This is a genomic window from Psychrobacter aestuarii (assembly GCF_904846035.1).
Taxonomy (GTDB): domain Bacteria; phylum Pseudomonadota; class Gammaproteobacteria; order Pseudomonadales; family Moraxellaceae; genus Psychrobacter; species Psychrobacter aestuarii.
Window position 1 is genome coordinate 1,844,942 of sequence record NZ_CAJGYT010000001.1, and the last position, 57,671, is coordinate 1,902,612.

Sequence of the window (57,671 nt, forward strand, 5' to 3'; positions counted from 1 at the left end):
AACTGTGCGCTTGAGCCAGAAGTCGTTGATTTGGCGAACATGCTGGTAAAAATGGGCGCAAAAATCAGCGGCATCGGCACTGCGACCATGACCATCGAAGGCGTTGAGCGTTTGCATGGCTGTGAATATTCGGTAGTGGCTGACCGCATCGAGACAGGCTCGTACTTGGCAGGTGCGCTGATGACCGAAGGCGATGTATTGACCAAAAACACCCATGCCTACTTGCTCGACCCTGTACTCAAAAAGTTCGAAGCGATGGGCGCTATCATTACCACAGGCGATGACTGGATTCGCGCGCAGATGACAGGCCGTCCAAAGCCCGTCGATATCCGTACTCAGCCGCACCCTGGCTTCCCAACCGACATGCAGGCGCAGTTGATGGCGGTGTGCTGCTTGGCTGATGGCACCAGCACCATTATCGAAAACATCTTTGAAAACCGCTACATGCATGTGCCTGAACTGATGCGTTTGGGCGCTGATATCAAGGTTGACGGTCATACTGCTGTGGTTGAAGGCGTTGAGCGCTTTACCGCCGCCCCTGTGATGGCGACCGACTTGCGCGCGTCGATGTCTTTGGTTATGGCAGCAGCAGCGGCAGAGGGTGAGAGCTTAATTGACCGTATTTATCATATTGACCGCGGTTACGAAGATGTGGAAAATAAACTGCGTAGCCTTGGGGTATGTATCCAGCGTGTGAACTCAAACGCGGCGTCTGTCTAACCGACGTCTTTGAGCGCACCACTGCTGGCCACTGCGCCATACACCACACACCGACACGGACATACTGTCATTATGAATGAGCAATCTGAGCGCTTACAAAAGAGTGGCTTGCTAAACGAAGTGGACAATGAATTTTCAGGTTTGACTTTGGCGCTGTCAAAAGGGCGCATCTTAAAAGAAACCATGCCGCTACTCAAAGCGGCAGGGATTGAACTGCTAGAAGACCCTGATGCCTCGCGCAAACTGATTTTTCCCACCTCGCATCCACAGGTACGCGTTTTGATTTTGCGCGCAAGCGATGTGCCGACCTATGTAGAGCATGGGGCGGCAGATTTTGGTGTCGCGGGTAAAGACGTGCTCCTTGAGCATGGAGCAAATCATGTCTATGAGCTGCTCGATTTACAGATTGCGCAGTGCAAATTGATGACCGCAGGCATAACAGGGGCCGCCATGCCCAATCGCCGCCTGCGTATCGCCACCAAGTATGTCAACGTGGCGCGTGCTTACTTTGCCAGCCAAGGTCAGCAAGTCGATGTGATTAAGCTGTACGGCTCGATGGAGCTTGCGCCCTTAGTCGGGCTTGGTGATTTGATTGTCGATGTCGTGGACACAGGCAACACCTTGCGCGCCAATGGTCTTGAGCCACTCGAGCATATTTGCGATGTGTCGTCACGCTTGATTGTCAACCAAGTCAGCTACAAGCGCAAATTTGCATTGCTTGAGCCGATTTTGGACAGTTTTAAAGACAGCATCCAGCAGGCGTCTTAATCTTATAACAAGGGCAGCTTTGCCACAGTTATCGACCCATTAAGATTGCCGCTATTTTTTAAACCAGTTTTGTTCGCCAGCGTTTTAGGCGTGCTAAACTGGTTTTGTTTTGTCTGACATGCACGGGCGCAGGGCGCGCCAATATAGGTGTCACAGACGATTATTTTTCGTGGTCATATAGGATTTGATTATGCGTAAGCTCTCTACCCAAGATGCCGATTTTGAACAACAATTAACCGAGCTATTAGCTTTTGAGACGGTTAACGACCCGCAATTGCTACATACGGTTGACGACATCATCGCCCAAGTGCGCCAGCATGGGGACGAGGTGGTATTGCACCTTACGCAGCAGTTTGACCAGCATCCTGCCCAAAGCATGAGCGAATTAGAGATTGCTCAAGAAGACTTGGCAAAAGCCTTTGCTTCGCTCGATGATGAGGTTAAGGCAGCATTGAGTACGGCAGCCGAACGCGTCAGCGAATTTCATAAGCGCCAAGTGCAAGAAACGTGGGAATATACCGACGCGCTCGGCAATCGCTTGGGTCAAAAGGTCACGCCGCTTGACCGTGTGGGCATTTACGTGCCCGGTGGCTTGGCGTCTTATCCGTCATCGGTACTGATGAATGCCATTCCTGCCAAGGTCGCAGGCGTCAAAGACGTCATCATGGTCGTGCCAGCGCCCAAAGGCGTGCTCAATCCCTTGGTACTCGCTGCCGCGCATTTGGCACAAGTTGACCGCGTGTTTACTATTGGCGGCGCGCAAGCGGTTGCCGCACTGGCGTATGGCACACAAAGCATTCCGCAAGTCGATAAAATCACAGGTCCTGGCAACAAATACGTGGCGGCAGCAAAGCGTGCGGTGTTTGGTCAAGTCGGCATTGATATGATAGCAGGCCCTTCTGAAGTGCTGGTCTATGCCGAAGGCGAGGCCGCTGACCGTGCCGATTGGCTGGCGATAGATTTATTGTCACAAGCCGAGCACGACCGCATTGCTCAAGCCATCTTTGTGACCACGAGCGCCGAGCAATTGGCGGATGTCGAGACAGCGATTGATGCGGCACTCGCCGAGCTGCCCAAAGCCGACATCGCGCGTGATGCCTTGCGTCATCGTGGCGCACTGATTTTGGTAAAAGACCGTGCTGAGGGTTTGGCGCTGATTAACCGCATTGCCCCTGAGCATTTAGAATTGTCTGTCGATACGCCTGATGATTTGATTGATGACATCCGTCACGCGGGCGCGATATTTATGGGGCGTCACACGCCAGAAGCCATTGGCGATTACTGTGCAGGACCCAACCACGTGCTGCCGACCTCAGGCACGGCGCGCTTTTCTTCACCACTTGGCGTCTACGACTTTCAAAAGAAATCCTCGCTGATTTATTGCTCAGAAGCAGGCAGCAAGCCGTTGGCAAAGACGGCAGACATTCTGGCGCAGCGTGAGGACTTGGACGCGCATGCCCGCTCAGCACGCTACCGCTACGAGTCGTGATGTATAGATATTCACTGTATTGATTAACTGCTAGGATTTTTTATGACCGCATCTCAGATTGATACGCGCCTATGGTCACAGACCGCGCGCCAGCTCTCGCCTTATGTGCCCGGCGAGCAGCCAAAGCATGACAACTTATGCAAACTAAACACCAATGAAAACCCCTTTCCGCCCTCGCCAAAAGTCGCCGAAGCGATTGCTAGAGTGATTGCCGAGCAGGCGACCGCACTGCGCCTATACCCTGCGCCTGAGTCGGATGATTTGCGTCAAGCCTTAGCGACGCGCCACAACGTTGGCATTGAGCAAGTGTTTGTGGGTAATGGCTCGGATGAAGTCTTGGCACTCACCTTTGCCAGCTTCTTTTTAAAAGATGCGCCGCTGCTCGCGCCTGATATCAGCTACAGCTTTTACCCTGTGTACGCGCATACTTTTGGCGTCGATTTGCAGCCTGTCGCCTTGCGCGATGACTTTAGTATTGATGTTGCCGATTACGACCAGCCGTGCGGCGGCGTCATTGTTGCCAATCCCAATGCGCCCACAGGTTTGCTGCTGTCACTCGATGAGATTCGCCGCTTAGCGACGATGCACCCTCATTCGGTAGTGGTGATTGATGAAGCGTACATTGACTTTGCCGATACCGACGCGCCTGCTTCAGCGGTCAGCTTGATTGATGAGTTTGATAACTTATTGGTCACGCAGACCTTTTCAAAATCGCGTGCGTTAGCGGGTCTACGCGTGGGCATGGCGTTTGGTAATGCCTCACTGATTGAAGCCTTGACGCGTATGAAAAACAGCTTTAATAGCTTCCCGCTGGATAAGCTGGCGCAAGCGGGCGCGACTGCGAGCGTAGAAGACGAGGCGTACTTTACAGACAGCTGCCAGCAGATTATTGACCTGCGTAATGCATTGATTGAGGATTTGCGTGCGCTTGATTATCACGTGCTGCCGTCACAAGCCAACTTTGTTTTTGCCCGTCCACCTGCGGGCAATGCCAGTGACGTGGCGGCGCGTTTACGCGAAGAGGGCATCATCGTGCGTCACTTTAAGCAGCCACGTGTCAATGAATATCTGCGTATCACCGTGGGTACTGCCGCGCAGAATGAGCGCTTAATCACCGCATTACGCGCCGAGCATGCTTCTGCATAAATAGGCTTTACAAGTGATAATAAGAAAAACGCACTGGCGATAAGCGGCAGTGCGTTTTTTTATATTTACTGGCTTCAACTGATTTAAAAGACAAAAAAGTCATTAATTAGGCTGCGCCAATATCGACAATAGATTACCTACTTTGTCACTGCACTCTTGATATTCTGCCGCACATTCTGACGCGATGGTGATGCCGCCGCCTGCCCATAGGTTGACCTGCCGCGTCTCGCCTTGCTGCTGTGCTTGCAAAGTGCGAATCAGTACGTTCCACTGCCCACTGCCATCAAAGTTCATGTAGCCGAGCGTACCACAGTAGGCGCCGCGTGGGGCGGCCTCTAACTCATGGATAATCTCAACGGCGCGTTTTTTCGGCGTGCCTGTGATGGAGCCTGCGGGCAAACTGCCAAACAGCACCGCAAGCGGATGCACCTTGTCATGCAGCGTTGCAGTGATGGTGCTGACCATGTGATGCACATTGCTAAAGCTCTCGATGGCAAACAGCTTGGGCACTTTAACGCTGCCTGTCTTGGCATATCTGCCCAAGTCATTACGCAGCAAGTCGACGATCATCACATTTTCAGCGCGGTCTTTTTCGCTATTGCTCAGCGCCAGCTTTAACGCCGCATCGGTGTCCGCATCCTGACTGCGCGGACGCGTGCCTTTAATGGGCTTGGTGCAGATGCTGTGCTGGTCGTTGTCGTTATAAAACGTAAAAAACAGCTCAGGCGAGCAGCTTAACAGCTCAAAATCTAACGCCGCTGTATTGGCATTTTTTAAGCCAATAAAGCCTGCAAACGGCGCATGCGTATTGGCATTCAAGCTGGGCAGGTAGCTTAATAGGGTAGGCGCATTATTTTTTACCGTGTGACTAGGGGGCTGCGTGGGTAACGTGCCTTGCCATTTTTGTGTAAGGTTAATCTGATAGCAATCGCCTTGTGTCAAATAGTCTTGTGTGCGCTCAAATGCTGCCGCATACGCTTGCGGCTGCCAAGTCGCTTGTAAGTGTAGGGCAGGGGGTACGGGCTGACTGACTTGTACGCCTAATGCCGTATCAAAACTGCTCAGCGCATTTGCGATGGTGTTTACAATCGCTGGCGCACCATTAACCTCAGTGTAAGGCTTGCCAGCGTAATATAACTGCCAAACGGCGTCCTGTTGCATTAAGCAAATATCATAGTGCCCCATATAGGCAGCAGGCTGGTCGCTGAGCACTGTGACCGCTTGCGGACTCATCGCCCGCGCGGCAAGGTCATAGCCAATAAAACCAATCAGACCGTGGTTATAGCAAGGGGCGTCTTGCGTGCCATTGTGAACGTCAATAGAGGCGTCCGCTTGTGCTTGACTATAAGCAATCAGCTGCGCTTGCCAGCCCTCATAGCTCATTGACACTTCGCGATTATTCGTATCACGTCCATGCTCATAGACGCGATATTGCGGTACGTCACCACCATTATCAATGAAATCACTGTCGCCGACAGGGTATAGCGTCCACGCACGTTTGGGCAGCAGCCCAATGACAGGTTGCCCATCATTGTGTAGCCATGCCAACTGCCACTCTGCTTGCGTGTCCATTTGTGGTAAATACGCTTGCAAACGCGGCAAGATATCGGCAGCGCTTAACGCACCAAAACGCCATCCATGACGAGACATGGATGGCGTTTCTTGAGTGTACTTATGCGGGGGTACGACTGGCATAATTACGCGTCGAATCGCTTAACAATCAACGTCGCGTTGGTGCCACCAAAGCCAAAGCTGTTGCTCATGACCGTCTCAAGCTTGGTATCACGCTTTTCGGTGACGATGTCAAAGTCAGCCGCACGCTCATCTAGCGTTTCGATGTTGATGCTTGGCGCGATAAAGCCTTCTTTGAGCATCAATAGGCAGTAGATCAGCTCTTGTGCGCCGACCGCGCCTAAGCTGTGCCCTGTCATCGACTTGGTTGAGCTGATGGGTGGTACGCGCTCACTGCCGCTCTCTGTAAAGGCTTGAGCAATGGCTTTTAGCTCAGTGATGTCACCCAGTGGCGTACTCGTGCCGTGGCTGTTGATATAGTCAACGCTTTGTAGACCAGCTTGCTCAAGTGCTTGTTTCATGCAGCGTACCGCGCCTTCACCGCTTGGGGCGACCATTTCTGCGCCGTCCGAGCTTGCGCCGTAGCCGACGATTTCAGCGAGGATAGTTGCGCCGCGTGCTTGTGCGTGCTCAAGGCTCTCAACCACCACCATCGCACCGCCGCCGGCAATCACAAAGCCATCACGGTTTTGGTCATAGGCGCGCGAGGCTTGTTTTGGCGTGTCGTTATATTGCGTGCTCATCGCGCCCATGGCGTCAAACATACACGACTGCGTCCAATGCTCCGCTTCACTACCGCCTGCAAGGATGACGTCCGCTTTGCCGAGCTGAATCAGCTCCGCCGCGTGACCGATACAATGCGTTGAGGTCGCGCAGGCAGAGGAGATAGAGTAAGAGATGCCTTGGATTTTTAGACCCGTTGCCAGTGCTGCCGATACCGAGCTGCCCATGGTTTTGGGCACTGCCATCGCGCCTACACCGCGCAGCCCTTTTTCGCGCATCGCATCAACGGCGTTCACCACGTCTTGGGTTGATGAGCCGCCTGAGCTTGCCACCAGACCGACGCGTGGGTTGTGATTGATGGTGTCTAAGCTCAGACCTGAATGTTCAATCGCTTGCAATGCACTGACATACGCATAGAGACTGGCATCACTAAAAAAGCGCTTGAGCTTACGGTCGATACCTGAGGTGTCGAGCGCCGACTTATCTATGCTGCCACTGACTTGCGATTTAAAACCATGCTCAGCGTACGTCTCATTAAATGTGATACCGCATTGCCCTTGTGACAGCGCATCGGTGACTGTGGCTAAATCGTGTCCGATACAAGAGACAATCCCTGCTCCAGTGATGACGACTCGGCGCATAGCGTATTCCTTATAAAACGATAAAAAAATAAAAACTCATCAAGAGTCAATAAACGGCCTCTATACAGTACCCTTGCTTTTCATCAATGAAAGAACGCGCAAGTCCATACCGTGGGCAATAACTATGAGCGGTATAATACCGTATCAACACCGCAAAATCTTTGCCAAACTGTAAAATAAACGCAAAAAAACGATAAGCCGCATCGCGTAACGCGTCCTTATAAACCCCTATAGTTGGTTGGAAAAACGCGCGTAAACGCACCAAAACGACTCAGCCAAAGCGGAGACTTTCCATGCATTTTGGTAAACATGACAGCGCATTTAGATACAAACCCCTTGAGCTAATAACATTGTGTACACTGACAATCAGCGCTTGAGTCGATTATAATCAGCCTTCTATGCAATATGAATGTTTATCAATCATTTGTATTGCCGAAAATTACAGACCACAGGTGCCAGACAATACGGACACTGCGCCCCCATCGGGTCATATTTTTATAAAAACCGTTTTTTAGTATATTAAGGACAGCATCATGGCAAAACGCAACGCGTTATCTTCTAGTATCAGCATGGTCGGACACTTTACCCGCAGCAACCTTGAGCGCATGGGTGCCTTGCTTGACAACATCAATACCAAAAGCAGCAACCAAGCGCGCAAATACCAAGCCGTTGAGCTGGGCAAAGAAGACTACGAGCGCGACCTGTTTCGTGACCAAACGCTAAAGACCACACAGCAGCTTATCGGTACTCGTTTTGCCACCTATGGCAAGTACGCCAAAAAAGTCGTACCGAACAGCATGTTTCAATCGGTACTGGACAGCGCATTTGTACAAGTCGCCAAACTTGCGGCCAACTGGAGCCAGATGGACTTGCCAAACGAACATCGCTTTGCTGACGTTGCCCAGCTGGATGACGAGCAGCGTTACGCCCTAGCGACAGATATCGCCAACCAAAACCGCGCTTTGGCCACGCTCGGCGGCATCACAGGTTTGGCAGGCTTGCCAGGACTGCTTGCTGACACCTTATGGCTGCTGTTGGTATCACTTCGCACCGTTTATCAATTGGCTGCCGTGTACGACCAGCCGCTTACAGGCAAGCAAGGCATCAAAATGGCCTACGAGCTGCTCAGCCGTGCTGATTTGAGCAAAATGCAAGAAAAACAAGCGCTCTTAGCAGGTATTGGCGTCGGTAAAGGCTTGCTGGACAATGCCCAAAGTCGTGGTCTGCACAGCGAGCTTAAAAACCTAGGTCTAAAAAATCAAAATGTCAATTACTATGCCGAGCAAGTCGACAGCATCGCAAGCCAAGTCGGCATCGACCTTGATAACATCGACCTCACTTGGATTCGCCGCTTCTTGCCCATCACTGCCGTTGGCGTTGGCATGCGTTATAACAGCCAATTGATTGATGAGGTCATTGGCGTTGCCCAAGCCACCTTTGCCCCTGAGCCAAAGCTTGCCAACACCTTATTGACCGATGATAACAAAAAGAGCGACAGTACCGCCAAAGACACCAAAAAAGCAGACGCGACTGATAAGCGTGCCGATAAAGCAGCGGACAAAACTGCTGACACGGACGCTAAAAAAGCTGATGCTAAAAAGACTGACGACAAAACCACTGACGCCAGCAAAAAAGCGGACGATAAAGCAGATACCAAAGCCGCTGACAGCAAAAAGGCAGACACCAAAGCTACTGACAGCAAAAAAGCGGACGTAAAAGCCAATACTGGCAAAAAAGAAGAAACAAAAGCAGCTGCGGATAAAGTTAACACTGACGCGTCAAAACAAGCGGACAAAGCGGCTGACAGCAAAACAGACGCTACTCACGCGCCTGAGATGGAATCACAACACGTCGAAATCGCCAACAAAGCTGTGACCGATGTCACCGTTGAAAAAGTGCACAAAGAAGATGACAGCAAAGGCGACAAAGACAACAGTAAGACAGAAAAAACAAGCAATAAATAAGCGGTTCGGGCGTGCAGGCTGCCTTGTCAGCACGCCCATTATTCCCACCAAAAGCCATACATTTCTGCACAATCACCTTGAAAAGTACGCGCCAAGTACCATATAACAGCGCATACCGTTATCTCAAAGCACACTTGCCCGAGTTTGTAAAGTCAAAACACGGATAAGTGGTTGAAATAGCAGTAACATATCTTTATAATACACTGTCCTAAAAATGGGTACCGCCGATTATTGATACACATCAAACATCGGGCAGGGTTGTCCCATTTTTTTGTTTTATACCAAACGGGAGAAGGATGCCTTATGGCAACAACTAACCAATTGATTCGTAAGGGTCGCAAAACCATCAAGGAAAAATCAAAAGTTCCTGCGTTGCAAGCGTGCCCACAACGTCGTGGCGTATGTACTCGTGTATATACCACCACTCCTAAAAAACCAAACTCAGCCATGCGTAAAGTATGCCGTGTACGTTTGACTTCAGGCTATGAAGTATCAAGCTACATCGGTGGTGAAGGCCACAACCTACAAGAGCACAGCGTTGTACTTATCCGCGGTGGTCGTGTAAAAGATTTGCCAGGTGTACGTTACCACACCGTACGCGGCGCACTTGACTGTGCTGGCGTAAAAGACCGTAAGCAAGGTCGTTCTAAATACGGTGCAAAAAAACCTAAAGCATAAGCTTAGCGTTTGACTGTATCACTTATTAACTGTGCATGGGTTCGGTGCTGATAATGGCGGGTTGTAGCCCTAAATATACCCCAGCATACCACCATGCAGTAAGGCTGACTGACAACGTACTTCGCTTAAGATAAGCGCTAGAGTTTGTGAATGTCAGACACTCCTGAAGACAAGGAAATTTATTATGCCAAGACGTCGCGTCGTTGCTGCCCGTGAGATTCTTCCAGATCCTAAGTTCGGTAGCCAAACCATTGCAAAATTCATCAACCACGTTATGAAAGATGGCAAAAAATCTACTGCTGAGCGTATCGTATACGGTGCCCTTGAAACAGTAAGCCAAAAGCGTAACATCGAAGATCCAGTATCTTTCTTTGAAGAAGTACTAGAAAACGTACGCCCAATGGTAGAAGTAAAAGCCCGCCGCGTTGGTGGTGCCACCTATCAAGTACCCATGGAAGTACGTCCCTCCCGTCGTACTGCTTTGGCAATGCGTTGGTTGGCTGAAGCTGCTGCTAAGCGTTCTGAAAAATCAATGGCTCTACGCCTTGCAGGTGAACTTGGTGATGCTTTTGAAGGTAAAGGCAGCGCCATGAAGAAGCGTGACGAAGTACACCGTATGGCTGACGCCAACAAAGCGTTCTCGCACTACCGCTTCTAAGCGCCTTGACGCTATAAAAGAGGAGGGTTTTGTCATAAAACCGCCTCTTTTACAGATGTATCATAAGCGCAGCCTACAAACACCTACCTTGGTAGGTTGTTTTGTATCTGCACTGCTCAATGATATGATTGGTACATCTGTTGCGCGGCTTTGGCTATAAGACACTGTTTGTCAGCGTTTTAGCACACAAAGCCGCGTTTTATTATAATGTTGTCCCAAACTTGATACCCCCGATACAAAGGTCACCATTGGCATACCGCGACATCCGATCGCGACACGATTGCCATACTGTGTGTTACCGCATAAGGGGTAGGCAAAATTACTACATACACGACTTTCCCTAGGAAAACACTATGGCTCGTACAACTCCCCTAAAGCGCTATCGCAATATTGGTATCTCAGCGCACATTGATGCTGGTAAGACGACCACTACTGAACGTGTCTTATTTTATACAGGTGTCAGTCACAAAATCGGCGAAGTTCATGATGGCGCAGCTACCATGGACTGGATGGAACAAGAACAAGAGCGTGGTATTACCATTACTTCTGCTGCGACCACTTGTTTCTGGTCTGGCATGGCAAAACAGTTTGATGAACACCGCATTAACATCATCGACACCCCAGGTCACGTTGACTTTACTATCGAAGTAGAGCGTTCAATGCGTGTACTTGACGGCGCGTGCATGGTGTACTGTGCAGTAGGCGGCGTACAGCCACAGTCTGAAACCGTATGGCGTCAGGCGAACAAATACAAAGTACCTCGTCTTGCATTCGTAAACAAAATGGACCGCGTTGGTGCCGACTTCTACCGTGTTATCGACCAAATCAAAACGCGTCTAGGCGGCAAGCCAGTACCACTAGTTATCCCAATTGGTAAAGAAGACGACTTTGAAGGTGTTGTTGACCTTATCACCATGAAAGCCATCTATTGGGACGAAGCGTCTCAAGGTATGAACTTTGATGAGCGTGATATCCCAACTGAACTTCAAGACAAAGCAGAAGAGTACCGTGAGTACTTGGTAGAATCAGCGGCTGAATCTTCAGAAGAGTTGATGAACGAATACCTAGAAAACGGTGAATTGAGCGAAGCGCAAATCCACAACGCAATTCGTCAGTTGACTATTGATAACGAAATCATCCCAATGCTTTGTGGTACTGCCTTTAAAAACAAAGGCGTACAAAAGATGTTGGACGCCGTTATTCAGTACCTACCAGCGCCAATCGACGTACCTGCAATCCGCGGTATCCTAGATGACAAAGCGGAAACTGAAGCGACTCGTGAAGCGTCTGATGATGCACCATTTGCTGCACTAGCGTTCAAAATCATGAACGACAAATACGTGGGCAGCTTGACCTTCGTACGTGTGTACTCAGGTGTTATCACTCAAGGTAGCAGCGTTTACAACCCAGTTAAAATGAAGCGTGAGCGTGTAGGCCGTATCGTACAGATGATGGCAAACTCTCAAGAAGAGCTTGCAGAAATCCGTTCAGGTGACATCGCAGCCCTAGTAGGCATGAAAGATGTGACCACTGGTGACACGCTATGTGATGAAGACAACATCATCACCCTAGAGCGTATGGAATTCCCAGATCCAGTAATCAGCTTGGCAGTAGAACCAAAAACCAAAGCTGACCAAGAAAGAATGTCGATCGCTCTTGGCCGTTTGGCAAAAGAAGATCCATCATTCCGCGTTCACACTGACGAAGAGTCAGGCCAGACCATCATCAGTGGTATGGGTGAATTGCACCTTGAGATCTTGGTTGACCGTATGAAGCGTGAATTCAACGTTGAAGCCAACATCGGTGCGCCTCAGGTTGCATACCGTGAGACGATTCGTGCAACAGTTGAGCAAGAAGGCAAATTCGTACGTCAGACTGGTGGTCGTGGTAAATTCGGTCACGTATGGCTACGTCTTGAGCCGCTTGATCCAGCGGGCGAAACTGAATACGAATTCGCTGAAGAAGTTGTCGGCGGCGTGGTACCAAAAGAATTCCACGGTGCGGTTGACAAAGGTATTCAAGAGCGTATGAAAAACGGCGTTCTAGCGGGCTATCCAGTGGTTGGCGTAAAAGCGACCCTATATGATGGTTCATACCATGACGTTGACTCTGATGAGCTGTCGTTCAAAATGGCTGGCTCTATGGCGTTCAAAAAAGGCTTCATGAATGCAAACCCTGCACTTCTTGAGCCTGTAATGAAAGTTGAAGTAGAGACGCCAGAAGAATACATGGGCGACATCATGGGCGATCTAAACCGTCGCCGTGGTATGGTTCAAGGTATGGACGACCTACCTGGTGGCACCAAGCAAATCCGTGCTGAAGTACCGTTAGCAGAGATGTTCGGTTACGCAACACAGATGCGCTCTATGTCACAAGGTCGTGCAACTTACTCAATGGAATTCCAAAAGTACGCAGAAATTCCAAAGTCAGTATCAGACGCGATTATCTCTAAATACAACGCAAAAGATGACGACGAGTAAATATTACTAAATACAACGGGCGTACAAAATTGTGCTACCGTTTGTATGAAATCGACCAATAACGGGTGAAAAAGCTTGTTATTGGTCTCGATTTTCTTATAATATTTGCACATTGTATCTATAGCTTTTTACAATTATCTTAATTTAGTCGATAACAGACTTATTCTGTATTGACTCCAAATAAAGAGGAATAACCCATGGCAAAGGCCAAGTTTGAACGCAGTAAGCCACACGTTAACGTCGGAACCATCGGCCACGTTGACCACGGTAAAACCACATTGACAGCTGCAATCGCAACGGTAGCAGCTAAAACTTCAGGCGGCGAAGCAAAAGACTACGCGTCAATTGACAGCGCACCAGAAGAAAAAGCACGTGGTATTACCATCAACACCAGCCACATTGAGTATGACACTGAAGCACGTCACTACGCACACGTAGACTGCCCAGGCCACGCTGACTATGTTAAAAACATGATCACTGGTGCGGCACAGATGGACGGCGCTATCTTGGTTGTATCAGCAACTGACGGCCCAATGCCACAGACTCGTGAGCACATCCTACTATCTCGTCAGGTAGGCGTACCCTACATCATCGTATTCATGAACAAATGCGACATGGTAGACGACGAAGAACTGCTAGAGCTAGTAGAAATGGAAGTTCGCGAATTGTTGAACGACTATGACTTCCCAGGCGACGACACCCCAATCATCAAAGGTTCAGCGCTAGAAGCATTGAACGGCAGCGATGGCAAATACGGTGAGCCAGCAGTTATCGAACTACTAGAAGTACTAGACACCTACATCCCAGAGCCAGAGCGTGACGTTGACAAAGCATTCTTGATGCCAATCGAAGACGTATTCTCAATCTCAGGCCGTGGTACTGTAGTAACTGGTCGTGTTGAGTCTGGTATCGTAAAAGTTGGCGACGAGATCGAAATCGTTGGTATCAAAGCAACTCAAAAAACCACCTGTACTGGTGTTGAGATGTTCCGCAAACTGCTAGACGAAGGTCGTGCTGGTGAGAACTGTGGCGTACTACTACGTGGTACTAAGCGTGAAGACGTACAACGTGGCCAAGTACTAGCGAAGCCAGGTTCAATTACCCCGCACACCAAGTTTGACGCTGAAGTATACGTACTAAGCAAAGAAGAAGGTGGTCGTCATACTCCGTTCTTGAACGGCTATCGTCCACAGTTCTACTTCCGTACTACTGACGTCACTGGCGCAATCCAGCTACAAGACGGTACTGAAATGGTAATGCCAGGCGACAACGTTGAGATGGGCGTAGAGCTTATCCACCCAATCGCAATGGACAAAGGCCTACGTTTCGCGATTCGTGAAGGCGGCCGTACTGTAGGCGCTGGTGTTGTAGCAAACGTTCAAAACTAATTTGAACCCGCTATAGCATACCAATGCTAAAAAAGAGCCACTCGAAAGAGTGGCTTTTTTTATGGCTGGTAGGTATAAGAGATTGAATGAGTCGGGCAGAGTTACTCTACGAGTTTGTCCTTTTGTTTATATTTAAAAAAAGAGAAGCAAAATTATTGATTGATTGATAATTTATGATTGCAATATACAGGCTTGCTTGATATATTATGCCCTCATGTAATAGACAGCATGAAACGCACTACCAAGTCCGAGCATTTGTGCTAATTTTAGTAAAATGTTCGATAAGCACTTGATTTGTCGTTTGAATATTGTATAATGCTGTCCTTTAACATCTATAGGCGATTGGCTCAATTGGTAGAGCATCGGTCTCCAAAACCGAGGGTTGTAGGTTCGAGTCCTACATCGCCTGCCATCTTTATATCATATCTTTGCGGTACTCTTTTATCTCCGAAGCGAGTCCTTTATGAGCAATAATCAAGATAACCTCGAGACTAAGTTATCTGATGCTAAGGCAGTTGCTAACGGAATGCTCAGCAAAAATAAGCGTCAGAACGTGAGCAATACCAGCGCTGTTGAAGTCGCCAAGACGGGTTCAGCAAAAGATATCATATTGTGGTTGTTGGCTATTGCTGCTTTGATTGCAGCAACGCTTGTGAATCAATACTTACCAGGTTATTGGCAAGCCGCTAATGATCTGTGGACGCGTATTGGTATTATTGTCGCTCTGATTGTATTCGCCTTTGTTTGTTTGGTCATGACGCATCAGGGTCGCGCATTTAAAATTTTGTTAAAAGATGCCGTGGTAGAGCTGCGCCGAGTGACGTGGCCGAGTAAAGATGAGACGGTACAGTATACTTGGCAAGTGATTGTCGTCATCGCCATTGTAGGTTTCTTTATTTGGTTGTTGGACAACTTCTTTAACTGGTTTGTGGGACTGTTTATTGGCTAGTCCACCATTAGGGTAGTGTTGGCAATCTATTGGTCATTTGATTCAAGATTTATTTATAGCGATTAGGAGCGTGACATGCGTTGGTATATTGTCCAAGCGTTTTCAGGATATGAAAAACAAGTACAACGTTCATTAACTGATCGTATCAAGCGCAGCGACTTTGCTGAGTCGTTCGGTGATGTCTTAGTGCCCACCGAAGAAGTCGTTGAAATGAAAGACGGCAAAAAGCGTAAGAGCGAGCGCAAGTTTTTTCCAGGTTATGTGCTTATCCAAATGGATATGAACGACGACACTTGGCACATTGTCAATGAATGCCCACGTATCATGGGTTTTGTCGGCGGTACACCTGAGAACCCTGCACCGATTACCCAAGTAGAAGCAGACCGTATTCTAAACCGTTTGAATCAAACTGAAGTCGCGCCACGTCCGAAGACTTTGTTTGAGCCAGGCGAAGAGCTATTGGTTATTGACGGTCCGTTTACTGACTTTAAAGGTATGGTCGAGAAAGTGGACTATGAAAAGTCAAAGCTGCAGTTGACCGTAAACGTATTTAATCGACCCACTCAGGTCGAGCTTGAGTTTAGTAAAGTTGAAAAACTGGACTAAATATTTATAACCCGGGGAGCTGTTGTGATGTGTTGCTATCAGCACATACTGGCGCTATCACCCATTTAGGAGACAATCATGGCTAAAAAGATTGATGGTTACATCAAACTGCAAGTGCCTGCAGGTAAAGCAAACCCTTCACCACCTATCGGTCCTGCATTGGGTCAAAAAGGTGTGAACATCATGGCGTTCTGTAAAGAATTCAACGCTGCGACTGCTAACCAAGAGCCAGGCTTGCCAATTCCTACGGAAATCACCGTATACAATGATAAATCATTCACGTTTATCATGAAGTCGCCACCAGCAGCATACTTGCTACGCAAGGCCGCTGGTATCGCAAAAGGTTCAGGCACGCCAAACACCGCTAAAGTCGGTAGCGTTACTCGTGAGCAACTAGAAGAAATCGTTAAAACCAAAGACGCAGATTTGACTGCGGCTGGTCTTGACGCAGCGGTTCGTACCATTGCTGGTACTGCTCGCTCAATGGGTATTACCGTGGAGGGTGTATAATGTCTAAGTTAACCAAACGTCAAAAAGAAATCCAAGGTCGTTTTGACAGCGAAAAGCAATACACTATCGATGAAGCGGTACAAATTCTAAGCGATTTGCCACCACTAAAATTCAAAGAGTCTATCGATATCGCTGTAAACCTAGGTGTTGATCCACGTAAATCTGACCAAGTCGTTCGTGGCGCAACCAACCTACCAGCCGGTACTGGTAAAACCAAGCGCGTTGCTGTATTCGCTCAAGGCGCAGCAGCAGAAGCCGCTAAAGAAGCGGGCGCTGACATCGTTGGTTTTGAAGACCTAGCTGAAAGTATCAAAGCGGGCAACATGGACTTTGACGTTGTTATCGCTGCACCAGACGCAATGCGCGTTGTCGGTCAGTTGGGTACTATCTTGGGTCCACGTGGCTTGATGCCAAACCCAAAAGTTGGTACTGTAACGCCAAACGTTGCTGAAGCGGTTAAAAACACCAAAGCAGGTCAGGCTCAGTACCGTGTAGACAAAGCGGGTATCATCCACGCGACTATCGGTCAAATCGGCTTTACTGCTGAACAAGTTGAGCAAAACGCGCAAGCGATCATCGCTGATCTTAAGCGTGCAAAGCCTGCAACTTCTAAAGGTATTTATATCAAGAAAATTACCTTGTCTAGCACTATGGGCCCTGGTCTGACTATCGATCCAGTACCATACCGCGTTGCTAAATAATTTTATCGCTCCTTTGAGTGATTGAGACAAAAGAATGTAATGAATTAGGTCAGCGTAGCGAACGCTACGCTGTCTAAGACCGTAGGTAAAAAACAGGACAACCCTTGTGGTTGGGCGGTTTTTGTTAATCGACGCAGATGAAAATCTAGGTTGGCCTACGCAGACGGTGACCCAAACAGCTTATGATAAGAGATGATAGATAAGTTTCTACAGCTCAACGTCATTCTGATAATGGTGCCGTAATCAGTCGCTACCAGTAGCTGGTACTATTGCTGGTGGTGTGTCGTATCAAGTCAATGATAGGACAGGGGTTTGAGCAATCTTGCCTTGTTTTATGATTGATAAGATTAAGGAGTCAACTTATGGCATTAACGCTAGAACAAAAACAACAAGTTGTGGCTGAAGTGTCTGAAGTTGCTGCTAATGCTTACTCAGCGGTAGCTGCCGAATATCACGGTATTAGTGTTGCGAAGCTTACCCAGCTTCGTGTACAAGCCCGTGAAAAAGGTGTCGTTTTGAAGGTTGTGAAAAACACCCTAGCAAAACGTGCTTTTGAAGGCACAAAGTTTGAGTGCATGTCAGACAGTCTGACTGGTCCTTTGCTTTTGGCATTCTCAATGGAAGATTTGGGTTCTGCTGCTAGAATCGTTCACGAATTTAGCAAAGAAAACAAAGCCCTTGAGACCAAAGCGGTATCAGTTGGTGGTGAACTATTTGGTCCACAAGAATTAGAACGCGTATCGAAGCTACCAACTCGCGACGAAGCGCTTGCTATCTTGATGGCAACCATGAAAGCACCAGTGACCGAGCTTGCACGTACTTTGAAAGAAGTACCAGGCAAATTCGTTCGCACCGTAGCAGCAGTCAAAGACGCAAAAGAAGCTGCTTAATTGCTTGTTGTAATCACTTGTTAATATCGCAAGTAACCATGGCTAACCTTTTTGATGCATGGCTACAGGCGATAGTAAAATCATTTAATTTTTATCAGATAACGGAGAGTTCCCATGGCACTATCTAAAGAAGATGTGTTAAACGCAATCGCTGAAATGTCAGTAATGGACATCGTTGAACTAATCAGCGATATGGAAGAAAAATTCGGCGTAACTGCTGCTGCTGCTGTTGCTGCTGCTCCTGCTGCTGCTGAAGCTGGCGCTGCTGCTGAAGAAAAAGACGAGTTTGACGTAATTCTTGCTGGCTTCGGCGACAAGAAAGTTGCAGTAATTAAAGCTGTACGTGAAGCTACTGGCCTTGGCTTGAAAGAAGCTAAAGACCTAGTTGAAGGCGCTCCTGCTCCTATCAAAGAAGGCGCATCTAAAGCTGAAGCTGAAGAGTTGAAAAAGAAACTTGAAGAAGCTGGTGCTTCTGTTGAACTAAAATAAGTTTAACAGCGCTATAAAAAGAGCTGGTAATGCCTTGCATTATCAGCTTTTTTTTATTATAATTCTTAGCTTGACCTTTTGTGTCTGCCAACATTCGTATGCATTAACGGTGGATACCCATCAAAAGGACAGACGATATACATGCACGCAAAAACGCCAGTGTTTTACTATAAGTGACTATGAGCTAAACGTCATAAGATGTTTGGCATTTTTTCGTGTCTGTGCGCTTTCCCATTAACGACAACGTTAATATTGATTCTAACCCATATTGATTCGCTTAGCATGATTGTACTGTTGGTGCATAGGGTCATAGACAGTATATTTCACTGACGGTATCATTTGGTATCTAAGCTGTAGATGACTAAAGACAGCAGACTAAAATCAGGATATGATTGAGTATTTTTTATAAAATGGCAGACATTGCCGACCAGCACCCGAAAAGACAGTTTCTATAGTCGATTATGGTTTGGCTGTCATCAGTACATATTGCTTATTAACGGTTGCGCTAGCAGCCATGGTTTCTTTTATTATCGTCTACGTTGCCAAAGTTGTATAGCCTCTATACAGACCGGTCACGCTTTCAATTTGTTTTCACGTCTACTGTAAGGACTCTCGATGGCATATTCTTATACTGAAAAAAAGCGTATTCGCAAAAGTTTTGCTGAATTGCCCACTGTAATGGACATTCCTTATTTGTTGTCTATTCAGGTAGATTCTTATGAGCACTTTTTGCAAGAGCACAAAAAGCCTAAGGCTCGTGAGAATATTGGTTTACAAGCTGCGTTTTCTTCTATTTTCCCTATCGAAAGTCACTCTGGTAACGCTGAGTTGCAGTTTGTGGAATACCACCTAGGCACCCCTGAGTTTGACGAGCGCGAATGTATTTTGCGTGGTTCAACCTTTGCTGCGCCAATGCGTGTCAAAATCCGTTTGATTATCAAGGATAAAGACAGCAAAGATAAAGACAGCAAAGCGGCCATCAAAGATATCCGCGAGCAAAGCGTCTATATGGGCGAAATCCCACTGATGACCGACAACGGTACCTTTATTATCAATGGTACTGAGCGTGTTATCGTATCACAGCTACACCGTTCACCGGGTGTTTTCTTTGACCATGACAAGGGTAAGTCACATTCAAGTGGTAAGGTGCTGTACAACGCGCGTATCATTCCTTACCGTGGCTCATGGCTTGATTTTGAATTCGATGCCAAAGACTTGGTATTTGCACGTATTGACCGTCGTCGTAAATTGCTGGCGTCTATCATCCTGCGCGCATTGGGTCTTGAAACTGCCGAAATCTTGGACATCTTCTTTGATAAGGTTGCGGTTTATAAAGGCGAAGAGCAGTTTGAGATTGACCTTGTGGCCGACCGTCTGCGCGGTGAAATGGCACAGTTTGACATCGTATCACCAGACGGTGATGTCATTGTTGAACAAGGCAAACGCATCAACGCCCGCCGTATCCGTCAGCTTGAAGAAGCGGGTATGACCAAAATTGCTGTGCCTGACGAGTACCTATACGAGCGTATTTTGGCAGAAGATATCGTGGTTGATGATGAAGTCATCGCTCGCGCCAACACGCTGATTGACCATGAACTGCTTGTTAAGCTGAGCAACACTGATATCAAAGAAATCAGCATTCTGTTTACCAATGATATCGACCAAGGTACTTACATTGCCGATACTTTACGCGCTGATACCACCTCAAGCCGTGAAGAAGCCTTGATCGAAATCTATAAAGTCATGCGTCCAGGTGAGCCACCAACGGTCGATACCGCAGAAAAGCTGTTTGAAAGCATGTTCTTTAACGCGGATCGTTATGACTTGTCTAACGTCGGTCGTATGAAGTTCAACCGCCGTCTTGGTCTGCCGTTTGAAAATACAGACGATCCAGACGTACAGCGCGAGCGCAGCGTACTGACCAATGATGACATTATCAATGTGCTAAAAGAGCTGATTGAGATTCGTAACGGTCGCGGTGAAGTCGATGACATCGACCACTTAGGTAACCGTCGTATCCGTTCGGTCGGCGAGATGGCAGAAAACCAATTCCGCGTCGGTCTGGTACGTGTTGAGCGTGCAGTAAAAGAGCGTCTAAGCTCAGCGGAGTCTGACAACCTATCGCCACAAGATTTGATCAACTCAAAACCTGTTGCTGCTGCAGTTAAAGAATTCTTTGGCTCAAGCCAGTTGTCACAGTTTATGGATCAGAACAACCCGTTGTCTGAGATTACCCATAAGCGCCGTGTATCAGCCCTAGGTCCAGGCGGTCTAACGCGTGAACGTGCAGGCTTTGAAGTACGTGACGTACACGATACCCATTACGGTCGTGTGTGTCCGATTGAGACCCCTGAAGGTCCAAACATTGGCTTGATTAACTCGCTAGCGGTATTTGCGAAGACCAACAGCTTTGGTTTCCTAGAGACCCCATATCGCCGCGTTGTGGATGGCAAAGTAACCGACACTGTTGAGTACCTATCAGCGATTGAAGAAGTCGGTACGGTCATCGCACAGGCTGACTCGCCGATGAACGAAGACGGTGAGCTGAGCGAAGAGATGATCAGCGTACGTAGCTACGGTGAATTCGTGCGTATGCCTGCTGAAAAAGTCACGCATATGGACGTGTCACCAAGTCAGGTTGTCTCAGTTGCCGCAAGCTTGATTCCATTCCTAGAGCACGATGATGCTAACCGTGCCTTGATGGGCTCGAACATGCAGCGTCAGGCAGTACCGACCCTACGTGCGGACAAGCCACTTGTTGGTACCGGCATGGAGCGTCACGTTGCGCGTGACTCTGGTGTGTGTGTGATTGCCAAGCGTGGCGGTGTGATTGAAGACGTTGATGCCTCACGTATCGTCGTTCGTGTGAATGAAGATGAGATGACGGCGGGTGAAGCGGGTATTGATATCTACAACCTAATCAAATACACCCGCTCGAACCAAAACACCTGTATCAACCAGCGCATCATTGTGAACCAAGGTGATGAAATTGCTTCAGGCGATATTCTAGCCGATGGTCCATCAACCGATTTGGGCGAGTTGGCACTGGGTCAGAACATGCGCGTCGCGTTCATGCCTTGGAACGGTTACAACTTTGAGGATTCAATCCTACTATCAGAGCGTGTGGTAAAAGAAGATCGCTTTACCACCATCCACATTCAGGAATTGACCTGTGTGGCGCGTGATACCAAGTTGGGTCAAGAAGAAATCACTGCCGATATTCCAAACGTTGGTGAAGCTGCGCTGTCTAACCTAGACGAAGCAGGTATCGTATATATCGGTGCTGAAGTCGATGCAGGCGATATCTTGGTCGGTAAAGTGACGCCAAAAGGTGAAACGCAGCTAACGCCAGAAGAAAAGCTACTGCGTGCCATCTTTGGTGAGAAAGCCGCGGACGTGAAGGACACCTCACTACGTGTACCAACCTCAAGTAAAGGTACGGTTATCGACGTACAGGTATTCACTCGTGATGGCGTAGAAAAAGATGCCCGTGCGCGCTCTATCGAAAAATCACAGCTGGACAGCTATCGTAAAGATTTAAAAGAAGAGCTGCGTATTTTTGAAGAAGCGGCACGTGGCCGTATCAGCAACTTGCTGGACGGTCAAAAAGTCAGCGGCGGCGCGGGTCTAAAAGCAGGCACGGTCATGTCAGCAGCAGACATGAAAGACATGACGCTTGAGACTTTGCTTGATATTCAGCCTGTTGAAGAAGAAATCTCTGAGCGCTTGACGCAAATCTCAGATTACTTGGTCGATAAGCAAAAAGATATCGACACCAAGTTCGCTGAGAAAAAACGCAAGCTGACTGCGGGCGATGATTTGGCGCACGGCGTACAGAAGATTGTGAAAGTCTACTTGGCCGTAAAACGTCGTATCCAGCCTGGTGATAAGATGGCGGGTCGTCACGGTAACAAGGGTGTGGTATCACGCATCATGCCTGTAGAAGACATGCCATACGATGAGCACGGCAACCCTGTTGACATCGTCTTGAACCCACTCGGTGTACCATCACGTATGAACATCGGTCAGGTACTAGAGACGCATTTGGGTATGGCGGCCAAAGGCTTGGGTGAAAAAATCGACAACATGCTAAAAGCACAAGCGGCCATCAATGAGCTGCGTGAGTTCTTAGACAAGATTTATAACCAAGTGGGCGGCGAGCGCGTTGATTTGGACAGCCTAAGTGATGATGACATCCTAGCATTGGCGGGCAACCTACGCGGCGGCGTACCGATGGGTACCGCAGTATTTGATGGTGCAAAAGAAGAGCAGGTTAAAACTTTGCTTGAGCTTGCAGGTCTTGACAGAGACGGTCAGCAGGTATTGTACGATGGTCGTACCGGTCAGAAGTTTGACCGTAAAGTGACCGTCGGTTACATGTACATGCTCAAATTGAACCACTTGGTCGATGACAAAATGCACGCCCGTTCAACCGGTTCTTACTCACTGGTGACGCAGCAGCCACTGGGTGGTAAAGCTCAGTTCGGTGGTCAGCGCTTTGGTGAGATGGAAGTGTGGGCGCTAGAAGCTTACGGCGCAACTTACACCTTGCAAGAGATGCTGACGGTGAAGTCGGATGACGTGGAAGGTCGTACCCGTATGTACAAAAACATCGTCGATGGTGAGCAATACATGGATCCAGGCATGCCTGAGTCGTTCAACGTATTGACCAAAGAAATCAAATCACTAGGTATTAATATTGAGCTAAAAGAGACCCGCTAAGTCTTGTTCAGTGTAGTGATACACGCTTAGCAGTCACACCAAGGCAGCAGGCACCAGCGGCTGCTTTTGGTGGTTTATCTCATCCCTATGCATTGCCTTCAGTCGCTTGATGCCCTCATATAGAGCCATCAGGTGATTATAAAGATAACGGAGAAGCAACTTGAAAGACTTACTCGATATTATGCAAAGCCCTGCCGGCAACGGCAGCCGTGAATTTGACAGTATTCAAATTACGCTCGCTTCGCCAGATACCATCAAGTCATGGTCACATGGTGAAGTCAAAAAGCCTGAAACCATCAACTACCGTACGTTCAAGCCTGAGCGCGACGGTCTGTTCTGTGCCAAAATCTTTGGTCCAGTAAAAGATTTTGAATGTCTGTGTGGCAAATACAAGCGCCGTAAGTTCCAAGGCGTGATTTGTGAAAAATGTGGCGTAGAAGTCACTACTGCTAAAGTACGTCGTGATCGTATGGGTCACATCGACCTAGCGAGCCCAGTGGCGCACATTTGGTTCTTAAAGTCACTGCCTAGCCGCATTGGTCTACTGCTTGACATGACGCTACGTGATATCGAGCGCGTCTTGTACTTTGAAAGCTACATCGTGACCGAGCCTGGCATGACCAGCCTTGAAAAGTACCAGTTGCTAGACGATGAAGACTACTACAAAGCGCTAGAAGAGTTTGGTGATGAGTTCGTTGCCAAGATGGGTGCTGAAGCGGTTCAAGACTTGTTAAAAGACATCGATATCGATGTTGAGATTGACGAGCTGCGTGAAGCAATTCCGCAAACGGGTTCTGAAACCAAGCTTAAAAAGATGTCAAAGCGTCTAAAACTGCTTGAAGCGTTCCGTGACTCAAACAACAAGCCTGAGTGGATGGTTATGACTATCCTGCCAGTCTTGCCACCTGATTTGCGTCCACTCGTACCGCTTGAAGGCGGCCGTTTTGCCACGTCTGACTTGAACGACTTGTATCGCCGCGTCATCAACCGTAACAACCGTCTAAAGCGTCTGCTTGAGCTGAGCGCACCTGACATCATCGTACGTAACGAAAAACGTATGCTGCAAGAATCGGTCGATGCCCTACTTGATAACGGTCGCCGTGGTCGTGCCATCACTGGCAGCAACAAGCGCCCACTAAAATCACTGGCTGACATGATCAAAGGTAAGCAAGGTCGTTTCCGTCAGAACCTTTTGGGTAAACGTGTGGATTACTCTGGTCGTTCGGTGATCGTTGTTGGTCCAACTCTACGCCTGCACCAGTGTGGTCTGCCTAAGAAAATGGCACTTGAATTGTTCAAGCCATTTACTTACTCAAAACTTCTATCGCATGGCATGGCTACCACCATCAAAGCGGCGAAGAAAATGGTCGAGCGTGAAGAGCCACAAGTATGGGATATGCTGGCGATGGTTATTCGCGAACACCCTGTACTGCTAAACCGTGCGCCAACCTTGCACCGTTTGGGTCTGCAAGCGTTCGAGCCTGTATTGATTGAAGGTAAAGCAATTCAGTTACACCCATTGGTATGTACCGCCTTTAACGCCGACTTTGACGGTGACCAAATGGCAGTACACGTACCCTTGACGCTAGAAGCGCAGCTTGAGTCACGTGCCTTGATGATGTCAACCAACAACATCTTGTCACCAGCAAACGGTGATCCAATCATCGTACCGTCACAAGACGTTGTACTCGGTCTGTACTACATCAGCCGCTCGTCAATCAATGTCAAAGGCGAAGGCATGGTCTTTGCTTCGGTAAACGAAGCACTGCGCGCTATCGGCTCAAATGACCTACACGTCAACGCCAAAATCAAAGTGCGTGTGACCGAAACGGTGATTGATGAAGAAGGCAATCGCAGCCAGACCACAGGTCTAAAAGAAACCGTCGCGGGTCGTTTGTTGATTTGGAACATCATGCCTAAAGGTATGACGTTTGAAGAGTGCAACCAAGAGATGACCAAGAAAAACATCTCACGTTTGATCAACTCTTGCTACCGTAAACTTGGCGTAAAAGACAGTGTTATGTTCGCTGACCAATTGATGTACTTAGGTTTCGCGCAAGCGACCCTATCAGGTGTGTCTATCGGTATCGAAGACATGGTCATCCCGCCAATGAAAAAGCAAATCATCGAAACGGCTGATGCTGAAGTACGTGAAATCGAAGACCAGTTTGAGCAAGGCTTTGTGACCGCAGGTGAGCGCTATAACAAGGTTGTCGATATTTGGTCACGTACCAATGACAAAGTCGCCAAAGCGATGATGGACAACCTAGCGACCGACAAAGTCATCAACGCGCAAGGTGAAGAAGAAGAGCAAAAATCATTCAACTCTATCTTCATCATGTCAGACTCAGGCGCTCGTGGTAGTGCCGCGCAGATTCGTCAGCTTGCTGGTATGCGTGGTCTGATGGCAAAACCAGACGGCTCAATCATTGAGACGCCGATTAAAGCGAACTTCCGTGAAGGTTTGACCGTACTTCAGTACTTCATCTCAACCCACGGTGCACGTAAAGGTCTTGCCGATACCGCACTAAAAACCGCGAACTCAGGTTATCTAACTCGTCGCTTGGTTGACGTGGCGCAAGATTTGGTCATTACCAGTGATGACTGTGGTACCGATCAAGGCCTACTCATGACCCCGCACATTCAAGGTGGCGAGATCATCGAGAAGCTGGGCGACTTGGTATTGGGTCGTGTGACGGCGCGTGATGTGACGTATAACGATGATGCCAGTAAAGTCTTGATTCCAGCAGGTACGCTGATTGATGAGCAGTGGGTACAAATCCTAGACGACAACGCGATTGATGACATCTGGGTACGCTCAGTCATCACTTGTGACGTGGCGCATGGTGTTTGTTCGCAGTGTTATGGTCGTGACCTTGCTCGCGGTCATAAAGTGAACATCGGTGAGTCTGTGGGCGTTATGGCAGCACAGTCAATCGGTGAGCCAGGTACTCAGTTGACCATGCGTACCTTCCACGTAGGTGGTGCAGCAAGTTCGGCCTCTGTCGACAACAGCATCTCTGTACGTAACGAAGGTCAAGCGCACTTCCACAACATGAAGACGGTAGAGCACACCGACGGTCACTTGGTTGTCGTCTCGCGCTCGGCTGAGATTGCGTTGACTGACGATTTAGGTCGTGAGCGTGAGCGCTATAAAGTACCTTACGGTTCAAGCGTTTTGGTCAAAAACGGTGACAAAGTGGATGGTGGACAGACCATCGCTAAATGGGATCCGCACACGCACCCCATCATCACAGAATTCGCAGGTAAAGCACGCTTTAGCGACATTACTGACGGCTTGACAGCAACCGTTAAGATGGACGAAGCGACAGGCATGAGCTCATTTGAGATTCTGGCCACGCGTGACCGTTCAAGCGCTGCTAAAGACTTGCGCCCTGCGATTATCTTGACCACTGATGAAGGTAAAGAAGTGGTGTACTTCTTGCCAGCAGAAACTGTCATCCGTGTCAGCGATGGCGAAAACATCGCAGCAGGTTCGGTACTTGGCCGTGTACCACAAGCGTCATCAGGTACCAAGGATATTACCGGTGGTCTGCCACGTGTTGCTGACTTGTTCGAAGCACGTCGTCCAAAAGACCACGCGATTATGGCAGAAATGACAGGTGTCGTGAGCTTCGGTAAAGAAACCAAAGGCAAAAACCGCTTCATTATTACCAATGAAGATGGTGAGACGCATGAAGAGCTGATTCCAAAATGGCGTCAAATCAACGTCTTTGAAAACGAAACCGTTGAGCGCGGTGAGGTCATCGCTGATGGTCCACAAAACCCGCACGACATCTTGCGTCTAAAAGGCGAGACGGCACTGGCAAACTACATTGTCAACGAAGTACAAGACGTTTACCGCTTGCAGGGTGTAAAAATCAACGACAAGCACATCGAGGTGATTATCCGCCAGATGCTGCGTAAAGTTGAGATTACCGATGGCGGCGACTCAAGCCACTTCAAAGGCGATCAAGTGGAATATGCTGACGTGAAAGCCTTGAACGAGAAGCTAGAAGCGGAAGGCAAGTTCCCAGTGCAGTATGAGCGTCAATTGCTGGGTATCACCAAAGCCAGCTTGGCAACAGAAAGCTTTATCTCAGCGGCGTCTTTCCAGGAAACCACGCGCGTACTAACTGCAGCAGCGGTTACTGGTAAGATTGATGACCTACGCGGCTTGAAAGAAAACGTCGTTGTTGGTCGCTTGATTCCTGCAGGTACTGGTCTTGCGTATCACAACGCACGTAAAGTGAAGGCAGAAGAGAGCCTAAACGATAAAGAGCTAAGCGCGGCATTTGATATGGGCGCGAGCACTGACAGTAAAGACTTCGCAAGCTTTGATGAAGCCTTTGCGCAAGAGCTGAACCAAGACAGCCAGTAATCCGCCATTCTTATTGTTTGATAAAAAAAGCCAGCCACCGTGCTGGCTTTTTTTATACCCAGTCGTGCTATCATGTTTGCCAGACAATAGAGTCCGCGCAACGCATAAGCCGAACTGGCTTAAAAATGGTCATAGCACAAGGAGGCGATATGGCACAAAAAAACCCCGCCGCACAATACTATCAAGAGCGTACCAACCAAAAACTGTATTTTTGCCGCTTGGCGTGTCAAGCTGCTGGCGAAACCGCAGACAAACAGCTGTACCAAGCGCACTGTGAAAATGCCATTTTTCATTTATACGGTACGTTTTTGGCATTTTTACAAGAATTGAATCAGTATTATGAGTTGCCATTGATGGCGCCCACCGTGCTTGAGATTCAGTCGGCGTTAGAGGCGCGGACGCAGATATCGCCTGAGATTAACCGCTTACAGCAATTGCAAGAGGCAGGATTTTTGGCGGATATTTTGCACGCTTATGAGCGCTGCTTGCAGCCAAATTACGACGCTGCGCAGCAAGCCATGCCAAAGGTGCAAGACAAAGATATTGTGATTAATGTGGTCACCATGTCCAACCGCTGGCTGCCCGATGAAGACAGTATTCGTGAATGGCGACAGCAGTTGCTGGATTTGATTGATTCGCTGCGTGAAGGGATGCGCAGCTATTAGATAGGGCTGATTTTGCTTTGCTCTGAATAGACAATAAAAAAAGCTTACGCCATGAGACGTAAGCTTTTTTTATGCTTAAAGTATGACGCGACTTATTCTGGCATTGGCGGCATTTCTTGAGTGGGGGTAACCACGAGCGGCTGTGATGAACCTGCGCTGATGGTATTGTTTGACTCTAACGCACTACGAATACTGGGCTCAGGTAGGGGTCTGCGCTGCGTGACAGGCATGACAGGTTTTTTGGCTTCCTCTGGGGCAGCATTACTTGCACGAGTATTACGCGTACTGCCTTCATTGGTCAGCTCAATCACCTTTTGCTCAGGCTTTTCTGATTTGGCGCGATTGTTCAGTGAGACCCACTGCTGGGGAACGCCTTTGAGCGCTGTACGCATAAAATCAATCCAAACGGGTAGGGCAGCGACGCCGCCATACTCATGACGCCCCATAGTGGTGGGCTGGTCAAAGCCCATCCAAACCACAGTGGCATTGGTAGGCTGAAACCCTGCAAACCAAGCATCTTTGGCTTCGTTGGTGGTTCCTGTTTTACCGCCAATATCATCACGACCCAGTGCGCGTGCGCGTACCGCTGTACCATGACGTACCACATCGCGCAGGATACCTGCCATATCATAGGCCACTTGTGGTTTTAAGATACGAGGTGCTTGCTCCGCATAGACGGGGGTCAGTTTGGGTGCGTGTAAGCGGTCTGCAACAGGGCTGGCATTGTGGATTCTAAGACGTGCGCGTTCTTCGGCTGTCTGTTCATCCTGCGCTGGTGCTGTATCATCCGTAGCGTTAACCGCTTCTAGAGCCTCTGCGCCATCTTTTGGCTGATCTTTTTGTTCCTGCTCGGCCAATTTTTGCGCGTCTAAGGCATCATTAAAGCATTTGGCACAAGCTTGCTGCGGATTGGCTTGGAACAAGAGCTCATTTTGATAATTATAAATTTGATCGATAAAGTACGGCTGCACGCGGTGACCACCATTAGCAAACGTGGCGTAAGCGGTTGCCATCTGTAGCGGCGTTGCTTGTCCTGTACCCAGCGCAAGTGATAAGGTAGTAGGCAGCTTTTCTTTATCCAGACCAAACTGATCGAGCAAGTCGCGTGCATCAGAAATACCCACCGCTTGCAACAAGCGGATAGAAACAAGGTTGCGTGATAGATAGAGACCGCGGCGCAGTGTGATGTTGCCTAAAAAACGACCATCAGAGTTTTTAGGCTGCCAGTCGCCCACTTGAATGGGGCTGTCTGAGACGATACTGTCAGGACGATAGCCTTTTTCAAGCGCAGTGGTATAAATCAGCGGTTTGATGGTTGAGCCAGGTTGACGCCAGCCTTGTAGCGCGCGGTTAAACTTACTGCGATTAAAATCAAAGCCGCCAACCAGTGCGTTTAAAGCGCCAGTGTCGGGGTTTAGTGACACGAGGCTGCCTTGTACTTTTGGCAGTTGCGCGAGCTGCCAGTTGCCGTTTTCGGTGGCAACCAAGCGCACGATATCTTTTTCGCTCACCACTTGTGCGGCATTGTTCGGATAATAACCGATTCTATCTGCGGAGATGTGTTTGCGCGCCCAGCGAATACCTGACCAAGGTACCGTGACTTTTTCGCCAGAGGGCATAGTCGCTTCAAAGCTGCGCGCGTTGACTTTGTCCACGCGGGCAGGATACATGCCGCCATAAACGTCAAAGTCGCTAAGCGGTTTGTCATTGGCCTCAGCGCCGCGCCAGCCATGACGGTGGTCATAAGCGATAAGCCCTTTGAGTACCGCAGACTCGGCTGCAATTTGTTGCTTGCTGTCTACTGTCAGACGTACGCGCCAGCCGCCATTTAGTACCTTTTCACCATAGCGATTGACCAGCGCAGAACGGGTCATTTCTGCCAAATACGGCATGTTGACGTCCAGCTTTTCTTGGTACAGCGCCAGACCTATCGGCGCTTTAATCGCTTCTTTGTACTGCGCATCAGTAATGTAACCAAGCTCATGCATACGCCCAATAATCCAGTTGCGTCGCGTCATAGCGCGTTTGGGATTGGCAACGGGGTTGTATTTAGATGGGGCTTTGGGTAGACCTGCCAGCATGGCCATCTCAGCGATGGTCAGCTTATCAAGAGATTTGCTGTAGTATTTTCTGGCCGCCGCACGAATGCCGTACGCGCCTTCACCAAGATAGATTTTGTTGACATACAAGGTCAAAATCTCATCTTTACTGAGCTCATCTTCCATTTTACGAGCGACAAACAGCTCAGTTAATTTGCGGTTCAAAGTCCGTTCAGGACTTAAAAAATAGTTTTTTGCTACCTGCATGGTGATGGTGGAGCCACCAGTTTGCCCTTCATCGTCAGTGACCACTTCAGTGACCGCGCGCCCCAGACCTTTGATACTGATACCACTGTGCTGAAAAAACGACGCATCTTCAGCCGCCAAAAACGCATGGGTTAGGTTTTTGGGAATTTCATCATACGTCACGGGCAAAGACATGCGGTTACCGTACTGCCCAATCAGCTTGTCATCACGACTATATATCTGTAACGGCATCTCTAAACTGGCAGTTTTAATTTCTTGAATACTTGGCAAAGTGGGTGCCAAGTACATCGCCATACTATAAAAGCCGATAGGTACGGCAAGGGCCAGTACAATGGCAAGCGCAAGACAGGCAACCACAAGTCTCACAATATAGTGAATGAAATGAACAGGTACTTTGTTTTCGGTCATAATGAGACTTATCGATTCGCAAATGTGACAAAGGCCACATTATACCTTGAAGCAAAACGGTAGGTCACATAAAAAGTGTAATTTCTCTACTATAGTTGTTTTAAATACTTGAAAGTGTCTTTTAAGTAACGTATTGTATTCAATTATTACAAATTCCCATCAAAGCGTATGCGCCACAATAAGGTATAAACTTGTGAGGCTATTTTCTTCTAAAGGTCGGCACTTGATTGGGGTAGACATCTGTGCGACTTCCGTCAAGCTTGTGAATATACAGCGTCAGCAAGGTATATTTCATCTAAAATCTTATGCTATAGAGCGACTGCTGCCAGGGGCGGTGGTTGATAAATTGATTGTGGACACAGAACTGGTTGGGGAAGCCATTAGTCGCGCAGCAAAACGCTGCCAACTGGCAGGTAGCGATGCGGCAACCGCGGTATCAGGCTCCGCAGTCATTACCAAAATCATTGATATGGACATGCTGCTAAACGATATTGAGCGAGAGTCGCAGATTCGTTTGGATGCCGACCAATACATTCCTTATCCTTTAGAAGAAGTGAATTTGGACTTTGAAGTCATTGGGCCTTCGCTGGTCGATGACAGCATGGTACAAGTGCTTTTGGCCGCCTCGCGTTCAGAAAACGTTGATCAACGAGTGGACTCTCTAGCCTTTGGTGGTTTGAACACTAAGATTGTGGATATCGAATCGCATGCCATTGAGCGTGCGTTTAACGTCATGGTGGACGGTTTGCCGGGTGCCCCGCAGCTGATTGCGCTTGTGGACGTTGGTCATCATCAGACCACATTATATATTGTCAAAGACGGCGAATTTGTATATAGTCGCGAGCAATTGTTTGGCGGAGCGCAGTTGACAGAAGCGATTCAAAACCGCTATGGGTTGTCTTTTGAAGAAGCGACCATCAGTAAACGTGAGCGCAGCCTACCTGACGACTACTATTATGAAATTCTAACGCCCTTTATGGAAAGCGCTATTCAGCAAATCACCCGCTCATTGCAATTTTATTTTTCTTCAAGTCCGTTTAGTAGTATCGATCATTTGGTACTGTCAGGTGGCAGTAGTGCCATACCTGGTCTGCCAGGCATGGTGCAACAAAAGCTTGGTGTCCCGGTCACAATCGCCAATCCTTTTGTCAATATGAGTGTGGATCCGTATTTGGATAATGAGCAATTGATGAATGATGCGCCAGGTCTAATGGCCGCTTGTGGTTTGGCACTAAGGAGCTTTGACTGATGGCGCATATTAACCTACTGCCTTGGCGACAAGCAGAACGCGAAAGACGCAATAAAGAATTTGCCGCTTTGATAGCAGCAGTGACCTTGTCGGCTTTATTGGCAGCATTTGGTATATGGAGTTATTTTAACAATGAGCTGCAAGAGCAAAATGATGCCAATGCGTTGATTGAGCAAGAAAACGCTCGTCTTGATGTGGCCTTAAAAGAAATTGACAGCTTACAACAACGCCGCGACGATATTGTCTCGCGCATGCAAGTGATTCAAGACCTACAAGGACGCCGTCCAGTACCTGTACATTTATGGGATGATATTGCCAAAGCCATTCCGCCGGCGATGTACATGACCAACCTTAAACGCGAGGGCGATTTGATTACGCTCACAGGTCAAGCGGACAATCCCAATGTGGTCTCCAGTCTGATTCGCAATTTGGACAGCAGCGAATGGATGGGCAACTCTGCTGTAAACAACATTCAGCAAGATATCAGTGCGTATCAAGCCGCGCCCACACTACCGCAGCCGACTGCTGAAGGTGAAACACCGCGCCCAATATATCCTGAAGACAGCTATGTTCAGTTTGTGGTCACCACGCAAGTGGCAACCACAAGCAAACTGCCAGAAGATGCTGGTACTGATGCGGTAGCCGCAGGAGGGACACCATGAAGCTGCCTCGCAAAAAAATATTGCTAAAGAAGAAAAAAGCAGCTGCCGTAGACAAAAAGCCGTTTGATTTTAATGAGTTTCGGCGCAGCTTTGAGTCGCTGGATAGTGAAAACTATGGCAGCTGGCCGGTTCATGTCAAAATCACAATCTTAGTATTTATTGTGGGATTGATTGCCGCATTGGCATGGGCGCTGCCCATCAGCAGCAAGCTCGATGAAATTGAGGCAGCAGAAGCGCAGCAGCAAACCCTTCTTGAAAGCTACCGCGAAAAAGAATCGCGCGCAAGACACTTGCAAGCGTATACAGCGCAAGTGCAGCAAATGGAAACCGAGTTTAATACCCTGCTTGATCAACTGCCAAAAGACACGCGCGTGTCTGAATTGGTAGAAGGCATCAATATGACGGGTGTTGGCAGTAATATTCGTTTTCAAGACATCTCAGTGGAGCCTGAAATCGAGCAAGAATTTTTTATCGAACAACCGATTCGTATTGCAGCGCTGGGCGATTATCATCAGTTTGGTAACTTTGTCAGTGGTTTGGCCGCGTTGCCACGTATTATCACCATGCATGACTTTGAGGTATCAAACCCTCAGCCAACACTAGATACGGTGCCTGAGCTGACGTTGGTGCTACAGACCAAGACGTATCGCTCAAAAGAGATTACAGAGGACGCACCAGCAGAAGGGGCAGCGCCAGATGCTGCGGCAGCGCCTGAGACGGCGGGAGGCAACTGATGTTAAAGCAATTACCAATGTGCCTGATGCTCAGTGTCACAAGCCTTTGGCTCACAGGGTGTACCGACCGTATCGGCATGGCGGAGCAGGCAATGAGCGAGATTCGTAATTCGCCCGCGCAGCCGATTGAGCCACCACCCAAAGCAGAGCTGGTCGAGGATTTTGTTTATAGTGCCAGCGGCTTTCGCAGCCCGTTTTTGCCGCCAAGCTTGGTGAATTTACAATCCTCTTCGACAGCAACCGATGGGGTGCGCCCAGACATTACGCGTCAAAAGCAGCCACTTGAGCAGTATGAACTGTCGCAGCTGATTTTCCGTGGTATGGTGATATCGCCTGAAGGTCAGCAGTACGCATTAATACAACGCCCTGATGGCTCTGTGGCGAACGTCACTGTGGGTGATTATATTGGACTCAATGATGGTCGTATTGTTGAAATCACACCGACCCAAATTAATTTGATTGAAATTGTGCCCGACAGCCGAGCCGGATTTGTAGAAAGACCGCAATCTTTGGTCTCTCCTATCAGCTAACGTGGCATCTTTTTTGAGGAACGAACAATGACAGTACGCCATAAGAAGGTCATGATGAGTAATCCAATCGCATCTCGCTTTGCCATTTCCGCACTCAGCGTCAGCTTGATTGCAATCAGCAGCAGTGCGCATGCCGAAGAGCGTATCAACAACATCTCTGTGGTGCAAACCGCGCCTGCAGTCACGCAAATGCGCCTTGGGTTTACAGGCACGCCTGTGCTGCCAAAAGCGTATCAGCTCAGTAACCCAAGCCGTTTGGTACTGGATTTTGAAAAGGTACAAAATGGTCTGGTCAGCCGCTTTACCGATTATAATATCGGGATGGTCAAAGACGTCACCACGCTCAATAGCGACAATACCACGCGTCTGATTGTCAATCTGAACCAAGACGGTCAGTACACGACCGCCATCGATGGCAATGAGCTGCTATTGACCATGACCAATCCTAGCGGCGCGACCAGCGTGGTGAGACCGACAGCCGTAACCACAACCACGGTCGTGCCTGCGACCACGGTGATTCCTGCGGCGGCAGCGGTGATTCCTAATGATAAAATCATTAATAACACCACACCTAATAACACCACTGCCTCGGGTGCATCTACCGCACTGGCTACCAGCGTGCAGGTGACGCCGACGGTGCCTGCCAACAGCGACACCATGGTGGTGCGCGTCAACCCCTTGTTAGACCCCGCACTCGCTGCCGCACAAGTCAGCCGTCAGTACAGCTACGATGGTCTGTCAGCACTTAATTTTGCTGAAGGCGGCAATGGCGGTGGCAACGTCAGCATTGCGCTGGCCAATGAAGCCATTCCTGTGGATGTGCAGCGTCAAGGCAATAAACTGGTCGTACGCCTAACAGGCAGTACCGTACCGCGCAATTTGCTACGCCGTCTTAACATAAATAACGGTCTGGTCGACAGCATCGATACCAAAAACCAAGGACAGACGGGCGTCATCACCATCAATATGGTCGGTGATTACGAGTACCAAGCGTATCAATCCGGCAATCAGCTAAACATCAGCATCATGCAGCCAAAATTACTGCGCGAGCCGACGATTGAAGAGAAGGTCTATACGGGCGAAGCGCTCTCTATGGAGTTCCAAGACGTTGAGATTCGTAGCGTGCTAGACATCTTAGCGCAGTTTACGGATATGAACATTGTCGCCAGTGATTCAGTCAGTGGTAACATCACGCTGCGCCTGATTAACGTGCCTTGGGACCAAGCGCTTGATATCATTTTAAAGAGTAAAAATCTTGATAAGCGCGAAAATGGCAATGTGATTTTGGTCGCACCGGCAACCGAGCTTGCCGCTCAAGAAGCGCAGGAGCTAGAAGCACAGCAAGCGGTCAAATCATTTGCGCCTTTGCGTACAGAATACATTCGCCTAAGCTACGCCAAAGCCTCAGTCGTTGAAGAATTGATTTCGCAAGGCAGCGGCGCTCGTAGCACAGGTAACAATAACAATATCGATGCCAACACCACGCTACTGTCAGATCGCGGCACAGTGACTGTTGATGAGCGTACCAATACGCTCATTATTAAAGACGTGGCCGACAGCATCCAAAATATCCGCGAGCTGATTGCAAAAATTGACATCCCTGTACGTCAGGTGATGATTGAAGCGCGTATTGTCAGTGCTTCTGAAAACTTCAGTAAAGAGATTGGCGTTAGCTGGGGTATTTTATCCGACGGTGCGGCAACTAACCGCAGCCTGCTCGTTGGTGGCAGTCAGCAGACCTTGGCGGATCTCAAGGACTTTAGTGTTGAGACCACGACCATTAATGGTCAGCAAGTATCTTATCCTTCTTACGACATCAGCAGACCTGATAACCTAAACGTCGATTTGGGTGTGTCAAACCCCGCAGGTCAGATTGCCTTTGGTTTGCTCAACCTATCAGGCGTGACCCTTGATTTAGAACTGTCCGCCCTGCAAGCGGACAACCGCGGTGAAGTGATTTCAACGCCGAAAATCTTAACCGCTGATAAGCAAACGGCAAAGGTGTCTTCAGGTACGCAGATTCCATACCAAGAAGCCTCCGCAAGTGGTGCTACCACTACCAGCTTTAAAGAAGCGGCGCTGAGCTTAGAAGCTACGCCAAACATCACCCCAGATGGTAAAATCGGTCTTCAGCTCAATATTGCCAATGGCACGCCAACCATTATTAATGGTGACATTGCTATCAGCCAAGATGCCATCTCGACCAATGTGATTGTTGAGGATGGACAAACGGTCGTCTTAGGCGGGGTATTTAAAAACACAATCTCTAATGGGGTAGAGAAAGTACCGTTCCTAGGCGATTTACCGTATATCGGTCGCGCATTCCGTAAGGATGTGCGCAGCAATGATAAACAAGAACTGCTGATTTTTGTGACACCAAAACTGATTAACGATGGGGTCAGCTATTTGCAGTAAAGCAGACCGTATCTTTGACGGGCGTGGCGACTTTACGATCACGCTATGATGCTAAAGAGAGCCAACCTGATAGGTTGGCTCTTTTTTTTATGATGATGGACAAACTTATAGAGCCATAAACAAAGATTTGCCACAATAAACAAACTCGGTTACTAGCCAGAATATCGGCGACGTTGTATGATAGTTGATTTATCTGAGTGAGTGTTATGTTGGAGGAAGTGCCGTCGATATTTTTGGTCGGGCCGATGGGTGCAGGGAAAACCACGGTCGGTCGACTGCTGGCCAAACAACTGTCACGCGAATTTGTAGACAGTGACTGGTATATCGAGATGCAAACAGGCGCGGATATCCCATGGATATTTGCCAAAGAGGGTGAAGCGGGCTTTCGAGCGCGGGAAACACGGGCGATTGATGAGCTGACGCAGCGCCCCAATATCGTCTTGGCTACAGGTGGTGGCGCAGTGATGGCAGAAGAAAACCGTCGCTATTTGCACGAGCGCGGCATCGTAGTATATTTAAATGCTCCCGTAGACATTCAGCTGATACGTACTGCCAAAGACAAGTCCAGACCCTTGCTACAACAGCCCAATCCCAAAAAAGTGCTGCAAGAGCTGTATCGTATCCGTGACCCCTTATATCAAGAGGTGGCGCATATTGTATTGCCAACAGGGCACACATACCCTCGGCATATGGTGCAGCAGCTGCTCACCCAGCTGCAAGTCTTATCAGCAGAAGCAAGCAAATACGAGTGATGACGGTCACGTTGATAAGTGGCAGCGCGTCAGTTTAGACTATTATTGATACACACGATAGGTAAGGAATACGGTATGGTTTCGTCTTTATTTAACGACACGCTTTTGGTCAACACCCAAAGTCACGATTACCCCATCATCATTACTCAAAACAGCGATATGGGCGCACAAATTGCTCCTTATATTCGTGGTAAGCAAGTGCTGATTGTCACCAATGATACCGTCGCGCCGTTATACCTTGAGCCGCTACAGACCACCCTCAGTCATGATTTTGACGTGGCGGTATGTGTCTTACCTGATGGTGAGCAATACAAAAACCAAGACAGCATCAACCAGATTTATGATGTGCTGATGACCCATCACTTTAACCGCGATGTGACTTTGGTCGCTTTGGGCGGCGGTGTGGTTGGCGACATGACTGGCTTTGCGGCCGCCAGCTTTATGCGCGGGGTGGATTTTATTCAGATTCCAACCACGCTATTGTCGCAAGTGGACTCAAGTGTGGGCGGCAAAACGGGTATCAATCATCCAAAAGGCAAAAACATGATTGGCGCATTTTGGCAGCCACGTATGGTGCTTGCTGACATGAGTACCTTGACCACCTTGCCCGCGCGCGAGCTGTCTGCTGGCTTGGCAGAGGTCATTAAATATGCGCTGATTATGGACGCCGATTTTTTGACGTGGCTTGAAGAAAAGCTGCCTGCCATGATGGCGCTCGACTTGGCGGTGCTGGGCGAGGCGGTCAAGCGCTGCTGCAGCTATAAAGCAAAAGTGGTTGCCCAAGATGAGCGTGAAGCAGGGCAGCGCGCGTTATTAAACTTTGGGCATACCTTCGGTCATGTGATTGAGACTCATGAAGGCTACGGCAACTGGCTCCATGGCGAGGCAGTCGCGGCGGGCATGGTACAAGCCGCCGTACTGTCAGAAATGCTCGGCTGGCTCAATCAATCAGACGTCATACGTATCAAAAACGTACTGGCGCAGGCGAATCTGCCGACCACGCCGCCGCTGATTGCCACGGAGACTGCTCTTGGGCTGATGGGACACGACAAAAAAGTCAAACGCGGACAAATACGCCTGATTTTGTTAAAATCACTGGGTGAGGCAGTGTTGACCACCGAATTTGCCACCGAGCAGCTGCGGGATGTTTTGACCCCTGCCACTTGTTAAACGCGTTATGGGCGTATTGCGACCGCGACGCGGCTTGATAAGCACTGATACCTAACGCACCAGCGTTTTATAAAGGACATAGCATGGCTTTATTTTCTGCAACCAACTCGCCAAACCGCACGTCATATCGGCGGCAGGCGCTGATTTGGCTGATGACGACCTTGATTATGGGCGTTATTACGGCACTGGTATGGATGTTTAGCCAGACCCCTGCCATTGGGGCCAAAATCGAGAACGCACCCATCACCGCCCCGCAAGCACAAGACACGCTGACCGCCTTTGAGCAGCCATCTAGCATCAAGCCGCTGCATGAGCTGGACACCGATGTGCAACCGATTAACTTTGAAGAGACGGTACGCGACTTGCGCGACTATCCTGATGAGTTTAAAGACAAACGCTACCTGATTGCCAATAAAGGCAAGTGGACGGTGCAAGTGATGAACGTGGCTGAAAATGACGTCATCACCAACTATTTAGAAGGGCGTGACGACCGCAAAAAGTTTGCCTATTTTCGCTATCGAGACAGCAACAACCAGCCACGTTATATGCTGACCTACGGCATCATGAGCAGTCCTCAAGAGGCGGTCGGCGCAGCCAAGCTGATAGATTTTGATTTGCCGACGGGCGTGCGCGTGTTGCCAGAAGAAATCAATCGCTATCTGAGCATCATTGACAACTATGAGCGCCCTGAGCCGCTCAAGGACTTGAGTACCCACCGCGCGCGTACCGTACGTCTAAAGCCGACCAGACGTGAAGTCCCCGTGCGTCAGCCAAAACCTGCCCCTGTGGTCAGAAATGACAATAGTGCCGAGCGTGCGCCCGCACAAAGCATCCGTCAGTCGGCAGACACTGCTGACACGCTATCGGTCAATGAAGAGCGCACCGTAGCGAACGATGACAGCGCCAACACATCGAGCAATACCGCCACTGAAGCGCCCAAAAGTACACCTAAGAACAATGATGCCCCTGCCAATGACAAACCGCCTGCCGCTGAAAAGCCCAACAAAGGCAATAATGGCAATGGCAACAGCGGTAACAATGGTAACGGCAATGGGAACAATGGCAACGGCAAAAATAATGGCAATAACGGTAACGGCAACGGCAATAAAAACAACAGCGACAGTATGAAAGCCTTGATTGAGGACAAATCTAAATAAAGTTGCACCTGCTTAACCTCTGTTGTTACATCGCTTATATTTATCAAAAGCTTGGCGTCTATGGCGTCAAGCTTTTTTTATGGCAAAAATCATTTAATCCTGTGCTGTCATTGATAGGTCATTTATTTGCGTTTTAATACAGTTATAGGCATTTACGACAAAAGTTGCATGCCTAGGGTCGTAGTAGTAGAAATAAAAGTGATTTATAAGAATCTAAAAAAAGACGCTAAAAAAGATATAGTCCTTACGTATAATTATTGTAAAAAATAGACCCTATAAATGGTGACTATATCATTATCGATATAATGGTCAAATGTATACACATAAAAGATATGCATGAATTATATGTACTAAAATCTGTTATTATCGCTGAATATAGAGGGTTTTTTTAAAATTAATCTTGTATTTAGAATTTATATAGAACAATAGTTTACTTAAAAAAGTTCTGGCTTTTATGAAAACTATTTAATAAGATGACTGTAGACAATATTTTATTAGGTAATGACCCTTGGTCATAAGTGCATAGGATGGTGCTTGCTACTGCCTACAGTTGTCGTCACCCATGCTGACGGCATTTTAACTTAGGGACAAGTTGTCTACATGCATTCCTCTACGCCTTCGTATTTAAGGCAAGCCATTTGCCGATGACCGATAGGGTCAATATCTTTAGATACCAGCGCTTTAATTGTATTGTCTTGATTATAGTACCATCCATCGAACCTACGCTATAGCGCACGCCTTTTACCATTGCTGCCGCTGCAAAGTTTGCCTTTGACATCAGCGGTCACCAAGTCGCCCCCTGCATTTACCCATTATGTGGATGTGGTGGACGGGTAACGCCTTGCGCCAGTTATATTGTGTATTCGTTTTGCGGTGTCTTGTCGATGCATTATCGTCTGCCACTCGCCCCTAACATAAGGAAATGCCATGTCAATGATTTCGAACACCTCTTATCTTGCCTCGCCTGAGGATTTTTCGGACAACTGCGGTTTTGGATTGATTGCACACGTTGAGGGGGTTGCCAGTCATGACTTGGTCAAGACGGCGATTCATAGTTTAAGCTGTATGACGCACCGTGGTGGTGTGGCCGCTGATGGTCGCACTGGTGATGGCTGTGGTTTGCTGCTTGCGATGCCGACCACATTTTTTGCGGCGGTTGCGGCAGAATCCGGCTTTACGCTCAAAGAAAACTTTGCGGTAGGTATGGTGTTTGTGCATACCGATGCCGACAAAGCGAACCACAGCAAAGAGGTGCTCAATGACGCGCTTGCCGCAGAAGGGCTGAGTGTTGCAGGCTGGCGCGATGTGCCGCACGATTTGGATATCGTGGGCGAGATTGCCATGCAAAGTCTGCCAGGGTTTCAGCAGGTGTTTGTTAATGCCCCTGATGAGATGAGTAATGAAGAGGTCAATCGCAGACTGTTCGTCGCCCGTCGCCGTGCAGGGCTGCAACTGACCGATGACCCCTTGTTTTATGTGTGTTCGTTAAGCACACAGACCATCATCTATAAAGGGCTGGTCATGCCCTCAGATTTGCCAGCGTTCTTTTTGGATTTGCAAGATGAGCGCTTGGAGTCACACATTGTGGTTTTCCACCAGCGCTTTTCGACCAACACTTTGCCGCGTTGGCCACTGGCACAGCCGTTTCGCTATCTGGCGCACAATGGCGAGCTGAACACCATCACAGGTAACCGCAACTGGGCGCAAGCACGTACGCCAAAGCTAAAGTCTGCCAAACTGCCTGAGCTGCCTGAGCTGACCCCACTCGTTAACCTGACGGGTTCGGACTCTTCAAGCCTTGATAACATGCTTGAAGTACTGATGGCGGGCGGTATGAGCCTGTTCCATGCCATGTCTATTTTGGTGCCGCCTGCGTGGCAAAACGTGGACAATATGGACATGGATTTGCGCGCGTTTTATGAGTTTTACTCGCAGCACATGGAAGCGTGGGACGGCCCTGCAGGCTTGGTGATTCAAGATGGTCGCTATGCGGTGTGTATGCTCGATAGAAACGGTTTGCGTCCCTCGCGCTGGGTCACCACCAAAAATGGCTATATCACAGTCGCCTCAGAAGTGGGCGTGTGGGACTATGCGCCCACTGAAGTGCTGGCAAAAGGTCGCGTCGGCGCAGGGCAAATGCTGGTCATCGATACCCTAAACGGACAGATTCTGGACACTAAAGCGATTGGCATGCAGCTGAAAAAAGCGCACCCTTATCGCCGCTGGCTGCGTGAAGAGGCAGTGCGTATCCGTGACAATGAGCGCCTAGAAGAGCAAATCGCCGCTGATACCCAGCGCGGTGAGCCACTAAAAGCGCTGCAAAAAATGTTTAACATCACCAATGAAGAGCGCACCGACATCATCCGTCCAAACGCCGAAAACGCGCAAGAGCCCGTAGGCTCGATGGGTGATGACACACCTATGGCGGTATTGTCACAACAAATCCGTCACATGGGCGACTTTTTCCGTCAGCAGTTCGCGCAGGTGACCAACCCGCCGATTGACCCGCTGCGTGAGTCTATCGTGATGTCATTGCAGACCTGTCTTGGCGCGCAGACCAATATTTTCTCTCCTGTCGCCAAAGACGCCCACCGTCTGATTTTGTCTTCGCCGATTTTGTCTGCAAGTAAGATGCGTCAGCTTGAGCAGTTGGATGATGCAGCGTTCCGTCTGGCACGCATTGACTTGAACTACGACCCTGAGCTGTCACTGGATGTTGCCATCACGCAGATTTGTGAAAAGGTCAAAGACGCCATTTGCTCAGGCAACACCTTGATTGTCTTATCGGACAAAAACATCAGCGCCGACAAAGTGCCCGCCAACGCCATCATGGTTACAGGCGCGGTGCATCATTACCTTATTGAGCAGCAAATCCGTACCAATGCCAACCTGATTATTGAGACAGGTCTGGTACGCGATTCGCATCAAGCGGCGGTACTGATTGGCTTTGGTGCTACCTGTATTTATCCTTATTTGGCTTACGATGTGATTGAAGATTTGGTGGCCTCAGGTGAGCTGCTCGGCGACCCATTGCAAGCGCGTTTGAATTTCCGTAAGGGGCTCGATAAGGGACTGCTAAAAATCTTATCAAAAATGGGCATCTCGACCATCGTCTCTTACCGCGGCGCGCAGTTGTTTGAAGCGGTCGGTCTGTCTGAAGAAGTGGTCAATCAGTGCTTTAAAGGCGTGCAAAGCCGCATCAAAGGTGCGACTTTCGAAGACATCGCTGCTGACCAAGCGCAGCTCGCTGCCAATGCCTTTAAACGCCGCTTGCCCCTTGAAAAAGGCGGCTTGCTCAAATTTGTGTTCAATAAAGAATATCACGCCTTTAACCCTGACGTGATTAAAGCGCTACACACTGCGGTACGCACGGGCGATTATCAGGACTACCGTCAGTATGCCGATATCGTCAACCAGCGTCCTGTGGCGACCTTGCGTGACTTATTGGTACTAAAAACCGACAACAGCATTGATGTCAACGAAGTCGAAGACGCCGCAGACATTTTAGCGCGCTTTGACTCGGCAGGCATGTCGCTTGGTGCGTTATCGCCCGAAGCGCATGAGTCGATTGCGATGGCGATGAACAGTCTGGGCGGTCGCTCAAACTCAGGCGAGGGCGGAGAAGACCCTGTACGTTACGGCACGCTGCGCAACTCAAAAATCAAGCAGGTGGCATCAGGTCGTTTTGGGGTCACGCCCGCCTACTTACGCTCAGCGGAAGTGATGCAGATTAAAATTGCGCAAGGGGCAAAACCTGGTGAAGGCGGTCAGCTGCCAGGCGGCAAAGTTAATGCCTTGATTGCCCGTTTACGTTATTCCGTACCTGGGGTGACATTGATTTCACCACCGCCGCATCACGATATTTATTCTATCGAAGATTTGGCGCAGCTGATTTTTGATTTAAAACAAGTCAATCCAAACGCGCTGGTCTCAGTCAAGCTGGTATCGCGTCCAGGGGTCGGCACGATTGCCACAGGCGTGGCGAAAGCGTATGCCGATTTGATTACCATCTCAGGCTATGACGGCGGAACGGCGGCCTCACCCTTGTCGTCTATCCATCACGCAGGCTCGCCATGGGAGCTGGGGCTTGCTGAGGCGCATCAGTCATTGCGCGTCAATGGACTGCGTGACAAAGTGCGCGTCCAGACCGATGGCGGACTCAAAACAGGTCTTGATGTGGTCAAAGCGGCGATTTTGGGTGCAGAAAGCTTTGGCTTTGGTACCACGCCCATGATTGCGGTGGGCTGTAAATATTTGCGCATCTGCCACTTGAACAACTGCCCAACAGGGGTCGCCACCCAAAATGCTGAGCTGCGTGACGCGCATTACACGGGCGAAGTCGAGATGTTGATGAATTTCTTTAAATTCGTCGCCGAAGAGACGCGCGAATGGCTGGCACGATTGGGCGTGCGCCGTATGGAAGATTTGGTTGGGCGTACCGATTTGCTTGAAGTATTGCCTGGCGATACCAGCAAGCAGCAGCATTTGGACTTGATGCCATTGCTCTACAGCCATCCTGCCAGTGAGGGTAAGCCGCAGACCTGTCAGCAAGCGCGCAACGAGCCGTTTGATAAAGGCTTGCTGGCTGAGCAAATGCTAAGCGATATGGCACCTGCGATTGAGCAAGGTACAGGCGGCGACTTTAGCTATTATATCGGCAACTGTGACCGCTCTATTGGCGCGCGTCTCTCAGGCGAGATTGCGCAAATCTGGGGCAACGTCGGTATGAGTGAGCACCCCATCCGTCTGCATCTGACGGGTACCGCAGGTCAAAGCCTTGGGGTGTGGAACGCAGGCGGACTACATATCGAGCTAGAAGGCGATGCCAACGACTATGTGGGCAAAGGCATGGCAGGCGGCGAGATTGTCATTTATCCTGCCAAAGACACCCAGTTCCAAGCGAGCACCAGTGCCATTATTGGCAACACCTGTCTGTATGGTGCCACAGGCGGCAAGTTGTTTGCCGCAGGGACGGCAGGCGAGCGTTTTGGCGTGCGTAACTCAGGCGCACAGGCGGTGGTCGAGGGCACAGGCGATCATTGCTGTGAATATATGACAGGCGGCATGATTACCGTACTTGGGCGTACTGGACTGAATTTTGGTGCGGGTATGACGGGCGGATTTGCCTACGTACTCGACATGGAAGGTGACTTTTTCGACCGTTGTAACCACGAGCTGATTGACTTGCACCGCATCTCAAGCGAGCAGACCGAGACCTATCGCATTCACTTAAAACAAGTGATTGAGGAGCATGTGGAAAAGACAAACAGCGTGTGGGGACGTACGTTATTGGCAGACTTTGAGCACTATGTGCGCAAGTTCTACTTGGTCAAACCCAAAGCCGCGAACATTGCCTCGCTGCTAAAAACCACGATGGCTGACCCCCAATAACCTTGCACACGGATTGAGATAATACAGAGGAATTTATAATGACCAAACGCTTACAAAACAGCTTTCAGTTCGTAGATGTACCGCGCCTTGAGCCACGCAAAAAAGACATCGTGACGCGCTCAACCGAGTTTGTAGAGATTTATCAGCCCTTAGAGCACGAGCCGATGGCCGCGCAAGCGCACCGCTGTCTGGATTGCGGCAACCCTTATTGCGAGTGGAAATGCCCTGTACACAACTACATTCCCAACTGGCTAAAACTCGCCACCGAAGGGCATATTTTTCAAGCCGCAGAGCTGTGCCATCAGACCAACAGTCTGCCTGAGGTCTGTGGCCGCGTCTGCCCACAAGACCGCCTGTGCGAAGGCTCATGTACCCTAAACGATGGCTTTGGTGCAGTGACCATTGGTAATGTCGAAAAATATATCAATGACACTGCTTTTGCCTTAGGCTGGCGTCCTGATATGTCTGAAGTGGTGATGACGGACAAAAAAGTCGCCATCATCGGTGCAGGACCTGCAGGTCTTGGCTGCGCGGACATTTTGGTGCGTAATGGCGTCACGCCCGTGGTCTTTGACAAGCGCCCTGAGATTGGCGGTTTGCTGACCTTTGGTATTCCTGAATTTAAGATGGAAAAGCACGTCATGAGCCAGCGCCGTGAGATTTTTGAATCCATGGGTGTCGAGTTCCGCTTAGGCGTCGAGATTGGTACAGACGTTGAGATGGAAGATCTGCTCGCTGACTATGACGCGGTGTTTATGGGCATGGGCACGTACAGCTATATGCGCGGCGGCTTTGACGGTGAGGAGCTGGACGGCGTGTATGACGCGCTTGATTTTTTGATTGCCAATGTTAACCGCTGCCACGGTTGGGAGCAGCAAAACGAGACCTACGTCGACCTAAAAGGTAAGCGCGTGGTGGTGTTGGGTGGTGGTGATACGGCTATGGACTGTAACCGTACCAGTATCCGTCAAGGCGCAGAAAAAGTGGTCTGTGCCTACCGCCGTGATCAAGAAAACATGCCAGGCTCACGCCGTGAAGTGGTCAATGCCATGGAAGAGGGCGTGGAGTTTTTGTTTAACCGCCAACCGATTGAAATCATCGGTCTAAACGGTCAAGTCAGCGCGGTCAAAGTGGTGACCACGCAGCTGGGCGAGCCTGATGACCAAGGTCGCCGCCGCCCTGAGCCGATTCATGGTTCAGAAGAGATTATCGATTGTGACGCGGTGATTATGGCATTTGGTTTCCGCCCAAGTCCCGCCGACTGGTTTGCCACGCATGAGATTGCGATGGATGGCTCAGGTCGCGTGCTGGCTGAAGAAAAACAAACCTACCGCTTCCAGACCAGTCATCCCAAAGTCTTTGCAGGCGGCGACATGGTGCGCGGCTCAGATTTGGTGGTCACTGCCATTTGGGAAGGACGTCAAGCGGCTGAAGGGATTTTGGATTTCTTAGACGTATAATTTTTCTTAGACTTTATAGAGCACTAGCCGCCTTTATCAAAAGATACAGGCGGCTATTTTTTTGGGACGCGCTTGGCAGGTGGACATACGCGCTGCGTCATGACGGCGATGACAGGTATAAGATAGGCGAGGGTAAAGAGATGGACAAATGGCTTGACAGTAGGGGGTAGACTGCCTACAGTGGCGGTATTTGGGCGGCGCTTTTGACGCTGCTGGTATTGTGGCAATGCCCTCTATAAGGAGCGTTACTTCGTGAAACGTTTGGCTGCCTTGCTCGTTGAGCCGCATGCACGCTATCAATATGCGAATGTGCTACACGGTATTCGTCTTGGCGTAGCGGTCATCTTGGCGCTACTTATGAACCTCATCACCCGCTTTCCACATGGTGAGTGGACGACAATTACCGTTTTTATCGTTTTGGGTTTGTTGCAATATCAAGGCGCGATTTATACCAAAGCCAAGGAGCGCGTACTGGGTACCGTCTTTGGTATCGCTGCAGGTCTATGTGTGCTCGGACTGGATTATGTGACAGGCTCATGGACGGTGGTGTATTACACCAGTATTGGTGTGGTCAGTGCGCTGATCGGCTATGCGGCGGTGAAGCAGCTGGGCTATATTGGGCTGCTGACAGGCATTACCATGATGATGATCATCTCAGGGGCAGAGCAAAATGCGCTCGGTGAGGATGGGGTGTACCGAGTCCTCAATGTGTTGATTGGAACGGGGGTATCGGTCGCAGCGACACTCATTTTGCCGCTAAAATCGACGCTGATGTGGCGTTTTTTATTGTCCAGTAACCTAGATGCGTGTGCAACGCTGTATGCTGGCGTTGGCAATCATGTCGAGCAAGGGGAGACTGAAATGCCAAAGCCGACCAACACACCGCGATTGATTAAATTACGTACCCGCTATAGCAGTGGTGAAGACGAAGCTCCTGTTGACCGCAGTCTGTCGCAAGCGCTGGCACGTATCAATAAGCGCTTATTGACAGTGCGCGGACATATCGCCGCCACAGCCAATGAAACCAAAATCAATAAGCAAACCTTAGAAGACATTCAGCGCACGCACCGCAATATCATTGGCACGATTGACTTGTTACTCCAAGCCTCACCGCGTCTTGCGCGCACGGGTATCGACGAGGACAATCATGTGCTGCTGCAGCATTACCAGAATGAGCTGACCCATGCCATGCGCCATGTGGCCGCGGTGCTACGCAGCCCAAGCGAGCAAGAGTTTCGTCCGATTACACGCATTTTGGTGGCAGATTATCCCAGTGTGGGACAATTAAGCTTTGAATGGCAAGGCTATTTTTGGCTCACGCAAACCTTGCAGCAGCAGCTGCAGACCTTGAGCGACTTGTTACAAGACAGCAAACCAAAATGGTACGCGGCCTCAGGCTTGCGTTATCAGCGCCGCGAGCAGCAGCGCATTCGCCGTGCAGGTGGCGAGTCGGATTTGGACTTATAGTCTATTGGTAGCAATATATAAAAAATAAGACGTATAAAAAAGCGGCGTTATTCATGGTGAATAACGCCGCTTTGTCGTTTAGCCTATCTGGTTTTGGCTTGCCGTCTTAGTTTTGGTTGGCTTTTAGCTTGTCCCAATATTGCTGGTAGACTTGCAAGGCATCGTCGCCGACATCTTCTTGGAATTCCGCCTTAGCGATGGTCGCCTTGTCTGGATAGATGGCGGGGTTGTTCTTCACGTTATCGGGCATCAGCTCGCGCGCGGCGGCGTTGGGCGAGGCGTAGCCAATCTCTTCGCTGACGATTTTGGCATTTTCAGGGCGCAAGATATAGTCAATAAACTGATGCGCGGCGTCAACGTGCTGGGCGCTTTTGGGAATGACAAAATTGTCCATCCACAAAATCGCGCCTTCGCTTGGGTATTTATATACCAAGTTGGTCAGCCCTTCGTCATTCGCCATCACCGCTTCGCCATTCCAAATCATACCGACATTGGTTTCGCCTTCGATATACGGCATGCGCGCCGCATCCGAGTTAAAGGTTTTGACATTGGGCATTAGGCGGGTCAGCTTGTCATACGCCGCTTTGATTTCTTCAGGGTTTTTACTGTTGCCCGAGTAGCCCAGCGTCGATAGTGCCATGCCAAACACTTCACGCATGTCATTGGTCAGCATGACTTGCCCTTTGTATTCAGGCTGCCACAAATCCGCCCAGCTGTTGACGCTTTTTGGGTCGACTGCATCGCCATTGATGGCAAGACCCGTGCTGCCCCACATATAGGGGATAGAGTATTTATTCTCAGGGTCGACCTTGGTATTGATAAACGAGGTGTCTAGGTTATTAAAGTTACTGAGCTTAGATTTATCAATTTCTTGGAGCATGCCTTCATTGGCCATTTTTTCGACATAGTAGGTCGAGGGAATGGCAAGGTCGTATTGGCTGGAGTCGTCCAGCAGTTTTAGCTTGGCATACATGGCTTCGTTAGAATCAAAGGTCACGTAGTTGACATGAATGCCTGTCTCCGCCTCAAAACCGTCCAAAATCTCTTGCGGCATATACTCCGACCAGTTGTATAGGTTCAGCGTCACGCCGCTGTCGGGGGCATCGGTAGCAGCATCGTCGCTGTTGCTACAGCCTGTCAGCACCAGCGCAATGGCGGTACATAAGGCAGCTTTTGGAAAAACACGGGCAAGGGCAGTCAATGAGGACAAAATAGCGCTCCTAAAATAAAAGATAAAATCAGTACCATGTCTTATTATGACGGTGATGCGCCGCAATTTAAAGGGCGGCGGCATCTTGCCTTATAGCCTTGGGGCATGAATGGTCGGTACCAAGTGGATTATGCAGGGACATGAACTGCCAGCTGCTCAATCACCGCTTGAATACCATGCTCTTCAATCGTACCTGTGACCAAGTCAGCACGCGCTTTGAGTGCTTCTTTGGCATCGCCCATCGCTACCGCAAAACCCACCAAATCAAACATCTCTAAGTCATTCATGCCATCGCCGAACGCCATGCAGTCTTTGGCATCGACGCCGTAATAAGCACACACATCAAGGATACCGCGCGCTTTGGACGCCTCAATCGGTAAAATATCCGCGCCGATGTAGTGCCAGTGCACCAGTTTTAGCCCGTATGCGGCAAAGTCGATGTCCTGCATCTGCTCATCGGAGTGATTAAAAAATACCGAGCATTGGTACACCGCATTGTTGTGATGGTGCTCAGGGTCGATGATGGAATAGATGTTTTTGTTATTGTATTCGCGTATCAGCTCATTGTCATTGACCCACGCCAGATGCGTTGCGGAGTCAAACTTATAGGTCACATTACTCGATTGGCAAAGACGCTGCATGTCCTCGATGTGTGCCTCGGTCAGCGGGTAGTCGCTGATGATGCCTTGATGGTCATAGCTGTATTGCCCATTCATGCAAATGATGGCATCCAATACTTCTGAATCGAGCAGCGCAATGATATCCTCGGGCAAAATGGCTTTTGAGCGCCCTGTAGATATCACCAGTTTGATGTCTGTTTTAGCAAGCGCTTGCAGCGTGGCTTTGTTGTGCTCGGCAATGATACCGCCACGGCTCAAGGTATCATCAATATCAAAAAATATGATTTTTGGGGTCGGCACAGAGGCGTTGCTGGCGGTGTGCTTGGGCGCGACGGGCGTAGAAGCGGCTGGCATGAGATTCCTTTTTATTATAAATGCTGATAATCGTAAACGTTAGGACTGAGCTATAGCATAGCAAGGCTGCGGCAAATTTGTTTATGGCTTTTGTGAGGGCGGGCGGGTTTTGTCACGGTTTTGTTGTGCCTATCGTCGGGTTGTACGCGCCCTACATGAATTGTTGAACACTAATCGTCATAATAAGGGCAAAGTCTCATACAGCGGCACTATTGATTTTTCCAGCTTTGCCGTCATATATGCTTCATAGTAAGCATCTACTGTTTAGTTTTATTAACAAAAACAGTAGACGCACAGCATAAAGGACAAAGCGATGACTGAACCGAACACCACAAAAACCACCGAAGCGCATGCTGGCGCACGTCTTGCGCCGCGCCATCCTGATACGCGGCTGGACAGCGACTGGCTGTTTTTGTATCAGCAGCTGCCGCCTGAAGAATGGCAAAGCGTTGATTATGGTTATAAGACTTCATTTTGGCTCAGTATTCATGCTGACATTCGCCACAGCCAGCAAACGCTGAACGACATCAGCGCCCTGTATCAGGCGGGCAAGCTGACGTGGGCAGACTACCGCAAGCACCTGTTGCCGCGCATGCGTCAATACATTCTCAAGCTACATCAGCACCACAGTATCGAAGACCAAGGGTACTTTCCGCAGTTTGTGCGTATGTATCCGCAGCTCAAGGCAGGTTTTGAGATATTGGACGCCGACCATGTACATTTGGATACGCTGCTCGCCGATTGGCAAGTATTGAACCAAAGCCTTGCCGTCAGTGAGACTGAAGATGAGGCATTGGCAGCCAAGCTGCACGCGATGATTGCTGAGGTTGGGTCGCTGATGTCGCAGCATTTAAGCGATGAAGAGGACTTGGTGATTCCGATTTTGGGATTGGGCTAGAGCTGTTATTGTTAGTAAAAACGTTGATGAGAGGGGATTTTTTGTGTCTGTACGGTATAAAAACGAACCTTTATAGAATAAAAATCTTAAAAGACTATTGATTATTTTTATAAGCAGATAGTATGCTACGAGAGGTTAGTTTTTATAAAAAGGATTTTTTTATGGACATCTATACAAGCTATCCTTCAAACACTTATAAGCGAAATGGTGAGCATATCCTTATCAGTCTGACGTATCTTGCAAAACATACTGATGAAAACACAGGTCTTGGTCTGATGCGCGAGCTTGAGCAGTGGCGCAGGTATCTCAACGAGATGGGTATCGTTTCAATCCTTGTGATTAATGACGGTTACTTTATCCAAAACTTTCAAGGCCCGCGACCTGAGGTCAATAAGGCGCTGTCTCGAATAGTAAGTGATTATCCACAAATCTCACCGCAAGTTGTGGAGGTAAAAGAGATTGACGAGTGCCAATGGAATGGCTATCTGATCAGACATCTCACGACCAGCGTAGAAGACGAAGAGCACACACTAAAATACTTTTCAGCAGGTCACGATTTTAATCCCTACATGATGAGTAATGCTCAGATTGACGGTTTTTTAAACGCCGTATTCAAAGATAAAAAATCTCAAGGCAGTGTGCGCTAGTTATCAGCGCTATGCTTTACTATAAAAAATCCAGACAGCGTCGGTTGTCTGGATTTTTTATAGGAGGGGATGACCAATTCGTCTGTTCTGCGATAGACTGTCCTGTATAATCCACTGTCTGATAAACTTCTGTTTTATGCTGTATGTATCGACGCTGCCAAGCACTTGCAAGCTGTAGCGCTTTTATATAGTTTCGCTGAAACTGTATAGTGTCGACATGTTCAGGGTAGTCCAGCTGTTTGATTAAATGGTTGCTATCCATTAGCGAAAACAGCTTGTCAAAATCTTCGGTACCTTCTGTTTTACGCTCATCAATACCTAACCAGAAATCTAAAATCGCTGCGTTTTTTTCCTCTATAGTGTTTGCTTGACACAGCTTATCTATATACATGAGCGTCTGAACCTGAAGTGCCTGTTCTAAACCTGGCAGTATAAAACCGAGCGCATTAATGACTTTTAGAAAATGTCGAAAAGGTTGTCCTTCAATATCGCCCATAGTCTCTGTAGGCATATCGTCTAAAAAATAAAGCATCGTGTCATCATAAACGTTCTGCATCAGCCATTTATTGATAACGTCTCTATAAAAAATGTAATGCTGCCGCTGCAAAGAATAATAATGCTCAACAATAAGTAAGACCAAGTTATCTAATATATAAATATCTTGGTCGCTAAGCTTATGTCGGCTGAGTGAATCACCCAGCCCATCACTATTGCTCACAACATCACTCCGCCACATCCAGGCTCGTCACGTTTTGAAAACCGCGCGGCAGCTGTCCGCCACGGTTGCCGCGATTGCCTTGATAGTTGGCGATGTCCATTGGCTTTAGGGTCACGTGGCGTTTGCCTGCGGTGACGACGAGGCTGTCATTCGGCTGTAGCGCGGTCATGGCGATAACCGCTTCGCCTGCTTTTAGTGCAATCATCTTGTTGCCTTTGCCGCGTGCTTGCTCAGGCAAGTCATCTAAATGAAACACCAACAGATAGCCTGCATTGGTCGCCACAGCGATACGCAAATCGTCCAAAGCTTCTGCGCCGTCCAGTGTCTCAGGCAGCATCAATGCAGGCAATAAAGTTGCATCTGCGCCGAGGGTTAGGATTTGTTTGCCTGCTTTTTGGTTGGTGTCCAGATTGCCGAGCTGATTGATAAAGCCATAACCGCTGCTGCTCGCGAGCACCAAGCGCGCGTTACTGTCGCCAGCTAAGAGCTGCTCAAAGCTTGCGCCTGATGGCGGCTTTAACACACTGGTCAGCGGGTCGCCCTGTCCGCGTGCTGAGGCGAGGGTGTGCGCGTCAACACTGTAGCTGCGCCCTTTATTGTCAAGGATGTAGATTTTTTCATTGGACTTGCCGCGTACTTGCGCCTGATAGCTATCGCCTGAGCGATAGCTCATCCCTGAGGCGTCGACCTCATGTCCTTTTGCCGCACGTATCCAGCCCGCTTTGGACAAGATGGCGGTAATTGGCTCACTTGGAATCAAGTCAGACTCTTTTAGCGCTTGCGCTTCGCCGCGCTCAACCAGTGGCGAGTTGCGGCTGTCGCCGTGCGTCTTCATGTCTTCGTTGAGCTCATCGATGATAAGCGCGGTCAAGCGTTCAGGGTCGTCAAGGCTCGCTTGTAGACCATCGCGCTCGGCTTGTAGCTCGTTTTGCTCTGACTTTAGCGCCATTTCCTCAAGCTTGGCCAGCTGACGCAAACGAATGTCCAAAATCGCCGCTGCTTGCGTGTCTGACAAGTTATAGCGGTTCATCAGTGCTTGCTTTGGTTCGTCTTCTTCACGAATGATGGCGATGACGTCATCAATGTTGAGATAGGCAATCAGCAAGCCCGCCAAAATGTGCAAGCGCTTATCAATTTTATCAAGGCGATGCTGGATGCGGCGCGTGACCACCGTGCGGCGGCTATCGAGCCATTCGCTGAGGATGTCTTTTAGGTTTTTGACTTGCGGCTTACCATTTAAGCCAATCATATTCAGATTGACGCGGTAATTGTGCTCAAGGTCAGTACTGGCAAACAAGTGCCCCATGACGCGCGCCACATCCACACGGCTAGAGCGCAGCTCTAAGACGATGCGGCAGGGGTTTTCGTGGTCGGACTCGTCGTGAATGTCCGTGACCCACGGCAGTTTTTTGTCCATCATCAGGCGGGCAATTTGCTCTTGGATTTTGCTGCCTGAGACTTGATAGGGCAGCGCATCGATGATGATGAGGTTCTTTTCTTTGGGGTCGATATAGTAGGTCGCGCGCATCTTATAGCTGCCGCGTCCTTTTTCATAGATGGCTTGCAAATCTTTTTTGGGCGTGATGATTTCTGCTTTGGTGGGCAAATCAGGCGCGGGCAAGGTTTGCGTGAGCTGCTTGACTGACAGTTCAGGGTTTTTAAGCAGGCGAATGGCAGCGCGCACCACCTCGCTTAAGTTATGCGGCGGAATGTCGGTCGCCATACCGACCGCGATACCTGTCGTGCCGTTTAATAAAATATTGGGTAGGCGCGCAGGCAGGGTGACAGGCTCTAGCATCGAGCCGTCAAAGTTGTCTTGCCAATCGACCGTGCCTTGCCCCAGCTCTGCGAGCAAAGTATTGGCGTAGGCGGACATTTTGGCTTCGGTATAGCGCATCGCGGCAAAGGATTTGGGGTCATCAGGGCTGCCCCAGTTGCCTTGACCTGTGATGAGCGGATAGCGGTAGCTGAACGGCTGCGCCATCAACACCATGGCTTCATAGCAAGCGGTATCGCCGTGCGGATGGTATTTACCCAGCACGTCACCGACGGTACGCGCCGACTTTTTGGGTTTGGCAGAGGCTTTGAGTCCAAGCTCGCTCATGGCGTAGATGATGCGCCGCTGTACAGGCTTTAGCCCATCGGCAATGTGCGGCAGCGCACGGTCCATAATGACGTACATCGCATAGTTCAGATACGCCTGCTCGGTAAACTCTGCAATGGAGCGTGTGTCCATCGCATCATCGGGCAGGGCGGGCGTGGTCGGGTCTAACACATCAGACATAACAGCATCACTTATTAGGTTATATGAATAATAAAAGCAGAAACGGGCACAGCAGGACCAGCGCGTCTGACGCTGGTTGGTGCGCGCTTGAATGAGAAGAAAAATATACCGCTATCGTAAAGCAATTTGGGCAAATTAAAAAGCCGCCTGCTTGGGCTAAACGTCAAGAACTGTCGCGCACAGCAAAACGAGCACTTCCCATACAGAACGACGTTGCCAGTCATTTGGCGGCAAGCTATAGAATAATTTGTTTATTTAATATACTTTTGTGCATTTATTATTGCTATATTATCGACATCACTCAAGCATTATAAGGACAGCCCTGCCATGACTCTGCGCCGTTCATCGTCACCCTCTACTCAGGCTTTATTGCCTTTCATGACCATCAGCGCGCTCGGCATGGCGCTGAGCAGCTGTAGCCAACTGCCAAGCGAGCAGGTCAGTAGCAGCACGCAGCCGACACCCATGCCAAGCGAGGTTGTATACGTGCCGCCAATGTCCGAAGCGGTATCTGCAGACAGCGCCTCCATTGTAAGCGCTCAGCCATCGCCCGCACCGAGCGCTATGCTAAGTGTAATACCTCTCTCAGGCGGCACGCCTACCGCGCCAATGTACACCAAGCAGCGCGCAGACATCATGCCAAGACCTATCAATGACGCCAACCGCGACAACTACCAAGACACCGAGGCGAACCCCATTCACCGCACCGAAGAGATGCCAGTTGCCACCTTATCTATCGACACCGATACGGGCAGCTATGCCAATGTGCGCCGCTATCTAAAAGAAGGTCATCTGCCGCCGACAGATGCGGTGCGTATTGAAGAGATGGTCAACTATTTTAATGCCGATTTTCGTCATGCCCAGCAGGTCAAAGGCGCGCCGTTTGTGGTCACCACAGCATTGACCGAATCGCCGTGGGACGCGACAGGACAGCGTAATCAGCTATTAAAAGTCGGCATCAAGGCAGTCGATAAAGTGAGCAGTGCGCAATCGAGTATGCCGCCTGCCAACTTGGTATTTTTGGTAGACGTGTCAGGCTCGATGGGCACGGACGACAAATTGCCATTGGCAAAATCCAGCTTGCGCCTACTGGCAAAGACCCTGCGCGCTGAGGACACGATTAGCATTGTCAGCTATTCAGGCTCGACCGAGGTAGTGTTGCCCGCAACCGCTGGTGATAAAACTGCCACCATCGAGCGCGCCATTGACCGTCTGAGCGCAGGCGGCAGTACCAACGGCGAAGACGCGCTTAAACTGGCTTATCAGCAAGCGGCAGCTTCTTTTAAAAATAAGGGCATCAACCGTATCTTGATGCTGACCGATGGCGACTTTAATGTCGGGGTCAGTGATGTGGACAGCATGATTGACATGGTCAAGATGCAGCGCGACCGTGGTATTTCGCTGTCGACCATCGGCTTTGGGCGCGGCAACTTAAACGACTACATGATGGAGCAAATCGCGGACAATGGGAATGGCAACTACAGCTATATCGACAGTCTGACCGAAGCCAAAAAAGTGCTCGGTGATGAGCGCGCCGCCACCTTTAATACCGTCGCGCACGATGTCAAAGTGCAGCTGGAGTTTAACCCGCGCTACGTGTCCGAATGGCGCTTAATCGGTTATGAAAATCGCGTTCTTGATGAGAGCGCATTTAACAACGACAAGGTAGATGCAGGCGAGCTGGGCGCGGGCAAGTCGGTGGTCGCACTCTTTGAGCTGACCCCGCGCGGCGAAAAAGGCATGTATCCTGCGCGCCGTTATGACGCCAAGCAAACCGTAAATGGCAACGCAAACGAGTTGGGCTTTTTGAAATTTCGCTATAAAGACAGTGCAAAAAGCAGCTCTAAGCTGATTAGCCTGCCACTCACCAACACCCGCGCTAGCTCCCTGAACAGTAGCGATGCCGATACGCGCTTTAGCGTGGCGGTCGCAGGCTTTGCCCAGCGTTTACAGGGCAGCCCGTATGTCCATGATTGGCGGTACCAAGACAGTGGTAGCTTGGCACAAGGTAGCTTGACGAGCTTGTCTGACCCCTACGGACTGCGCCGCGAGTTTGTGCAATTGACCGAGCTTGCCGATGCCTTGACACCGACAAACCATCAAAACGACGCGGATAAATAAGGCGGCGCGCAAAAACGAACAACAGCACAGCATAGCATAGTGGCGATTTATGCAAACGGTTTGTGCAAACCCAAGATACGCCTTTTACATTGAGTCGCTTGCATAAAATGTGTATGTTAAAACCATAAACAAAGGAAACGTTGATTAAAAATTTGCCACGATAACAAGGAGAGCTCGGTTATGGACAATACGCACAAGCCTGTAAGGCGCGATGACAAAGTGTGGTTAAAGACTTATGAAGCCCTAGGCATGGATTATGACATCCAGATGCCTGCGGACAACACGTCTTTGATTGATATGTTTGAAAAAAGTTTTGCCAAATACAGCGACAAGACCGCCTACATCTGTATGGGCAAGTCCTTGACGTTTCAGGAAGTCGATTTATATAGCCGTCTTGTCGCCGCCTACCTACAATCCTTAGGACTGACCAAAGGCGATAAAGTCGCGGTCATGATGCCGAACATCTTGCAGCTGCCCATCACCGTCATTGGCGTGCTGCGCGCAGGCTTGACCTTGGTCAATGTCAACCCGCTGTACACCACCAAAGAGCTGGAGCATCAGCTGACCGACTCCGATACCAAAGCCTTATTTATTCTAGAAAACTTCGCCAAAACTTACCAAGACATCGGGCGTAACGTGGTCGAGCATGTGGTCATTACCAGCATGGGCGATATGATGGGCGCGCTCAAAGGTTTTATCGTGAATGCCGTGGTGCGCCACGTCAAAAAGCTCGTGCCTGATTACAAGGTCGCAGGCAGTGTGCGCTTTAAAGACGCCTTGGGCGAGGTCACCAGCAGCAAGTACAAGCGCCCAAGTCATGTCAGTATTCATGACGTGGCGGTGCTGCAGTACACTGGCGGTACCACTGGGGTGGCAAAAGGCGCGATGCTCACGCACAAAAACCTGCTCGCCAACTTGATGCAATCGGACACCTTTTTGGGCAGCGTGTTTGATGATTTTGAGCACAGCGGCGAGCAG

Annotated in this window: 40 protein-coding genes and 1 tRNA gene (2 of these 41 running past the window's edge); 34 read left to right on the forward strand and 7 right to left on the reverse strand. The window is 49.3% G+C overall.

Annotation, left to right across the window (positions count from 1 at the left end):
- From murA to hisC, 4 genes are all read left to right on the forward strand, one after another.
- Positions 1 to 720: the 3' portion of a UDP-N-acetylglucosamine 1-carboxyvinyltransferase gene (gene murA / locus JMW05_RS07845; RefSeq protein WP_201504752.1), read on the forward strand. It extends 558 nt beyond the left edge of the window; the window shows 720 of its 1,278 coding nt (coding positions 559-1,278); its start codon lies beyond the left edge, outside the window; it ends in the stop codon at positions 718 to 720.
- 72 nt (positions 721 to 792) lie between these two features.
- On the forward strand, positions 793 to 1,488 hold the full coding sequence (hisG, locus tag JMW05_RS07850) for an ATP phosphoribosyltransferase (protein ID WP_199508449.1): 696 nt from the start codon (positions 793 to 795) through the stop codon (positions 1,486 to 1,488).
- A 190-nt stretch (positions 1,489 to 1,678) separates the two neighbouring features.
- Positions 1,679 to 2,977, forward strand: coding sequence for a histidinol dehydrogenase (gene hisD, locus JMW05_RS07855; protein ID WP_201504753.1), 1,299 nt, complete (start codon positions 1,679 to 1,681; stop codon positions 2,975 to 2,977).
- A 42-nt stretch (positions 2,978 to 3,019) separates the two neighbouring features.
- A complete protein-coding gene (hisC, locus tag JMW05_RS07860) occupies positions 3,020 to 4,123 on the forward strand; it encodes a histidinol-phosphate transaminase (protein ID WP_201504754.1) in 1,104 nt (367 codons plus the stop codon).
- Positions 4,124 to 4,225: 102 nt separating this feature from the next.
- Here the strand turns inward: hisC and JMW05_RS07865 are convergent, their stop codons facing one another.
- Both JMW05_RS07865 and JMW05_RS07870 read right to left on the reverse strand, forming a co-directional pair.
- Positions 4,226 to 5,773 (reverse strand): anthranilate synthase component I family protein, encoded by a 1,548-nt coding sequence (locus JMW05_RS07865; protein ID WP_227691480.1) that lies wholly within the window; start codon positions 5,771 to 5,773, stop codon positions 4,226 to 4,228.
- Positions 5,774 to 5,820: 47 nt separating this feature from the next.
- The gene (locus JMW05_RS07870; RefSeq protein ID WP_201504756.1) at positions 5,821 to 7,059 is read right to left on the reverse strand and encodes a beta-ketoacyl-ACP synthase II; all 1,239 of its coding nucleotides are present in this window, start codon (positions 7,057 to 7,059) and stop codon (positions 5,821 to 5,823) included.
- 533 nt (positions 7,060 to 7,592) lie between these two features.
- Between JMW05_RS07870 and JMW05_RS07875 the strand changes: the two genes are divergently transcribed.
- The 15 genes from JMW05_RS07875 (at position 7,593) to JMW05_RS07945 (ending at position 28,140) form a co-directional block, all read left to right on the forward strand.
- Entirely contained in the window at positions 7,593 to 9,023 is a 1,431-nt protein-coding gene (locus JMW05_RS07875) for an EcsC family protein (protein WP_201504757.1), read from the forward strand.
- 303 nt (positions 9,024 to 9,326) lie between these two features.
- Positions 9,327 to 9,701 (forward strand): 30S ribosomal protein S12, encoded by a 375-nt coding sequence (gene rpsL / locus JMW05_RS07880; RefSeq protein ID WP_025646352.1) that lies wholly within the window; start codon positions 9,327 to 9,329, stop codon positions 9,699 to 9,701.
- A 184-nt stretch (positions 9,702 to 9,885) separates the two neighbouring features.
- Complete coding sequence (gene rpsG / locus JMW05_RS07885) at positions 9,886 to 10,359, forward strand: 30S ribosomal protein S7 (RefSeq protein WP_199507435.1); 474 nt, start codon at positions 9,886 to 9,888, stop codon at positions 10,357 to 10,359.
- A gap of 353 nt (positions 10,360 to 10,712) precedes the next feature.
- On the forward strand, positions 10,713 to 12,839 hold the full coding sequence (gene fusA, locus JMW05_RS07890; protein ID WP_201504758.1) for an elongation factor G: 2,127 nt from the start codon (positions 10,713 to 10,715) through the stop codon (positions 12,837 to 12,839).
- A gap of 197 nt (positions 12,840 to 13,036) precedes the next feature.
- Positions 13,037 to 14,227 (forward strand): elongation factor Tu, encoded by a 1,191-nt coding sequence (gene tuf / locus JMW05_RS07895; RefSeq protein WP_201504105.1) that lies wholly within the window; start codon positions 13,037 to 13,039, stop codon positions 14,225 to 14,227.
- 336 nt (positions 14,228 to 14,563) lie between these two features.
- Positions 14,564 to 14,639 (forward strand) — tRNA-Trp (locus tag JMW05_RS07900).
- Positions 14,640 to 14,690: 51 nt separating this feature from the next.
- Positions 14,691 to 15,176 carry a preprotein translocase subunit SecE gene (gene secE, locus JMW05_RS07905; RefSeq protein ID WP_201504759.1) on the forward strand — a complete coding sequence of 162 codons (486 nt, stop codon included), beginning with the start codon at positions 14,691 to 14,693 and terminating at the stop codon, positions 15,174 to 15,176.
- 75 nt (positions 15,177 to 15,251) lie between these two features.
- Positions 15,252 to 15,782 (forward strand): transcription termination/antitermination protein NusG, encoded by a 531-nt coding sequence (gene nusG, locus JMW05_RS07910; protein WP_201504760.1) that lies wholly within the window; start codon positions 15,252 to 15,254, stop codon positions 15,780 to 15,782.
- Between the two features lie 78 nt (positions 15,783 to 15,860).
- Positions 15,861 to 16,292, forward strand: coding sequence for a 50S ribosomal protein L11 (gene rplK / locus JMW05_RS07915; RefSeq protein ID WP_201504761.1), 432 nt, complete (start codon positions 15,861 to 15,863; stop codon positions 16,290 to 16,292).
- The gene (gene rplA, locus JMW05_RS07920) at positions 16,292 to 16,993 is read left to right on the forward strand and encodes a 50S ribosomal protein L1 (RefSeq protein WP_201504762.1); all 702 of its coding nucleotides are present in this window, start codon (positions 16,292 to 16,294) and stop codon (positions 16,991 to 16,993) included. The genes rplK and rplA overlap by 1 nt, the downstream gene beginning before the upstream one ends.
- Positions 16,994 to 17,355: 362 nt before the next feature.
- The gene (rplJ, locus tag JMW05_RS07925; protein WP_201504763.1) at positions 17,356 to 17,883 is read left to right on the forward strand and encodes a 50S ribosomal protein L10; all 528 of its coding nucleotides are present in this window, start codon (positions 17,356 to 17,358) and stop codon (positions 17,881 to 17,883) included.
- Positions 17,884 to 17,997: 114 nt separating this feature from the next.
- A complete protein-coding gene (gene rplL, locus JMW05_RS07930) occupies positions 17,998 to 18,372 on the forward strand; it encodes a 50S ribosomal protein L7/L12 (protein WP_199508260.1) in 375 nt (124 codons plus the stop codon).
- A 615-nt stretch (positions 18,373 to 18,987) separates the two neighbouring features.
- On the forward strand, positions 18,988 to 23,094 hold the full coding sequence (gene rpoB / locus JMW05_RS07935) for a DNA-directed RNA polymerase subunit beta (protein WP_201504764.1): 4,107 nt from the start codon (positions 18,988 to 18,990) through the stop codon (positions 23,092 to 23,094).
- 160 nt (positions 23,095 to 23,254) lie between these two features.
- Complete coding sequence (gene rpoC / locus JMW05_RS07940) at positions 23,255 to 27,475, forward strand: DNA-directed RNA polymerase subunit beta' (protein WP_201504765.1); 4,221 nt, start codon at positions 23,255 to 23,257, stop codon at positions 27,473 to 27,475.
- A 149-nt stretch (positions 27,476 to 27,624) separates the two neighbouring features.
- Positions 27,625 to 28,140 carry a DUF6586 family protein gene (locus JMW05_RS07945; RefSeq protein WP_201504766.1) on the forward strand — a complete coding sequence of 172 codons (516 nt, stop codon included), beginning with the start codon at positions 27,625 to 27,627 and terminating at the stop codon, positions 28,138 to 28,140.
- A 92-nt stretch (positions 28,141 to 28,232) separates the two neighbouring features.
- Here JMW05_RS07945 and JMW05_RS07950 read toward each other — a convergent pair whose 3' ends face one another.
- Positions 28,233 to 30,854 (reverse strand): penicillin-binding protein 1A, encoded by a 2,622-nt coding sequence (locus JMW05_RS07950; protein WP_201504767.1) that lies wholly within the window; start codon positions 30,852 to 30,854, stop codon positions 28,233 to 28,235.
- A 193-nt stretch (positions 30,855 to 31,047) separates the two neighbouring features.
- Between JMW05_RS07950 and JMW05_RS07955 the strand changes: the two genes are divergently transcribed.
- The 11 genes from JMW05_RS07955 (at position 31,048) to JMW05_RS08005 (ending at position 47,841) form a co-directional block, all read left to right on the forward strand.
- Positions 31,048 to 32,103, forward strand: coding sequence for a pilus assembly protein PilM (locus tag JMW05_RS07955; protein ID WP_201504768.1), 1,056 nt, complete (start codon positions 31,048 to 31,050; stop codon positions 32,101 to 32,103).
- Positions 32,103 to 32,765 carry a PilN domain-containing protein gene (locus tag JMW05_RS07960; RefSeq protein WP_201504769.1) on the forward strand — a complete coding sequence of 221 codons (663 nt, stop codon included), beginning with the start codon at positions 32,103 to 32,105 and terminating at the stop codon, positions 32,763 to 32,765. The genes JMW05_RS07955 and JMW05_RS07960 overlap by 1 nt, the downstream gene beginning before the upstream one ends.
- Positions 32,762 to 33,499: a type IV pilus inner membrane component PilO gene (pilO, locus tag JMW05_RS07965; RefSeq protein ID WP_201504770.1), complete on the forward strand. Its 738-nt coding sequence runs from the start codon at positions 32,762 to 32,764 to the stop codon at positions 33,497 to 33,499. The genes JMW05_RS07960 and pilO overlap by 4 nt, the downstream gene beginning before the upstream one ends.
- The gene (locus JMW05_RS07970) at positions 33,499 to 34,029 is read left to right on the forward strand and encodes a pilus assembly protein PilP (RefSeq protein WP_201504771.1); all 531 of its coding nucleotides are present in this window, start codon (positions 33,499 to 33,501) and stop codon (positions 34,027 to 34,029) included. Before pilO ends, JMW05_RS07970 begins: the two co-directional genes overlap by 1 nt.
- Before the next feature lie 27 nt (positions 34,030 to 34,056).
- Positions 34,057 to 36,444, forward strand: coding sequence for a type IV pilus secretin PilQ (gene pilQ, locus JMW05_RS07975; protein ID WP_201504772.1), 2,388 nt, complete (start codon positions 34,057 to 34,059; stop codon positions 36,442 to 36,444).
- A 206-nt stretch (positions 36,445 to 36,650) separates the two neighbouring features.
- Positions 36,651 to 37,196 (forward strand): shikimate kinase AroK, encoded by a 546-nt coding sequence (gene aroK, locus JMW05_RS07980; protein WP_201504773.1) that lies wholly within the window; start codon positions 36,651 to 36,653, stop codon positions 37,194 to 37,196.
- Between the two features lie 75 nt (positions 37,197 to 37,271).
- Complete coding sequence (aroB, locus tag JMW05_RS07985) at positions 37,272 to 38,366, forward strand: 3-dehydroquinate synthase (RefSeq protein ID WP_201504774.1); 1,095 nt, start codon at positions 37,272 to 37,274, stop codon at positions 38,364 to 38,366.
- Positions 38,367 to 38,449: 83 nt separating this feature from the next.
- A complete protein-coding gene (locus tag JMW05_RS07990) occupies positions 38,450 to 39,523 on the forward strand; it encodes a hypothetical protein (protein WP_201504775.1) in 1,074 nt (357 codons plus the stop codon).
- Between the two features lie 927 nt (positions 39,524 to 40,450).
- Positions 40,451 to 44,914 carry a glutamate synthase large subunit gene (gene gltB / locus JMW05_RS07995; RefSeq protein ID WP_201504776.1) on the forward strand — a complete coding sequence of 1,488 codons (4,464 nt, stop codon included), beginning with the start codon at positions 40,451 to 40,453 and terminating at the stop codon, positions 44,912 to 44,914.
- A gap of 38 nt (positions 44,915 to 44,952) precedes the next feature.
- A complete protein-coding gene (locus JMW05_RS08000; protein ID WP_201504777.1) occupies positions 44,953 to 46,374 on the forward strand; it encodes an FAD-dependent oxidoreductase in 1,422 nt (473 codons plus the stop codon).
- Positions 46,375 to 46,626: 252 nt separating this feature from the next.
- Positions 46,627 to 47,841 carry an FUSC family protein gene (locus tag JMW05_RS08005; protein WP_201504778.1) on the forward strand — a complete coding sequence of 405 codons (1,215 nt, stop codon included), beginning with the start codon at positions 46,627 to 46,629 and terminating at the stop codon, positions 47,839 to 47,841.
- Between the two features lie 106 nt (positions 47,842 to 47,947).
- Here the strand turns inward: JMW05_RS08005 and JMW05_RS08010 are convergent, their stop codons facing one another.
- The gene (locus JMW05_RS08010; RefSeq protein WP_227691481.1) at positions 47,948 to 49,051 is read right to left on the reverse strand and encodes an extracellular solute-binding protein; all 1,104 of its coding nucleotides are present in this window, start codon (positions 49,049 to 49,051) and stop codon (positions 47,948 to 47,950) included.
- 128 nt (positions 49,052 to 49,179) lie between these two features.
- Positions 49,180 to 50,025 carry a Cof-type HAD-IIB family hydrolase gene (locus JMW05_RS08015; protein WP_201504780.1) on the reverse strand — a complete coding sequence of 282 codons (846 nt, stop codon included), beginning with the start codon at positions 50,023 to 50,025 and terminating at the stop codon, positions 49,180 to 49,182.
- Between the two features lie 313 nt (positions 50,026 to 50,338).
- Here JMW05_RS08015 and JMW05_RS08020 point away from each other — a divergent pair, with 313 nt between their 5' ends.
- Positions 50,339 to 50,923: a hemerythrin domain-containing protein gene (locus JMW05_RS08020; protein WP_201504781.1), complete on the forward strand. Its 585-nt coding sequence runs from the start codon at positions 50,339 to 50,341 to the stop codon at positions 50,921 to 50,923.
- Between the two features lie 161 nt (positions 50,924 to 51,084).
- Positions 51,085 to 51,570, forward strand: a complete 486-nt coding sequence (locus JMW05_RS08025; protein ID WP_201504782.1) for a BLUF domain-containing protein — start codon at positions 51,085 to 51,087, stop codon at positions 51,568 to 51,570.
- Between the two features lie 19 nt (positions 51,571 to 51,589).
- Here JMW05_RS08025 and JMW05_RS08030 read toward each other — a convergent pair whose 3' ends face one another.
- Together JMW05_RS08030 and parC are read right to left on the reverse strand one after the other, a co-directional pair.
- Positions 51,590 to 52,288, reverse strand: coding sequence for a hypothetical protein (locus JMW05_RS08030; protein ID WP_201504783.1), 699 nt, complete (start codon positions 52,286 to 52,288; stop codon positions 51,590 to 51,592).
- A 4-nt stretch (positions 52,289 to 52,292) separates the two neighbouring features.
- Entirely contained in the window at positions 52,293 to 54,572 is a 2,280-nt protein-coding gene (gene parC, locus JMW05_RS08035) for a DNA topoisomerase IV subunit A (protein WP_201504784.1), read from the reverse strand.
- A 327-nt stretch (positions 54,573 to 54,899) separates the two neighbouring features.
- Here parC and JMW05_RS08040 point away from each other — a divergent pair, with 327 nt between their 5' ends.
- Complete coding sequence (locus JMW05_RS08040; RefSeq protein ID WP_227691482.1) at positions 54,900 to 56,693, forward strand: vWA domain-containing protein; 1,794 nt, start codon at positions 54,900 to 54,902, stop codon at positions 56,691 to 56,693.
- A gap of 180 nt (positions 56,694 to 56,873) precedes the next feature.
- On the forward strand, positions 56,874 to 57,671 hold the beginning of the coding sequence (locus tag JMW05_RS08045) for an AMP-binding protein (protein WP_201504785.1). 996 nt of this gene lie beyond the right edge of the window; only the first 798 of its 1,794 coding nucleotides appear in the window; the start codon lies at positions 56,874 to 56,876; the stop codon falls past the right edge of the window.

Excerpts from the sequence above, each read along its gene's own strand:
- hisG (WP_199508449.1), top strand. The coding sequence starts at position 793 with ATGAATGAGCAATCTGAGCGCTTACAAAAGAGTGGCTTGCTAAACGAA.
- hisD (WP_201504753.1), top strand. The coding sequence starts at position 1,679 with ATGCGTAAGCTCTCTACCCAAGATGCCGATTTTGAACAACAATTAACC.
- hisC (WP_201504754.1), top strand. The coding sequence starts at position 3,020 with ATGACCGCATCTCAGATTGATACGCGCCTATGGTCACAGACCGCGCGC.
- JMW05_RS07865 (WP_227691480.1), bottom strand. The coding sequence starts at position 5,773 with ATGTCTCGTCATGGATGGCGTTTTGGTGCGTTAAGCGCTGCCGATATC.
- JMW05_RS07870 (WP_201504756.1), bottom strand. The coding sequence starts at position 7,059 with ATGCGCCGAGTCGTCATCACTGGAGCAGGGATTGTCTCTTGTATCGGA.
- JMW05_RS07875 (WP_201504757.1), top strand. The coding sequence starts at position 7,593 with ATGGCAAAACGCAACGCGTTATCTTCTAGTATCAGCATGGTCGGACAC.
- rpsL (WP_025646352.1), top strand. The coding sequence starts at position 9,327 with ATGGCAACAACTAACCAATTGATTCGTAAGGGTCGCAAAACCATCAAG.
- rpsG (WP_199507435.1), top strand. The coding sequence starts at position 9,886 with ATGCCAAGACGTCGCGTCGTTGCTGCCCGTGAGATTCTTCCAGATCCT.
- fusA (WP_201504758.1), top strand. The coding sequence starts at position 10,713 with ATGGCTCGTACAACTCCCCTAAAGCGCTATCGCAATATTGGTATCTCA.
- tuf (WP_201504105.1), top strand. The coding sequence starts at position 13,037 with ATGGCAAAGGCCAAGTTTGAACGCAGTAAGCCACACGTTAACGTCGGA.
- secE (WP_201504759.1), top strand. The coding sequence starts at position 14,691 with ATGAGCAATAATCAAGATAACCTCGAGACTAAGTTATCTGATGCTAAG.
- nusG (WP_201504760.1), top strand. The coding sequence starts at position 15,252 with ATGCGTTGGTATATTGTCCAAGCGTTTTCAGGATATGAAAAACAAGTA.
- rplK (WP_201504761.1), top strand. The coding sequence starts at position 15,861 with ATGGCTAAAAAGATTGATGGTTACATCAAACTGCAAGTGCCTGCAGGT.
- rplA (WP_201504762.1), top strand. The coding sequence starts at position 16,292 with ATGTCTAAGTTAACCAAACGTCAAAAAGAAATCCAAGGTCGTTTTGAC.
- rplJ (WP_201504763.1), top strand. The coding sequence starts at position 17,356 with ATGGCATTAACGCTAGAACAAAAACAACAAGTTGTGGCTGAAGTGTCT.
- rplL (WP_199508260.1), top strand. The coding sequence starts at position 17,998 with ATGGCACTATCTAAAGAAGATGTGTTAAACGCAATCGCTGAAATGTCA.
- rpoB (WP_201504764.1), top strand. The coding sequence starts at position 18,988 with ATGGCATATTCTTATACTGAAAAAAAGCGTATTCGCAAAAGTTTTGCT.
- JMW05_RS07945 (WP_201504766.1), top strand. The coding sequence starts at position 27,625 with ATGGCACAAAAAAACCCCGCCGCACAATACTATCAAGAGCGTACCAAC.
- JMW05_RS07950 (WP_201504767.1), bottom strand. The coding sequence starts at position 30,854 with ATGACCGAAAACAAAGTACCTGTTCATTTCATTCACTATATTGTGAGA.
- JMW05_RS07960 (WP_201504769.1), top strand. The coding sequence starts at position 32,103 with ATGGCGCATATTAACCTACTGCCTTGGCGACAAGCAGAACGCGAAAGA.
- pilO (WP_201504770.1), top strand. The coding sequence starts at position 32,762 with ATGAAGCTGCCTCGCAAAAAAATATTGCTAAAGAAGAAAAAAGCAGCT.
- JMW05_RS07970 (WP_201504771.1), top strand. The coding sequence starts at position 33,499 with ATGTTAAAGCAATTACCAATGTGCCTGATGCTCAGTGTCACAAGCCTT.
- pilQ (WP_201504772.1), top strand. The coding sequence starts at position 34,057 with ATGACAGTACGCCATAAGAAGGTCATGATGAGTAATCCAATCGCATCT.
- aroK (WP_201504773.1), top strand. The coding sequence starts at position 36,651 with ATGTTGGAGGAAGTGCCGTCGATATTTTTGGTCGGGCCGATGGGTGCA.
- aroB (WP_201504774.1), top strand. The coding sequence starts at position 37,272 with ATGGTTTCGTCTTTATTTAACGACACGCTTTTGGTCAACACCCAAAGT.
- JMW05_RS07990 (WP_201504775.1), top strand. The coding sequence starts at position 38,450 with ATGGCTTTATTTTCTGCAACCAACTCGCCAAACCGCACGTCATATCGG.
- gltB (WP_201504776.1), top strand. The coding sequence starts at position 40,451 with ATGTCAATGATTTCGAACACCTCTTATCTTGCCTCGCCTGAGGATTTT.
- JMW05_RS08000 (WP_201504777.1), top strand. The coding sequence starts at position 44,953 with ATGACCAAACGCTTACAAAACAGCTTTCAGTTCGTAGATGTACCGCGC.
- JMW05_RS08015 (WP_201504780.1), bottom strand. The coding sequence starts at position 50,025 with ATGCCAGCCGCTTCTACGCCCGTCGCGCCCAAGCACACCGCCAGCAAC.
- JMW05_RS08020 (WP_201504781.1), top strand. The coding sequence starts at position 50,339 with ATGACTGAACCGAACACCACAAAAACCACCGAAGCGCATGCTGGCGCA.
- JMW05_RS08025 (WP_201504782.1), top strand. The coding sequence starts at position 51,085 with ATGGACATCTATACAAGCTATCCTTCAAACACTTATAAGCGAAATGGT.
- parC (WP_201504784.1), bottom strand. The coding sequence starts at position 54,572 with ATGTCTGATGTGTTAGACCCGACCACGCCCGCCCTGCCCGATGATGCG.
- JMW05_RS08040 (WP_227691482.1), top strand. The coding sequence starts at position 54,900 with ATGACTCTGCGCCGTTCATCGTCACCCTCTACTCAGGCTTTATTGCCT.